The sequence below is a fragment of the Bacillota bacterium genome (genome assembly GCA_030705925.1).
Taxonomy (GTDB): Bacteria; Bacillota; Clostridia; order Oscillospirales; family Feifaniaceae; genus JAUZPM01.
Genome location: JAUZPM010000003.1, coordinates 1 through 57,671, shown reverse-complemented (window position 1 = coordinate 57,671; position 57,671 = coordinate 1). Strand labels below are relative to the sequence as shown.

At 40.0% G+C, this 57,671-nt stretch carries 57 protein-coding genes (1 of these 57 running past the window's edge); 33 read left to right on the top strand and 24 right to left on the bottom strand.

The annotated features are described in order from the left end of the window. Positions 1–240: the final stretch of a tRNA 2-thiouridine(34) synthase MnmA gene (gene mnmA, locus Q8865_01220; protein ID MDP4152049.1), read on the top strand. The gene continues 840 nt to the left of window position 1, outside the view; only the last 240 of its 1,080 coding nucleotides appear in the window; its start codon lies off the left edge, out of view; it ends in the stop codon at positions 238–240. Here the strand turns inward: mnmA and Q8865_01215 are convergent. Further along, positions 235–1,230 carry a glycosyltransferase family 2 protein gene (locus tag Q8865_01215; GenBank protein ID MDP4152048.1) on the bottom strand — a complete coding sequence of 332 codons (996 nt, stop codon included), beginning with the start codon at positions 1,228–1,230 and terminating at the stop codon, positions 235–237. The two genes, mnmA and Q8865_01215, sit on opposite strands and share 6 nt — an antisense overlap. A gap of 125 nt (positions 1,231–1,355) precedes the next feature. Between Q8865_01215 and Q8865_01210 the strand changes: the two genes are divergently transcribed. From Q8865_01210 to Q8865_01200, 3 genes are read left to right on the top strand one after another with little or no spacing between them, the layout of a single operon-like run. Next, positions 1,356–2,225, top strand: a complete 870-nt coding sequence (locus Q8865_01210; GenBank protein ID MDP4152047.1) for an NAD(P)/FAD-dependent oxidoreductase — start codon at positions 1,356–1,358, stop codon at positions 2,223–2,225. A 4-nt stretch (positions 2,226–2,229) separates the two neighbouring features. Next, positions 2,230–3,477 carry a [Fe-Fe] hydrogenase large subunit C-terminal domain-containing protein gene (locus Q8865_01205; GenBank protein MDP4152046.1) on the top strand — a complete coding sequence of 416 codons (1,248 nt, stop codon included), beginning with the start codon at positions 2,230–2,232 and terminating at the stop codon, positions 3,475–3,477. A gap of 33 nt (positions 3,478–3,510) precedes the next feature. Continuing rightward, a complete protein-coding gene (locus tag Q8865_01200) occupies positions 3,511–5,697 on the top strand; it encodes a DNA topoisomerase III (GenBank protein MDP4152045.1) in 2,187 nt (728 codons plus the stop codon). 44 nt (positions 5,698–5,741) lie between these two features. On the opposite strand, the gene Q8865_01195 is transcribed toward Q8865_01200, so the two are convergent. Both Q8865_01195 and Q8865_01190 read right to left on the bottom strand, forming a co-directional pair. After that, positions 5,742–6,155 carry a hypothetical protein gene (locus Q8865_01195; GenBank protein ID MDP4152044.1) on the bottom strand — a complete coding sequence of 138 codons (414 nt, stop codon included), beginning with the start codon at positions 6,153–6,155 and terminating at the stop codon, positions 5,742–5,744. Positions 6,156–6,242: 87 nt separating this feature from the next. Further along, on the bottom strand, positions 6,243–6,932 hold the full coding sequence (locus tag Q8865_01190) for a DUF3298 and DUF4163 domain-containing protein (protein ID MDP4152043.1): 690 nt from the start codon (positions 6,930–6,932) through the stop codon (positions 6,243–6,245). Between the two features lie 210 nt (positions 6,933–7,142). Here Q8865_01190 and Q8865_01185 point away from each other — a divergent pair, with 210 nt between their 5' ends. The 18 genes from Q8865_01185 (at position 7,143) to Q8865_01100 (ending at position 21,842) form a co-directional block, all read left to right on the top strand. Next, positions 7,143–8,213: a nitronate monooxygenase family protein gene (locus Q8865_01185; GenBank protein MDP4152042.1), complete on the top strand. Its 1,071-nt coding sequence runs from the start codon at positions 7,143–7,145 to the stop codon at positions 8,211–8,213. Between the two features lie 18 nt (positions 8,214–8,231). Beyond that, a complete protein-coding gene (locus Q8865_01180; protein MDP4152041.1) occupies positions 8,232–8,684 on the top strand; it encodes a MarR family transcriptional regulator in 453 nt (150 codons plus the stop codon). Between the two features lie 10 nt (positions 8,685–8,694). Beyond that, the gene (locus Q8865_01175) at positions 8,695–9,663 is read left to right on the top strand and encodes a beta-ketoacyl-ACP synthase III (protein ID MDP4152040.1); all 969 of its coding nucleotides are present in this window, start codon (positions 8,695–8,697) and stop codon (positions 9,661–9,663) included. 36 nt (positions 9,664–9,699) lie between these two features. Beyond that, positions 9,700–9,936, top strand: coding sequence for an acyl carrier protein (gene acpP, locus Q8865_01170; GenBank protein ID MDP4152039.1), 237 nt, complete (start codon positions 9,700–9,702; stop codon positions 9,934–9,936). Positions 9,937–9,951: 15 nt separating this feature from the next. Further along, on the top strand, positions 9,952–10,899 hold the full coding sequence (gene fabK / locus Q8865_01165; protein MDP4152038.1) for an enoyl-[acyl-carrier-protein] reductase FabK: 948 nt from the start codon (positions 9,952–9,954) through the stop codon (positions 10,897–10,899). Between the two features lie 2 nt (positions 10,900–10,901). Beyond that, positions 10,902–11,834, top strand: a complete 933-nt coding sequence (gene fabD / locus Q8865_01160) for an ACP S-malonyltransferase (protein MDP4152037.1) — start codon at positions 10,902–10,904, stop codon at positions 11,832–11,834. A gap of 4 nt (positions 11,835–11,838) precedes the next feature. Beyond that, positions 11,839–12,579, top strand: a complete 741-nt coding sequence (gene fabG, locus Q8865_01155; protein ID MDP4152036.1) for a 3-oxoacyl-[acyl-carrier-protein] reductase — start codon at positions 11,839–11,841, stop codon at positions 12,577–12,579. A 10-nt stretch (positions 12,580–12,589) separates the two neighbouring features. Then, positions 12,590–13,828, top strand: a complete 1,239-nt coding sequence (fabF, locus tag Q8865_01150) for a beta-ketoacyl-ACP synthase II (protein ID MDP4152035.1) — start codon at positions 12,590–12,592, stop codon at positions 13,826–13,828. A gap of 11 nt (positions 13,829–13,839) precedes the next feature. Beyond that, positions 13,840–14,268 carry an acetyl-CoA carboxylase biotin carboxyl carrier protein gene (gene accB, locus Q8865_01145; protein MDP4152034.1) on the top strand — a complete coding sequence of 143 codons (429 nt, stop codon included), beginning with the start codon at positions 13,840–13,842 and terminating at the stop codon, positions 14,266–14,268. A 91-nt stretch (positions 14,269–14,359) separates the two neighbouring features. Beyond that, positions 14,360–14,785 carry a 3-hydroxyacyl-ACP dehydratase FabZ gene (gene fabZ, locus Q8865_01140; GenBank protein ID MDP4152033.1) on the top strand — a complete coding sequence of 142 codons (426 nt, stop codon included), beginning with the start codon at positions 14,360–14,362 and terminating at the stop codon, positions 14,783–14,785. 12 nt (positions 14,786–14,797) lie between these two features. After that, positions 14,798–16,141 (top strand): acetyl-CoA carboxylase biotin carboxylase subunit, encoded by a 1,344-nt coding sequence (locus Q8865_01135; GenBank protein ID MDP4152032.1) that lies wholly within the window; start codon positions 14,798–14,800, stop codon positions 16,139–16,141. A 13-nt stretch (positions 16,142–16,154) separates the two neighbouring features. Next, entirely contained in the window at positions 16,155–17,039 is an 885-nt protein-coding gene (gene accD / locus Q8865_01130) for an acetyl-CoA carboxylase, carboxyltransferase subunit beta (GenBank protein ID MDP4152031.1), read from the top strand. Between the two features lie 7 nt (positions 17,040–17,046). Beyond that, complete coding sequence (locus Q8865_01125) at positions 17,047–17,835, top strand: acetyl-CoA carboxylase carboxyltransferase subunit alpha (GenBank protein MDP4152030.1); 789 nt, start codon at positions 17,047–17,049, stop codon at positions 17,833–17,835. Positions 17,836–17,995: 160 nt separating this feature from the next. Further along, the gene (locus tag Q8865_01120) at positions 17,996–18,547 is read left to right on the top strand and encodes an RNA polymerase sigma factor (protein MDP4152029.1); all 552 of its coding nucleotides are present in this window, start codon (positions 17,996–17,998) and stop codon (positions 18,545–18,547) included. Continuing rightward, positions 18,540–19,298 (top strand): hypothetical protein, encoded by a 759-nt coding sequence (locus Q8865_01115; GenBank protein ID MDP4152028.1) that lies wholly within the window; start codon positions 18,540–18,542, stop codon positions 19,296–19,298. The genes Q8865_01120 and Q8865_01115 overlap by 8 nt, the downstream gene beginning before the upstream one ends. After that, the gene (locus Q8865_01110; GenBank protein ID MDP4152027.1) at positions 19,289–20,161 is read left to right on the top strand and encodes an ABC transporter ATP-binding protein; all 873 of its coding nucleotides are present in this window, start codon (positions 19,289–19,291) and stop codon (positions 20,159–20,161) included. The genes Q8865_01115 and Q8865_01110 overlap by 10 nt, the downstream gene beginning before the upstream one ends. Beyond that, a complete protein-coding gene (locus tag Q8865_01105; protein ID MDP4152026.1) occupies positions 20,158–21,327 on the top strand; it encodes a hypothetical protein in 1,170 nt (389 codons plus the stop codon). Before Q8865_01110 ends, Q8865_01105 begins: the two co-directional genes overlap by 4 nt. A 116-nt stretch (positions 21,328–21,443) precedes the next feature. Then, a complete protein-coding gene (locus Q8865_01100) occupies positions 21,444–21,842 on the top strand; it encodes an FMN-binding protein (GenBank protein ID MDP4152025.1) in 399 nt (132 codons plus the stop codon). Positions 21,843–21,867: 25 nt separating this feature from the next. Here the strand turns inward: Q8865_01100 and Q8865_01095 are convergent, their stop codons facing one another. Together Q8865_01095 and Q8865_01090 are read right to left on the bottom strand one after the other, a co-directional pair. Further along, positions 21,868–23,508 carry a glutamate synthase-related protein gene (locus tag Q8865_01095; GenBank protein MDP4152024.1) on the bottom strand — a complete coding sequence of 547 codons (1,641 nt, stop codon included), beginning with the start codon at positions 23,506–23,508 and terminating at the stop codon, positions 21,868–21,870. An 82-nt stretch (positions 23,509–23,590) separates the two neighbouring features. Further along, positions 23,591–24,370, bottom strand: a complete 780-nt coding sequence (locus tag Q8865_01090; GenBank protein ID MDP4152023.1) for a polysaccharide deacetylase family protein — start codon at positions 24,368–24,370, stop codon at positions 23,591–23,593. 317 nt (positions 24,371–24,687) lie between these two features. Between Q8865_01090 and Q8865_01085 the strand changes: the two genes are divergently transcribed. Further along, positions 24,688–25,968 carry a LysM peptidoglycan-binding domain-containing protein gene (locus tag Q8865_01085; GenBank protein MDP4152022.1) on the top strand — a complete coding sequence of 427 codons (1,281 nt, stop codon included), beginning with the start codon at positions 24,688–24,690 and terminating at the stop codon, positions 25,966–25,968. Between the two features lie 32 nt (positions 25,969–26,000). On the opposite strand, the gene Q8865_01080 is transcribed toward Q8865_01085, so the two are convergent. From Q8865_01080 to Q8865_01065, 4 genes are all read right to left on the bottom strand, one after another. Further along, a complete protein-coding gene (locus tag Q8865_01080; protein ID MDP4152021.1) occupies positions 26,001–26,180 on the bottom strand; it encodes a hypothetical protein in 180 nt (59 codons plus the stop codon). Positions 26,181–26,298: 118 nt separating this feature from the next. Further along, complete coding sequence (locus tag Q8865_01075; GenBank protein ID MDP4152020.1) at positions 26,299–27,120, bottom strand: MBL fold metallo-hydrolase; 822 nt, start codon at positions 27,118–27,120, stop codon at positions 26,299–26,301. A 118-nt stretch (positions 27,121–27,238) separates the two neighbouring features. Further along, entirely contained in the window at positions 27,239–27,733 is a 495-nt protein-coding gene (locus tag Q8865_01070) for a DUF1003 domain-containing protein (GenBank protein MDP4152019.1), read from the bottom strand. A gap of 10 nt (positions 27,734–27,743) precedes the next feature. Continuing rightward, positions 27,744–28,601 (bottom strand): AraC family transcriptional regulator, encoded by an 858-nt coding sequence (locus tag Q8865_01065; GenBank protein ID MDP4152018.1) that lies wholly within the window; start codon positions 28,599–28,601, stop codon positions 27,744–27,746. 155 nt (positions 28,602–28,756) lie between these two features. Between Q8865_01065 and Q8865_01060 the strand changes: the two genes are divergently transcribed. The 3 genes from Q8865_01060 to Q8865_01050 all read left to right on the top strand — a co-directional run bounded on the left by Q8865_01060 (position 28,757) and on the right by Q8865_01050 (position 32,707). Then, the gene (locus Q8865_01060) at positions 28,757–30,256 is read left to right on the top strand and encodes an L-fucose/L-arabinose isomerase family protein (GenBank protein MDP4152017.1); all 1,500 of its coding nucleotides are present in this window, start codon (positions 28,757–28,759) and stop codon (positions 30,254–30,256) included. A 151-nt stretch (positions 30,257–30,407) separates the two neighbouring features. Beyond that, positions 30,408–31,547, top strand: a complete 1,140-nt coding sequence (locus Q8865_01055) for a DEAD/DEAH box helicase (GenBank protein MDP4152016.1) — start codon at positions 30,408–30,410, stop codon at positions 31,545–31,547. Between the two features lie 20 nt (positions 31,548–31,567). Further along, a complete protein-coding gene (locus Q8865_01050) occupies positions 31,568–32,707 on the top strand; it encodes a GNAT family N-acetyltransferase (protein ID MDP4152015.1) in 1,140 nt (379 codons plus the stop codon). Here the strand turns inward: Q8865_01050 and Q8865_01045 are convergent. Both Q8865_01045 and Q8865_01040 read right to left on the bottom strand, forming a co-directional pair. Continuing rightward, positions 32,704–33,579 (bottom strand): tocopherol cyclase family protein, encoded by an 876-nt coding sequence (locus Q8865_01045; GenBank protein MDP4152014.1) that lies wholly within the window; start codon positions 33,577–33,579, stop codon positions 32,704–32,706. The genes Q8865_01050 and Q8865_01045 overlap by 4 nt on opposite strands. After that, positions 33,560–35,041, bottom strand: coding sequence for an FAD-dependent oxidoreductase (locus tag Q8865_01040; GenBank protein MDP4152013.1), 1,482 nt, complete (start codon positions 35,039–35,041; stop codon positions 33,560–33,562). The genes Q8865_01045 and Q8865_01040 overlap by 20 nt, the downstream gene beginning before the upstream one ends. Positions 35,042–35,222: 181 nt before the next feature. Between Q8865_01040 and Q8865_01035 the strand changes: the two genes are divergently transcribed. Together Q8865_01035 and Q8865_01030 are read left to right on the top strand one after the other, a co-directional pair. Then, a complete protein-coding gene (locus Q8865_01035) occupies positions 35,223–36,527 on the top strand; it encodes a putative DNA modification/repair radical SAM protein (GenBank protein MDP4152012.1) in 1,305 nt (434 codons plus the stop codon). Then, positions 36,506–37,276, top strand: a complete 771-nt coding sequence (locus Q8865_01030; GenBank protein MDP4152011.1) for a TIGR03915 family putative DNA repair protein — start codon at positions 36,506–36,508, stop codon at positions 37,274–37,276. The genes Q8865_01035 and Q8865_01030 overlap by 22 nt, the downstream gene beginning before the upstream one ends. Here the strand turns inward: Q8865_01030 and Q8865_01025 are convergent. Then, on the bottom strand, positions 37,257–38,066 hold the full coding sequence (locus tag Q8865_01025; GenBank protein MDP4152010.1) for a helix-turn-helix transcriptional regulator: 810 nt from the start codon (positions 38,064–38,066) through the stop codon (positions 37,257–37,259). The genes Q8865_01030 and Q8865_01025 overlap by 20 nt on opposite strands. Before the next feature lie 155 nt (positions 38,067–38,221). Between Q8865_01025 and Q8865_01020 the strand changes: the two genes are divergently transcribed. Then, positions 38,222–39,973, top strand: coding sequence for a glycoside hydrolase family 2 TIM barrel-domain containing protein (locus tag Q8865_01020; GenBank protein MDP4152009.1), 1,752 nt, complete (start codon positions 38,222–38,224; stop codon positions 39,971–39,973). Between the two features lie 94 nt (positions 39,974–40,067). On the opposite strand, the gene Q8865_01015 is transcribed toward Q8865_01020, so the two are convergent. The 8 genes from Q8865_01015 to Q8865_00980 form a co-directional block, all read right to left on the bottom strand. After that, complete coding sequence (locus Q8865_01015; protein ID MDP4152008.1) at positions 40,068–40,682, bottom strand: DUF6518 family protein; 615 nt, start codon at positions 40,680–40,682, stop codon at positions 40,068–40,070. A 269-nt stretch (positions 40,683–40,951) separates the two neighbouring features. Next, positions 40,952–41,854 (bottom strand): ornithine carbamoyltransferase, encoded by a 903-nt coding sequence (gene argF, locus Q8865_01010; protein ID MDP4152007.1) that lies wholly within the window; start codon positions 41,852–41,854, stop codon positions 40,952–40,954. After that, positions 41,854–43,041 carry an aspartate aminotransferase family protein gene (locus tag Q8865_01005; GenBank protein ID MDP4152006.1) on the bottom strand — a complete coding sequence of 396 codons (1,188 nt, stop codon included), beginning with the start codon at positions 43,039–43,041 and terminating at the stop codon, positions 41,854–41,856. Before Q8865_01005 ends, argF begins: the two co-directional genes overlap by 1 nt. A 13-nt stretch (positions 43,042–43,054) precedes the next feature. Then, complete coding sequence (gene argB, locus Q8865_01000) at positions 43,055–43,915, bottom strand: acetylglutamate kinase (GenBank protein ID MDP4152005.1); 861 nt, start codon at positions 43,913–43,915, stop codon at positions 43,055–43,057. A gap of 26 nt (positions 43,916–43,941) precedes the next feature. Beyond that, complete coding sequence (gene argJ, locus Q8865_00995) at positions 43,942–45,165, bottom strand: bifunctional glutamate N-acetyltransferase/amino-acid acetyltransferase ArgJ (GenBank protein MDP4152004.1); 1,224 nt, start codon at positions 45,163–45,165, stop codon at positions 43,942–43,944. A gap of 22 nt (positions 45,166–45,187) precedes the next feature. Further along, a complete protein-coding gene (gene argC / locus Q8865_00990) occupies positions 45,188–46,129 on the bottom strand; it encodes an N-acetyl-gamma-glutamyl-phosphate reductase (GenBank protein ID MDP4152003.1) in 942 nt (313 codons plus the stop codon). 2 nt (positions 46,130–46,131) lie between these two features. Continuing rightward, entirely contained in the window at positions 46,132–47,505 is a 1,374-nt protein-coding gene (gene argH, locus Q8865_00985; GenBank protein MDP4152002.1) for an argininosuccinate lyase, read from the bottom strand. Positions 47,506–47,524: 19 nt separating this feature from the next. Continuing rightward, positions 47,525–48,739, bottom strand: coding sequence for an argininosuccinate synthase (locus Q8865_00980; protein ID MDP4152001.1), 1,215 nt, complete (start codon positions 48,737–48,739; stop codon positions 47,525–47,527). A gap of 215 nt (positions 48,740–48,954) precedes the next feature. Here Q8865_00980 and Q8865_00975 point away from each other — a divergent pair, with 215 nt between their 5' ends. Genes Q8865_00975 through Q8865_00965 form a run of 3 tightly spaced genes read left to right on the top strand, consistent with a single transcriptional unit; the run spans position 48,955 to position 51,959 of the window. After that, a complete protein-coding gene (locus tag Q8865_00975; protein MDP4152000.1) occupies positions 48,955–49,371 on the top strand; it encodes a GtrA family protein in 417 nt (138 codons plus the stop codon). 54 nt (positions 49,372–49,425) lie between these two features. After that, a complete protein-coding gene (locus Q8865_00970; protein ID MDP4151999.1) occupies positions 49,426–51,156 on the top strand; it encodes a phosphatidylglycerol lysyltransferase domain-containing protein in 1,731 nt (576 codons plus the stop codon). Between the two features lie 53 nt (positions 51,157–51,209). Further along, a complete protein-coding gene (locus Q8865_00965; protein ID MDP4151998.1) occupies positions 51,210–51,959 on the top strand; it encodes a hypothetical protein in 750 nt (249 codons plus the stop codon). Here Q8865_00965 and Q8865_00960 read toward each other — a convergent pair. The 4 genes from Q8865_00960 to Q8865_00945 all read right to left on the bottom strand — a co-directional run bounded on the left by Q8865_00960 (position 51,956) and on the right by Q8865_00945 (position 55,977). Further along, positions 51,956–52,489, bottom strand: coding sequence for a flavodoxin domain-containing protein (locus Q8865_00960; protein ID MDP4151997.1), 534 nt, complete (start codon positions 52,487–52,489; stop codon positions 51,956–51,958). The two genes, Q8865_00965 and Q8865_00960, sit on opposite strands and share 4 nt — an antisense overlap. Before the next feature lie 147 nt (positions 52,490–52,636). Then, positions 52,637–53,548: an SH3 domain-containing protein gene (locus tag Q8865_00955; protein ID MDP4151996.1), complete on the bottom strand. Its 912-nt coding sequence runs from the start codon at positions 53,546–53,548 to the stop codon at positions 52,637–52,639. Between the two features lie 129 nt (positions 53,549–53,677). Next, the gene (locus tag Q8865_00950) at positions 53,678–55,492 is read right to left on the bottom strand and encodes an ABC transporter ATP-binding protein (GenBank protein MDP4151995.1); all 1,815 of its coding nucleotides are present in this window, start codon (positions 55,490–55,492) and stop codon (positions 53,678–53,680) included. Between the two features lie 35 nt (positions 55,493–55,527). Beyond that, positions 55,528–55,977, bottom strand: a complete 450-nt coding sequence (locus Q8865_00945) for a MarR family transcriptional regulator (GenBank protein ID MDP4151994.1) — start codon at positions 55,975–55,977, stop codon at positions 55,528–55,530. A 205-nt stretch (positions 55,978–56,182) separates the two neighbouring features. Here Q8865_00945 and Q8865_00940 point away from each other — a divergent pair, with 205 nt between their 5' ends. Further along, positions 56,183–57,451 carry an MFS transporter gene (locus Q8865_00940; protein ID MDP4151993.1) on the top strand — a complete coding sequence of 423 codons (1,269 nt, stop codon included), beginning with the start codon at positions 56,183–56,185 and terminating at the stop codon, positions 57,449–57,451. Positions 57,452–57,671 lie beyond the last annotated feature (220 nt).

Sequence of the window (57,671 nt, the reverse complement as noted above, 5' to 3'; positions counted from 1 at the left end):
TATTCAAAAAAGCTTACAGCTTTTGATGTAAATCTTATTTCAATTTCAGACCTAACTGAGCCTATGCGTGTAACTGCAAAAACTCGATATCGTCAGAAAGAACAGCCTGCAACGCTATATCCTATCGAAAACGGCAATATAGAAGTCGTTTTTGATGAGCCTCAGCGAGCAATTACTCCAGGACAAGCTGTTGTTTTCTATGACAGTGACATTGTCGTAGGCGGCGGAACTATATTATAAAACGCCGTGTTTTTTTCTTGCGTAGTCTTTATATTTAAAATAGAGAGACCTATGTATCAAGTAAATTAATAATACTATCTTCTCTTTATATGAAACGTTCGAAAAGATTATCCTGGGCATAAGTCTTGAATATCTTTTTCTTATGAGTTTTTCATATTTCCTTGCGTTGTCGAGAGATTGCGCCTTCTCGTAATATTCGATCAGCAGATGTGCATAACGCACAGCTGCTTTTTCATATAAGTCCTTCTCTTTCTGGTCTTTAAAAAAAGTCATGCGCTCTTTAAACGCTTCTAAAGCGTGCAAAGAGGATTGATTAAATCCTGCTCCAGTTATACTATCATTACGACGGCGATAAAAATACATAGGCAAATCCGTTATTACTGTTTTAGCTGAAAAATATAAAAGTTTATAGCTTGTAAACTCGTCTTCATGGATTTTTCCTTCAGGAAAGAGCACATTACTAAATAATGACCTCTTATAAAGCTTATTGTACACAACTGTCATAGTAACATAATCGTCGCTGAACAAGCTATCTGCCGCCTGGCGGTTATTCATGACTTTTAGAACAGCCTTGCCTGCTCTGAAAGTATCCGGCAAAATATCATCATGAAACTCTATATAATCACAGCCTGAAATGTCTGCATTATATTTTTCCATCAAATTATAAAGAGTCTCAATAAAATTTGAGGAAACCAAGTCATCACTGTCAATAAAGCCTATTATTTGACCTTTTGATGCCAATATTCCGGCATTCCTTGCGGCTGACAACCCACTATTAGGCTGATGGATTACAATGATGCGAGCGTCCTTTAAAGCATACTCATCGCAGATTTCCCCCGAACGGTCGGGGGAACCATCGTCCACCAGTATGATTTCTATATTTTTGTATGACTGAGTAATTATCGAATCTAAACATGCAGGCAAGTATTTTTCTACTTTATAAATGGGTACAATAATGCTTATAAGAGGATCAGTTGGAACTTTATTCATAAAATCCTCCAATAGTAAATTTAAAAATATTATACCTTTTTTGGTGTGGTACAGTCAATTTGCAGTTTGCATTATTTGTAATTTTAATATAATATTAGAGAAATAAATATTAAATTGGAGTTATTATGTTCGATATAGTTATTATCGGCAAAGGACCGGCGGGAATATCTGCTGCATTATATACATGCCGTGCGGGTTTGCATACGGCTATTATTGCTGAAAATGGCAGTTCACTTGTAAAAGCCGAAAAAATTGAAAACTATTTTGGTTTTCCCGGCGGGATTTCAGGAAGCGATCTGTTAGAAAGAGGAGAAGAGCAGGCAAAATTATTAGGAGCAGAAATTTATAACGCTCAGGTTGTTTCTTTTGAAAAAACAGACTTCATTAAAATAACTACAGATAACGGTGTCTTCGAGGCAAACGGGCTAATAATTGCTACCGGAAAGCCGAAGAAAAAAGCGGAAATCAGCGGTCTTGAGCGATTTGAAGGCGCGGGAGTGAGTTACTGCGCCATCTGCGATGGATTTTTCTTTAGAGGAAAAAATGTTGCCGTGCTTGGTGCTGGTAAGTTCGCAGAACACGAAGCAAACGATTTAGCTAATTTTTCTCAATATATTACTATCCTTACTAATGGAGAGGAAATTACCGGAAACTTTTCAGAGATGCCTGTAATCTCTTCTAAAATTACATCACTTGAAGGTTCAGATCGGCTTGAAAGAATAAAATTTGAAAATGATAAAGTCCTTGATGTCGATGGATTATTTATAGCATTGGGTACAGCTTCAGCCGTAGATTTTGCTAAAAAAGCAGGCATAGAAGTTGTCGATGGATCTATAAAAGTCGACTCGAGCATGAAAACAAATGTAGAAGGAATTTTTGCTTGCGGTGACGCTGTCGGCGGTTTCCTACAGGTCTCAACTGCGGTTGGAGAAGGCGCTCTGGCGGGAAGCGCAGCATCAAAATATGTTAAAACGCTAAAAAACAGGCAGGGATGAAGGTATGCATTCTTTTTACTCATTATATAACAAGATAATAGAAGCAGGGGTAGAAGAATCGATAGATGAAAAAATTTTAAATAAAGATTTTTTATCTGATTTCGACCCACATCATATATACTGTTTATTGAACCCCGAGCGCCAGCCTGCTGTAATGAGGATTTCCTCATGTGATTGTAAAGATGAAGGCAGGCCTTGTATAGTAGCCTGCCTGTTTGATGCGATATCACGGGATGAAAACGGCAATATATCTATCGACGAATCGCGCTGTGCAGGTTGCGGTGAATGTATCGAAAATTGTAAAGCGGGAAATCTGACTGATAGAAAAGATCTCTTTCCTGTTTTCGAACTTCTGAAGGGATCAGATCCCGTCTATGCTATGATAGCACCCGCGTTTATTGGCCAGTTCAGCGATTCGGTTACCCCCGGAAAACTCAGAAGTGCTTTTAAAAGGCTTGGTTTTGCCGGCATGCTTGAAGTCGCATTATTTGCTGATATTCTTACATTAAAAGAGGCTCTTGAGTTTGACCGTTCTATTGTCCATGACGAAGACTTTCAGCTTACAAGCTGCTGCTGTCCGATATGGATAGCTATGATCAGAAAAATATATAGTCAGCTTGTCCCCCACGTTCCTGCATCGGTTTCTCCTATGGTCGCTTGCGGCAGATCGATCAAAAAGCTTGTCCCAAATGCTAAAACTGTCTTTATTGGTCCCTGTGTTGCAAAAAAGGCGGAGGCAAAAGAGCCAGATATCAGGGATGCGGTAGATTATGTCCTAAGTTTTCAGGAAATCATGGATATTTTTAAATTCGCGAGCCTAAACCCCGCAGATCTTGAGGAGGATATGCGCGACCACTCTTCAACTGCCGGTCGGATTTACGCAAGAACAGGAGGCGTCAGCGAAGCTGTTGAAACTACTCTTAACCGTTTAAGACCCGGCCGGCCTATACCTTTTAAGGCACAGCAGGCTGACGGCACGATAGAATGCAAGAAGCTGTTAAACGAAATCAGAGAGGGAAAAATAAGCGCTAACTTTATTGAAGGTATGGGTTGTGTCAGCGGATGCGTCGGCGGTCCCAAAGCCGTCCTTCCGAAAGAAGATGGTACTAAGCAGGTTAACGTTTATGGGGTAAAAACACCCTATGACACGCCTGCGGACAACCCTTATGTTATTGAACTTCTGCATCGTCTCGGGTTTGAAACAGTAGGCAGTCTGACCGACGGAAAAAACATGTTTACAAGAGACTTTTAATAGACTAGAACTTTAAAAATTGGAGAATTTATAATGGGAAAATCATTGGTTCTTGCGGAGAAACCGTCGGTAGGGCGTGAAATCGCACGGGTTCTCGGCTGCAAACAAAACGGAAATGGCTATTTAATTGGCAGCCGGTACATAGTAACGTGGGCACTTGGACATCTTGTTACACTGGCAGATCCAGAACATTACGGCGACATATATAAATCTTGGCGGCTTGAAACATTGCCTATGCTTCCTAAAAAAATGGATCTCGTGGTAATAAAAGAAACTGCCAAACAATACAACACAGTAAAAACATTATTGCAAAGTAAGGAAATCTCTGAAGTCATTATCGCAACGGATGCAGGACGCGAAGGAGAGCTTGTCGCACGCTGGATTTTGGAGAAAGCGGGGATAAGAAAGCCCTTAAAACGTTTATGGATCTCCTCACAAACCGACAGAGCTATAAAAGAAGGCTTTGCAAATCTCAAAGACGGTTCACAGTATATGAACCTTTATGCTTCTGCTCAAAGCAGAGCAGAGGCAGACTGGCTTGTCGGAATGAATGTGACCCGCGCGCTGACCTGTAAATATAATGCCCAATTATCAGCGGGAAGGGTGCAAACCCCAACGCTTGCCATGATAGTTGCACGAGAAGAAGAAATAAGGCATTTTAAACCTAAGGAGTATTATACTGTCGAGGCTAGGATAAAAGGATTCACCGCTCTTTGGAAGGACAGGAAAACAGGTCAATCCCGGCTTTTTGATAAAACTTTGGCAGATAATCTTTCTCAAAAAGCAGGTAAAGCTCAGTTCGTCATCAGTAATTTGAAAAAAGAGCATAAACGTGAACTGCCGCCCCTTTTATATGATTTAACAGAGCTTCAGCGTGACGCCAACCGCAGGTTTGGCTTTTCCGCCAAAAAAACGCTCAATATAATGCAGCAGCTTTATGAAAAGCATAAACTGCTTACATATCCGCGTACGGATTCACGATATATCACAGATGATATTGTTCCAACCCTTGCCGAACGCCTTAAAAGCGTTGCCATCGGTTCATATGCGCCTTATGCAAAGGAGATCATAAGGACGCATGCTTCTATTGCCAAACGGTGTGTTGATAATTCAAAAGTATCCGACCACCATGCCATCATCCCAACAGAACAGTTCGTAAACCTGTCAGGACTTACAGGCGAAGAAAAAAATATTTACGACCTTGTTGTAAAAAGGTTTTTATCTGTTTTTTATGGTGATTTTGAATATGAGGAATTATCTGTTGAGCTTGACAGCGGCGGCGAATTATTTACTGCGAAGGGGAAAGCGGTAATATCAAAAGGCTGGAAACGCCTTTATGACAGGGAAGACGAATCAACGGAAGATTATGAAGAAAAGGCGCAGGAACTGCCTTCACTGAAGAAAGGCGACTCATTTAAAGCAGACAAGGTTATCGTAAAAGCCGGAAAAACCAAGCCGCCAGCTCGGTATACCGAGGCAACCCTTCTTTCTGCTATGGAACATCCGGGTAAATTCATTTCAAATGCGGCGCTCAGAGATATGATGAATCAGACAAGCGGGCTTGGAACTCCTGCAACGAGAGCTGAAATAATCGAGCGGCTTCTCAGTGCTTTTTATGTTGAGCGAAACGGTAATGACCTTGTTCCCACATCTAAAGGTATCCAGCTTATCAGTCTGGTTCCTGAAGACTTAAAGCAGCCAGAACTAACTGCAAAATGGGAGGAAAAGCTGACAGGCATCAGCAAAGGTTCTGTAAAAAGAGATGTTTTTATTTCAGATATAAGGGCATACTCGTCTAAACTCGTTGGAAATGTTGCGGCGGCAAGCGGGCAGTATCATCATGACAATATGACTAGGACGCCTTGTCCAAATTGCGGAAAGATGCTGCTTGAGGTTAACGGGAAAAAAGGCAAGCTGCTTGTATGCCAGGACAGGGAGTGTGGATATCGCAAATCTGTCTCACATTATACAAATGCACGCTGTCCCGAGTGTCATAAAAAGCTTGAATTATTTGGCGAGGGAGAAAAAAAGATCTACACATGTTCCTGCGGCTTCAGGGAAAAATTCGAGGTCTTCAATAAACGTTATGAAGACTCTCATGACGGCATTTCCAAAAGGGACGTAGCAAAGTATATGCAAAATCAAGAGAGAAAAGACACAGGCAATAATGCTATGAGGGCTGCTTTTGAGGCAGCGATGAAAACGTCTTCAGAAAAATAATATAAAGGGAGCTGGTGCATACAAAACAGCTCCCTTTATAAATTTTATTCGTCACATTTAATATGACATAGACGTCCAATTGCACAGTGCAATAAAGCTGTTAAAGTGGTAAGCATCATAGTTAAAAATGTAAATACAAAGAATATTAATACGGCAGCCAAAAAGTGAGCATGATTTAGAGAAATCGATAAAGCTATCAATGTACTGACAATCGTCCCTATTGTGGATAGCAAAAGACAGCGGCCCTGAAAACAAACGCATTTTGCAAGTGCAGCTGACCTTCCCGCTGCCGAAGAAAGAACAGATAGAATAATTAATGTAATCGCAGCCAATGCCAGCGCTATTAAGCACGAAACGCTGATATGTGGAATGCGATTATAAGCAAAAAGTGCTGCAATCACAATGCCAACCACGATACTAAATATTGCTGTTAAAAGACAGTTACTTTTTTTACACATTTTTATCCCGCCTTCTCTAAAATATAAAGATAATATTTTTCCTTTTTTATTCTATGATTGGGTGGCACAATCTGTCACTAATATTTTTTAACAGCGGGGCGGGTTAATCTCAAGTTTGGAATATGGTATTTCAAAAACGACTATCCCTGTGGAATAAGGCGCTATCTCATACTGCTGATAATAGACAGCCAGCGCTTCCGGAGTAAGATAAAAACTTTTTGGATTAAAGTTTTCTATAATAAGCTGCTTATAATCTTCAAAATATATCCCCGGGTTTTCACTTAAATTTTTTTCTGCCTGCTCGGTTATGTTTTTCAAGATATCATATCTGTAATTTGCGCCTCTTTTAAATAGATCTCTTAATTCCAGCTGTCTGCCTGATTTTAAATCGAATGTTGCCGAAGACCGTATCGTATTGCCGTGAGCCCCACCTGTATATTCATAACGGTCGGTGTAGGAACTGAGGTGGCAGCTTCCATTCAGAGAAATAAAATATTTCATTACTGCATCGTAAGGCCTGAAAGGAAAGTCGTTTTTAATCGAATCCCTGTATTCATTTATCGCCCCTTTAAATAAAGTGGTTGATGCATAGCGATAAAAATCTAGTGCATCTAAACGATAATGCCGGTTTATACGATTTTCCGGACTAGGATTTTGAATCAGTTTCACAGCCGGATAAGATATATCCAGCGTTATCATTACAGTAGACAGATATGTAAAGTCTTTTTGAATGTCTTTATTTGTTATTATTGCTTTTTCGTTGTATTTTTTCTGCATTGATTACACTCCTTAATTCCGTTTTTTTGCTAAGAAAAGTTTGTATTTATAGCATTGCTCCACAGCATCATATGCAAAAAAACATACTGTTGTACTTTTCTTAAACGAATCTATAAATATTTTTAGAAAATTTTAGTTGACAAATAATATTCTAATGCATATACTTTGATTATCAAACAATTTGATAATCAAAGCTAAATGGAGGCTTAAATGATATTACCAGCGCTTGAAATAGGCGATAAAAAGGTTGCTGTTCCTATTATTCAAGGAGGTATGGGTATTGGCGTTTCACGAAGCTCTCTTGCGGCTGCTGTAGCTAATGCAGGGGGCGCAGGCATCATATCAGGTGTCCAGATCGGATTCCAGGAGCCTGATTTTATAACCAATACTCGTGAGGCTAATATCCGTGCACTTCGAAGAGAAATTCAAGCGGCGCGTTCTGAGGCGAAAAAAGGAATAATCGGCGTCAATATTCTCACAGCTATGACACACTATCCTGAACTTGTCCGAACAGCGGCAGAAGAGGGTGCAGATCTAATAATATGCGGCGCCGGGCTGCCTGTCGATCTCCCCAAGCTGACTGAGGGATACAACACTAAAAATGTGCCTGTCGTATCTTCAGGCAAAGCGGCATTCGTAATTTCGAAGATGTGGGACAGACATTATAACGTGATACCGGATGCAGTTATTGTAGAAGGCCCTCTCGCAGGCGGACACCTTGGCTTTTCGGAAGCAGAGCTTGGGTCAGACCCACTGCCTTCATTATTTGAAATAGTAAGGGACGTAATATCGGCATTAAAACCGTTTGAAGAAAAATACAACCGAAAAGTCCCCGTTATTGCCGCGGGAGGCATCTTTACAGGCGAAGATATCGTGAGACATATAAAAAACGGCGCTTCGGGTGTCCAGATGGCAACAAGGTTTGTTGCAACACATGAATGCGATGCAGATATAAAATTTAAGCAGGCTTATGTCAATGCCAAAAAAGAAGATATAAAAATAGTAAAAAGCCCTGTTGGTATGCCGGGAAGGGCAATAAACAATACCTTTATCAAAAAAACAGAGTCCGGACGTGTTAAGTCGGAACGCTGCTACAACTGTTTAAAGCCCTGCAGTCCGGGCACAACTCCATACTGCATATCTGATGCTTTAATAAACGCCGTAAAAGGCAATGTGGATGAAGGGCTGATTTTTACCGGTGAAAATGCATACAGAGTAAACCATATCTGTTCAGTAAGTGAACTTATGCAGGAACTTGTTACGGAAGCTCTAGAAATATAATGCGAACGGAGAGTAACAATGGAATCACGGGTTTATAAAATAAACGAACTGTTAGTAGAGATTTTCAACGATGTATTAACGATAGAACAAAACAGTTTGCAATCAGGGTTTTTTCAGGATCTTTCTATCACCGAAATGCATACCATCGAGGCTATTGGGATGTATGAATCCCGAAGCATGACAGAAGTGGCGTCACAGCTCAAGATAACGGTAGGAACGCTTACAACCGCAATAAACCGGCTTGTCAAAAAGGGTTATGTCGAGCGCCACAGAATCGAGGAAGATAGACGCGTTGTCCAGATTGCGCTTACCAAAAGAGGCAAGCTTGCATATCGCGTTCATAACAAGTTCCACTCGGACATGGTTCGTGATTTGATCACTACCCTCAGTGAAGAAGAAGAAGTTTTACTTCTCAGCGCACTTGGAAAGTTAAACGTACATCTAAAGAATGTCTACAGCAAAAACCAATAAGGAGACTAATATGACTTTTAGCCGTATTGCAGGAACCGGCAGTTATTTACCCGGAAATATTGTTACAAATGATCAGTTAGCTGATATAGTCGACACAAGTGACGAATGGATCTCAACAAGAACAGGCATAAAAGAGAGACGCGTCGCAACAGTTGAAACAACAGTTGAAATCGCATCAAAGGCCGCTAATAACGCCCTTTTGAATTCAAATATAAAAGCCGGGGAAATCGATCTGATAATTGTCGCCACGATTACTCCCGATAATTTTATGCCCTCGACCGCCTGCAGTGTTCAGGCAAAAATAGGCGCCGCTAATGCTTTCGCTTTTGACATTTCAGCGGCTTGTACAGGATTTATCTATGCTCTTGGGATAGCAAATGCTTTTCTCAAATCGGGTTTATATAAAAATGCTCTTGTTGTCGGCGCTGAGACATTATCAAAAATCGTTGACTGGAATGACCGCAACACCTGCGTATTATTCGGGGACGGAGCAGGTGCGGCAGTTCTCACGGCTAGTGATAAGCCTGGAATAAGAGAGATAGAGCTTAAAAGCGACGGCAGCAGAGAAGATCTCTTAAACTGTCCCGCGCTTCCAAGTAAAAATGCATTTTCTTCAGGAGAATCATTGCAATCGGTAATCAAAATGAATGGGAAAGAAGTTTTTAAGTTTGCAGGAAAAATTATAGTGCAAAGTATTGAAAAGCTCCTTAAAAACACAAACACCGATTTGGGCTTGATCGACTGCATTATATGCCATCAGGCAAATATTCGCATAATCCAATATGCGGCGGAAAAGCTGAGTCTTCCCATTGAAAAATTTTTTATAAATATAGATAGATTCGGAAACACATCCGCAGCAAGTATTCCGATTGCACTAGATGAAGCGGTAAAAACAGGCGCCATCAAGCGGGGAGATAAAATTATCGCTTTCGGTTTTGGCGGCGGTTTGACCTGGGGCGCTGCATTAATTGACTGGTAACGGCCGTAAGGCTTGCCATATATAAATTACGGAGGAATAATTATGATACTCGATACCATTAAAAAAGCAGTTGCAGATCAGCTTGGAGTTGACGAAAACGAAGTTACTTTAGAGGCATCTTTTAAAGACGATTTAGGCGCCGATTCTTTGGACCTTTTTCAAATCATCATGGCTCTTGAGGAAGCATTTGAAATCGAAATATCAAACGAGGATGCCGAGCATATTGCAACAGTAGGCGATGCGGTAACTTATATTGAAAACAGGCTTAAATAGTCTTAGGAGGCCCCAATGATAAAATCAGTATTTGCCGACATGCTTCATCTAAAATATCCTGTCATTCAGGGCGGAATGGCTTGGATCGCCGACAGCAAACTTGCCGCGGCGGTATCTAATGCCGGGGGACTAGGTCTTATTGCCGGGGGCAATGCGCCGACTGAATGGGTAAGAGATGAGATAAGAAAGGCAAAAACACTTACAGATAAGCCATTCGGCGTAAATATAATGCTTTTAAGCCCTTATGCAGATGAAATTGCACATATGGTAGCAGAAGAAAAAGTGGCGGTTCTTACAACCGGCGCAGGCAATCCCGGCAAATATCTAAGTATGTGGAAAGACGCAGGCATCAAAGTTATACCGGTTGTCCCGTCAGTAGCGCTTGCAAAACGTATGGAGAGAGAGGGCGCGGACGCGCTGATTGTGGAAGGCTGCGAAGCCGGAGGGCATATCGGAGAGCTTACGACTATGGTGCTTGTACCGCAGGTATCTGATGCGGTAAGCATTCCTGTAATTGCGGCGGGCGGCATTGCGGACGGACGCGGTATGGCAGCGGCAATGATGCTGGGTGCTGACGGTGTTCAGATAGGAACAAGATTCTTAGTTTCTTATGAATGCTCTGTCCACGAGAAATATAAACAAAAAGTTCTAAAGGCAAATGATATCGATACAGTTGTAACCGGAAGATCGACAGGTCATCCTGTCAGAGTTTTAAGAAATAAACTCACACGAATGCTCGTTCAAATTGAAAAAGAAGAAAATTCAGCTGAAGCCTTTGAAGCACTTGGCAAAGGTGCGCTTCCCCGCGCTGCTCGTGACGGAGACGTTGAAATGGGCTCGGTCATGGCAGGCCAGAGCGCCGGTCTTGTAAATAAAGAGCAAAGCTGTGCAGATATTGTTACAGAAATATGCAGCGAGGCTGAATCGCTGTTATGCTCAGCCGCCAGTCGATTGGAGGCATAACTTTGGGAAAAACGGCATTTTTATTTTCGGGACAGGGTGCTCAGTATGTTGGCATGGGACGCGAATTATACGAAAACTATCCTGCCGCTAAAGAGATATTCGATAAAGCAGACGAACTTCTACATTTCCCACTTTCAGCTCTTTGCTTTGATGGACCTGAAAGCAATCTTTCTGAAACAGAGAATACGCAGCCGGGAATTTATACAGTAAGCATTGCGGCACTTCGAGTTTTAGAAAGCCTTGGCATTACAGCACAAGCGACAGCAGGGCTAAGCCTTGGCGAATATGCTGCGCTAACAGCCTCGTCAGCTTTAAAATTTGAAGATGCAGTAGCTCTTGTTAAAATAAGAGGCCACCTGATGCAGGAGGCTGTTCCGGCAGATATCGGAGGAATGGCGGCAGTATTAGGACTTTCGGAAAAACAGGTTGCAGAAGCTTGCGAAAAAGCTTCTGCAAAAGGCATAGTCGAAATCTCTAATTTAAACTGTCCCGGTCAGATCGTTATCGGCGGTGAGAAAGATGCTGTTAACGAAGCTTCCAATATTGCCGCAGAGCTTGGTGCCGTAAGGGTTATAGCTTTAAATGTAAGCGCGCCCTTTCACACCTCAATGTTAAAGCCTGCGGCAGAAAATCTCGAGTCATACCTTAATAAGATAAAATTTGACAATCCCAAAATTCCTGTCGTCAGCAGTGTTACTGCAAAATATATAGCGGATACATCCGAAATCAAGCCCCTGCTTACAAGACAGGTAATGAGTACCGTAAAATGGGAAGGCTGCATCCGTTTGCTTTTTGCCGATGGTTTTGACACTTTTGTGGAAATCGGCCCGGGTAAAGTTTTATCTGGCTTTGTTAAAAAAATCGATCGGTCTGCAACAGTATGCAATGTTGAAGATATTAAATCACTTCGAAAAACTTTAGAAATATTGGGGTAAAAATATGCTGACTGGTAAAACCGCAATAGTAACGGGTGCCGGGCGCGGAATAGGCCGTGCGATAGCGCTGAGACTTGCGAAAAACGGCGCGCAGATCGTAATAAATTATAATAACAGTGCCGAAGCGGCTGAACGTTTAAAAGAAGAAATCGAAATAAACGGCGGCAAAGCCTGTATTATAAAAGCAGATGTTAGCTGTTTTGATGAGGCTGAAAAACTTATAGCCCAAACCGTTTCAATGTTTAAAACAATCGACATTCTTGTCAATAACGCAGGCATTACCAAAGACGGACTTATCATGCGAATGACGGAAGCAGATTTCGATAAGGTGATCTCAGTCAATCTCAAAGGCGCCTTCAACTGCATCAGACATGCCGCTAATGTTATGATAAAACAGAGAAGCGGCAGAATAATCAATATTTCTTCAGTGTCGGGTCTAATGGGCAATATAGGTCAGATAAATTATGCATCCGCAAAAGCAGGAATACTTGGTCTTACAAAAACCGCGGCAAGAGAGCTTGCGGGAAGAGGGATAACCGTCAATGCTGTCGCCCCGGGCTTTATTGAAACAGATATGACCGGCGTTTTATCTGATAAAGTCAAAGAAGCCGCGCTTTCAAATATTCCCCTTAAACGTTTTGGAATGCCGGATGAGATCGCAAGTGCAGTTTGCTTTCTTTCCTCGCCGGATGCTTCGTATATTACAGGTCAGGTGCTGTCCGTCGACGGCGGCATGCACATGTAAGGAGGTCAGTATGAGTAACAGGGTTGTAATTACAGGAATGGGAGTGATCTCTCCCATTGGAAATACACTCGATGAATTTTGGCAGAATATGAAATCAGGCAAATGCGGAATATCTGAAATATCGGGATTTGATACAGAAGGATTTTCTGTTACCCTGGCTGCCGAAGTCAAAGATTTTGAGCCTGAATTATATATGGAAAAAAAGGAAGCTCGCAGAATGGATCGTTTTGCGCAGTTTGCGATAGCAGCTTCAAAACAGGCTGTCTTAGATGCAAAACTTGACATGAACGCAGAAGATCCTACCAGGATTTCAGTAGTTATAGGTTCAGGAATCGGTGGGCTTGCGACAATTGAAAAAGAGCATACCGCTCTTATAACCAAAGGTCCGAGACGTGTTTCACCGATGATGATCCCGATGATAATTACCAATATGGCCGCAGGGAATGTGGCTATTGCGCTTGGTGCAAAAGGCATGTGTACAAACGTCGTAACTGCCTGCGCTACAGGTACAAACGCAATCGGCGACGCGTTCAGGCATATAAAAAACGGGCTTGCCGACGTTGCTGTGGCTGGAGGCTCAGAAAGCTCGATAACTCCGCTTGGTGTCGCGGGTTTTGCTTCACTCACAGCTCTTTCAACAAGCACTGATCCTAAACGCGCCTCCATCCCTTTTGATAAAGAGAGAAACGGTTTTGTCATGGGAGAAGGCGCCGGTATAGTAATATTAGAGTCGCTGGAACATGCAAAAAAACGCGGCGCACATATCTACGCAGAGGTTACCGGATACGGCGCAACATGTGACGCCTATCATATAACTTCTCCTTCACCTGACGGAAGCGGTGGGGCAAACGCAATGCTTCTCGCTATTGAAGAAGCAGGCATCAGCCCTAAAGATATTTCTTACATCAACGCTCACGGCACCTCAACGCAGGTAAATGATAAATTTGAAACCGTTGCTGTGAAGTCTGTATTTGGTGAAGATGCTAAAAGGATTCCGATGAGCTCAACCAAATCAATGACAGGGCACCTTCTCGGCGCAGCGGGAGCGGTTGAAGCTATAGCTTGCGTTAAAGCGATTGAAGATGACTTTGTTCCCGCAACTATTGGTTTGAATGTGCCTGACCCTGAATGTGACCTTGATTACGTGCCGAATGCAGGCAGGGAAATGCATCTCGAATATACTCTCACAAATTCACTTGGCTTCGGCGGGCATAATGCAAGCCTTATCATCAAGCGTTATATTGATTAACGGAGGCATATATGGACTTTTCATTCGTACAAGATATAATGAAGAACTTCAACAGCATGAATATACAAAATCTTGAGCTTGAAACAAATGAGTTCAAGTTAAAGCTGCAAAAACAGGATGTTGTACAGAATTACACAGTTGAAAGTAAAAACTCAAGTCTTCCATGCTCTGTTAAACCACAGGAAACAGAAGATTTGATTAGTGTTACCTCTCCTATCGTAGGAACTTTTTACTCCGCTCCCTCACCCGACGTAGAACCGTTTATCAGCGTAGGTGACACTGTTAAAAAGGGAAGCCGTCTCTGCATCATTGAGGCAATGAAACTGATGAACGAGATCGAGGCCGAACAGGACGGTATTGTAACTGAAATTTGTATTCAAAACGGCGAGATGGTTGAGTTCGGCGAAGTTTTAATCCGTCTTAAACCATTATCGAAGTAATTTTTAATTCGGCGCGCCGCTAGCCGGAATGAGCGGCAGCTGTGAATTGCCGAACGTTAGGTATTTTCTCAGTGGTGCGCATGGAGTATTTATGTTAAACACTCAGCAGATTCAAGAAATCATTCCCCACCGTTATCCGTTTCTCCTCGTTGATGTAATCGACGAACTAGAGCCGGGAGTCAGGGCAATTGGAAGAAAAAATGTGACCGTAAACGAGCAGTATTTCTGCGGTCATTTCCCGGGAGAGCCGGTTATGCCCGGAGTCCTTATAGTGGAAGCGCTTGCACAAGTCGGCGCCGTTGCAATTCTAAGTTTGGAAAAAAACAAAGGTAAAATAGCATATTTTGGGGGAATCAATAAAGCCCGTTTCAGACGCAAAGTTTTTCCGGGAGACGTTTTGTCACTCTCTATCGAGATTGTAAAAATAAAAGGGCCCGTAGGAATTGGAAACGCGGTTGCGCGTGTAGGTAACGAGGTTGCAGCCGAAGCTGAACTCATGTTTGCGATTGGGCAGTAAGCGAGGTGTCCCGTGTTTAAGAAAATACTTATTGCCAACCGTGGCGAAATTGCTGTCCGTATCATACGCGCCTGCCGTGAAATGGGCATCGAAACCGTTGCCGTCTATTCCGACGCAGACAGAGAAGCTCTTCATGCCGAGCTTGCCGATGAGGCTGTATGTATTGGACCCGGTCCATCAAAGGACAGCTATCTCAATATACAAAACATACTCAGCGCGGCTCTGCTCACAGGCGCCGAGGCAATACACCCCGGATATGGCTTTTTGTCAGAGAAAAGCACATTTGCTCAGATGTGCTCCGAATGCAATATCGTATTTATCGGCCCAAAAGCATCAATGATCGAGGCTATGGGCAACAAGGACAGTGCACGCAGAACAATGATGTCTGCGGGCGTTCCGGTAGTGCCAGGAACAGAGCATCCCCCCGAAGATGAAGATGCCGCATTGATTGAAGCTGGACATATCGGCTTTCCTGTAATGATTAAGGCATCCGCTGGCGGGGGCGGGCGAGGAATGCGCATAGCCAGAAGTGAAGAGGATTTTAAAAAAGCATATCCGGCGGCAAAAGCGGAGGCTAGAAATGCTTTTGGCGACGACACCATGTATATTGAAAAGCTGGTGGAAAACGCACGACATATAGAATTTCAGATTTTAGCCGATAATTTTGGGAATACAGTATACTTAGGCGAACGTGACTGTTCGATACAGCGGCGAAATCAAAAGCTGCTTGAAGAATCGCCCTCGCCCGCTATGTCTGATACCCTGCGCCGTAAGATGGGTGAAGCCGCAGTAAATGCCGCCCGAGCAGTGGGTTATCAAAATGCAGGAACGGTTGAATTTTTACTTGATAAAAACAATAACTATTATTTCATGGAAATGAACACGCGAATACAGGTCGAACATCCGGTCACCGAAATGGCGACAGGCATCGATCTATTAAAAGAGCAAATAAGGATTGCCGCAGGAGAAAGACTTAATTTGCGGCAGGCTGATATAAATATAAACGGACATACGATTGAATGCCGGATAAATGCAGAAGACCCGGAAAACGGCTTCTGTCCGTCGCCCGGGACGATCGAAACACTCCACATTCCCGGCGGCCCAGGCATTAGAGTTGATAGCGCTATATATCAGGGCTTAAAAGTGCCCCCCTACTACGATTCTATGCTTGCCAAACTGATAGTACACGGCAAGGACAGAAACGAAGCCATAGTCAAAATGCTCAGCGCGCTTGGCGAGTTTATCATCGAAGGAGTGAAGACCAATATAGATTTTGAATCTTCAATCCTTCGCCACCCCCAGTTTTTAGAGGGGAAATTCACGACAGCTTTTATAGCCGAGCATTTCTCAAAATAAGTGGTGAATATTTATGATACACGGGTTATTTAAAAAAACCAAATATGTAACATCCGACCTTAGCAAGACCTCAGGAGCTCGCCCAAGCGTACCGGACGGCATGTGGGTCAAGTGCTCAAGCTGCGGTGAGGCACTTTACGGCAAGGATGTCGAGAAGCATCTCAAAATATGCCCACATTGCGGGGCTCATTTTAGACTAACTGCAAACGAACGAATTTCTCTTATCTGTGACAAATTCGAAGAAATTAATTCGGATTTTGTAGGGGAGGACCCGCTGTCTTTTCCGGGATATAAAGATAAACTTAAAAAATTACGTGAAGAAACATCTATAAATGAAGCAGTTGTGACAGGAATCGCTTGTATTAATGGTCAAATTTGTATGCTGGGCGTTATGGATAGCAGCTTTCTCATGGGCAGTATGGGCTCTGCTGTTGGGGAAAAACTTACATGTCTAATCGAACAGGCTACTATAAATAAAAAGCCTGTAGTCATTTTTACCGCTTCAGGAGGCGCCAGGATGCAGGAGGGGATCATATCCCTTATGCAGATGGCAAAAGTCAGCGCTGCACTCGCGCGCCATCATGAAGCAGGTCTTTTTTATCTCACTGTATTAACTGATCCCACCACAGGGGGAGTTACTGCAAGCTTTGCGATGCTTGGCGATATAATTCTCGCCGAACCCGGTGCGCTTATTGGATTTGCCGGCCCGCGCGTTATCGCCGATACCATCCGCCAAAAGCTGCCGGACGGATTTCAGCGAGCGGAATTTCTGCTTGAACACGGCTTTGTTGATGCGGTTGTTTCCCGTGATAAACTTAAAGATGCCATATCACAGCTTCTTGCCATTCATGCTTTTCCGTTTGAAAACAATAGGGGGGAGAGCTTAATTGGAGAGTAATACAAGTATGTCAAACAGCGCTTGGGAGAAGGTCAAACTTGCAAGGCTTTCTGAACGGCCGACAGCGTTAGATTATATTGAGAAAATATTCAGCGGTTTTGTTGAACTGCACGGGGATCGCGCATACGGCGACGATGCGGCTGTTGTGGGCGGGGTCGCATATTTCCACGATATCCCCGTTACAGTGATTGCCCATCAAAAAGGAAGAAATACAAAAGAAAATATTAAACGCAATTTTGGAATGACCCATCCGGAAGGCTACCGAAAGGCCCTCCGCTTAATGAGGCAGGCCGAAAAATTTCACCGCCCGGTAATTTGCTTTATTGATACGCCTGGTGCATTTTGCGGAATCGGCGCCGAAGAAAGGGGTCAGGGTGAGGCAATAGCGCAGAACCTTTTTGAAATGTCAAAACTTAAAACACCCATTATGTCTGTCGTGATAGGCGAGGGCGGCAGCGGCGGCGCTTTGGCATTCGGTGTTGCGGACAGGGTTTATATGCTTGAAAATTCTATATACTCTATTTTATCGCCTGAGGGTTTTGCAAGCATTCTATGGAAAGACGGCAGCCGTGCAGAAGAAGCATCAGAAATTATGAAAATTACTGCTGACGACCTGAGTGAACTTGGCGTTATTGACGGCATCATTTCTGAGCCCTGTGGCGGCGCCCATCTTGATGTTGAAGTAACAGCAAAGGCAATCGATGATATACTCTTACAAGGATTAATCGAGTTAAATAGTGTCAACTGCAACGATTTATTAAACAATAGGTACAACAAGTTTGGAAATATACGTTAAGTTGATGATTTATCTTGCCAATAAGCAAATAAAAAATAAAATTTTTATGCTCCCGGTTTTCATTATGTGAAATCCGGGATTTTTTTAAATTAATTTAAAAATATATAAATCTTTTTTGTTGTTAAATCGTTAATATATATGTAAAACGTTTTACTTAAGGATGGCGGTCAAAATCGAAGACCAATTACTAATCTTATTAATAAAAAGCGGAAATATTAAAGCCTTACATCTTCTTATTAATAAACATTATAAAAATATCTACAGTTATTGCCTAAGAAAGATTGGCAATAATGAAACTGCACTCGATATCACTCAGGATATTTTTACGAAACTTCTCGATAATATTGACAATTATCAATTTATCGGAAGTTTTAAAAATTATCTTTTCACAATAGCAGTTAATACCTGTAATGATTATTATAAGAAAAAAAAACTTGTAATTGTGGAGCTTGATAATACGCAGGTGTCAGATCACGGTCTGTCGCCAGTCACGGTTATGGAACAAAAAGAGCAAAGAAACCTAATAAAATGCGCAATTGACAATCTTCCGGAAGAACAAAAAACGGTGGTTATTCTTCGTTTTTATCATGATATGAAACTTAAGGATATTGCAATAGTAACAAAAACTCCTCTGCCTACTGTCAAATCCAGGCTTAGGCAAGGAATATTAAAGCTTAGACAACTATTAAAGGCAGGTGATCTTTTTGAATAGAAATGAATACAAAGATTTCAAAAATATACTTAATAAATATGACATCAAAAATTATTCCCATGATGCAATGGATGAAGTTATAAAAAAATCTGAACTTAAGCTATATTCAAATTATTCAGAAAAAGATATATCAATTTGGCATTTGATTTTTAGTCAGCTTAAATATGTTTCGCTATATTTTTGGTTTGCCCAAATCATTGCAGTTTCTTTGGTAGGATTATTCACTATGCAAATGACTAATTACTCCTACAGAAATTTAATTTATATTATATTTACTGCAGTTTCTATAATATCAGTTTATGGAGTTCCTGAGATTATCAAAAGCAGCATTTTTAAGATGAATGAAATCGAGGCATCTTGCAAAAGAGGTTTTTCATTTATATTACAAATAAGAATTTTAATTATTGGCATATCTGATTTGATTTCAATATTTGGAATATCGTTATATTTAAGCAATTATTTTAAACAGAGTTTTTTATTATTAGCTGCAAACGGGCTCTTGCCCTTTAATATTATCAACTCATTGAGTCTATTAATAACAAATAAGTTTAAAACCAGTTATGGCTCTTACATATCTATTGCTCTCGGGATTTTTCTTTTAGCTTTGTATAACACTTGGGATTTTCATGATATCGAACTTAATGGAATTTCTTACCCTCTTTGCATTTTAACATCAATACTTCTATTTGTACAACTATATATATTATTTAAAAATAGCAATGAGATGGGGGCTCATACAATATGGAATTAATAATAGATTCACTAACAAAACAGTTTAAAAATAAAACTGCTGTTAATAATTTTTCTGCTACATTAACCGAGAACATATATGGTCTACTCGGTGCAAACGGAGCTGGCAAAACAACACTTATGCGAATGATGTGTGACTTGCTGAAGCCTACTTCTGGCGAAGTCTTATACAATGGGGATAATATAAGGAATTTAGGTGAAGATTTTAGAAATATTCTTGGATATCTTCCTCAGGATTTTGGCTATTACCCTAACTTTAGCGCGTCAGATTTTATGCTGTATATTGCAAGTTTAAAGGGTATTCACCCGCATAAAGCGAAAAAACTTACTGATAATCTTTTAGAAACAGTAAATTTAGAAGATGTCAAAAAACAGAAAATCAAAACTTTTTCAGGCGGTATGCGGCAAAGGCTTGGTATAGCCCAGGCTCTATTAAATGATCCCAAAATACTTATTCTTGATGAACCGACAGCGGGACTTGATCCAAAAGAACGTGTAAAATTTCGTAATATGATAAGCAGCATTTCCCAAAATAAAATAGTTATCTTATCAACTCATATAGTGTCTGATGTGGATTATATAGCAAATGAGATATTGCTAATGAAGAATGGCTGCCTTATTGTCAATGATAAGAGTGATTCAATAGTAAATCGTATAAAAGGATGTGTCTGGAACTGCATTGTGCCGTTTGAAAGGGCACAAGAACTAAACAAAAAGTTTATGGTCAGCAATTTTAAACATAATGAAGATAAAGTCGAACTTCGTATTATATCTGATATTAAGCCTTTAGAAAATGCTGAGAATGTCGACCCCAGCCTTGAAGATTTATATCTTTACTACTTTAGAGAGGACGCTTTAGAATGACAACCCTAATAGGATTTGAATTAAAGAAAATATTAAAAAACCATATTACATATATAGCGTTAGCTATAGCGCTTTTAGGGACGGTTATAACTATTTTGTTAGGTATAGCTGATGAGTCCCATATGATTTCTGACGGCTTAACCGAAAGAGGAACAAAGGCAATTTCGCTGAATAAGCAGTATTCATCACAGTTTAAAGGATATCTGACTGACGACCGCGTAAAAGAAATAAAAGATGAATATAATAGTGCTCCAAAATCTGACAAGCACAGATATGCAGCAGTTATATCAGCGATTACAAATGTTCAGGAAGGGGTCATCCCTGATATAAAGGTCAAACTCAAAAATAAAGATATTAGCAAACTTGAAAATTCATTTTTTTTAATGGAACCTTCTAAAGTAGGTAGCTTATTAAATATTAAATCAGAGGTAATAAATAAACTTTCTTCTATGTATAACAACATTAAAATACCCCTGTATTTTGATTATTTTTCAGGCTGGCTACGGCTTTGCTATGATTTTTCAATAATTTTAGTGTTTATATGTATCATGTTAATTTTTTGTCTATCGCCTATTTTTTCGCAAGAATATAGCAGTGGAGCTGATTCTGTTATTCTTACAACTAAATACGGAAAAAGCAAGCTGATAAAAGCTAAAATAATCACAGCATATATAGTCAGCACATCAATTTTATTTATTTTTGCAGTTACGCTTTTTATCGCATATTACTTTATTTACGGATTTACGGGTTCAAAATGCAACATACAATTATCAACAATCTATTTAACGTCAGCCTTTAATTTAAATTTTCTTGGATTATGGGGACTTGTATTTTTATATGGTTTTATCGGCATCAGCGTTATGACTGCAATTACACTTTTAGTATCTTCTAAAAGCAACTCGCCATTTTATGCGTTAAGTATAGCTTTGATAATTTTCTTTGTTCCGTGGATAGATATATCTAAAATATCAATACTGATTGAAAAATTATTTATGTTATTTCCGATCAATTTAGTAGATGCAAAAGACAATTATAAAATTGCTGTTTTCTACAACATTTTCGGAAAAGAAATCATCATGCAACATGTCATGCTAATCACAGCTGTATTATGTATTTTAATTTTACTGCCCATATCATATAAATCTTTTAAATATCATAAAAATTAGAGCTGTTAAACCTTAGGTATAATAAATTTAGAAATATACCCAAATTGCAATTTTGCTGTTTTATTTGACACATATAAAGCCTGATAGTATTATAGAATACTAAGGGAGGGTAATATATGAAAAGGAAAAAAGCAGGTTTGATAATCGGTATTATTTTGGCAATTATACTTATCGCTTTATTATGTATGGCAGCGTTTTTAATGGCAGGGCAGAAAAAAATAAAAAATACAGACATTCAAAATATCTCAGTTCAAAATATGCCGGATGGAGTATACCGCGGTTCGTTTTCGGGTTACCGCTGGTCTAATACGCTGGATGTAACAATTTCAGGCGGTAAGATTGTTGATATCAAAGTAGTGAAAGACGTCAAAGTTCCCGTTTCTGATGTTACAGATAAACTTTTTAATTCTATTAAAGAAAAACAAAATATTGATGTCGACGCGATATCAGGCGCGACAGTTACATGTAAGGCATATCAAAAAGCAATTGAAAACGCACTTAAGAATAATACATAAAAAAACGGGCATAAGCCCGTTTTTTTTAATCAAGCAGTATTTTCTTTGCCGTCTCGTCGTTTACATCGGTCATAAAGGTTATTCCAGTCTCAGCCGCCGTTTCCCTGTTTCCAGCAAACAAATCGCTTCTTTTTAGCTCTGACAACTTAAATTTTCGTGCCCCCGCCATCAGCTGCTGAAGTCCTGCGCTCAGCTTATCTGCAAGGGTCCATAACGCAACCGCACCTAGAGGGATATTCTTCATCTCATCAGCGCCAACTTTTTTCATTACATCAAAATATCCGGCGAAGATTTCCTCTGGCGTTGACCCGAATTCTTCTGTTATAGATTTTGGCAAGCTGTCCCAATTGCCACTCAGTTCTTCTCTTCTTTCGGGGAATAAAACGCCTTCTATATTAGCGCCTAGGAATCCCGGTATCATGAGGGCTCTGCCCATGCATACTAATTTTGTAAAGGGAGAGCCAAGTGCAAGCGCTTTAAATATATGATCCTCCCGTGCAAATCCACCGGCAAAAGCCATATCGACAACGTCTGTGCCTTTTGCTTTCAATATATTTGCATATTCATAAGCTTTGGAATGAAGATGCAGCGACGGAACGCCCCAATTCTCCATCATATTCCACGGGCTCATGCCTGTTCCTCCGCCGCTTCCGTCAACGGTTAGAAGGTCAAGACCGGTATCGCTTGCAAATTTAATAGCCATTGCAAGTGCTTCCATGCCATACGAACCCGTTTTAAGGGTAATCCGTTTATACCCAAGCGAGCGAAGATGATCGATAGCCGAGTAAAAATCGTTTCTTACCTCTTCAAAGTTTCTGCGTTCCGTATAGCCAAGCCTGCTGTGACGGGCAAATGTCTTTATCGATCCATTTTTAAACGCCTGCTGAACCTCGGGTAAACTCGGGTCAGGATCGACAATATAGCCGCGGTTTTTAAGGAATAAAGCATAATCTAAACTGGAAACCTGGATTTCTCCGCCAATATCCTTTGCACCCTGTCCCCATTTAAGCTCAAGTATTACTTTGTCGCCGTATTTATTAATGATATATTCCGCAACGCCGTTTCTTGTATCTTCAACGTTCATCTGAACTATTATTGCGCCGTATCCATCGTAATATCTAAGGTATGTATCAATTCTTCTGTCAAGTTCCGGAGCTTTGACGATTTTTCCGTTTTCTATAATACTGTTTTTATCTACTCCAACCACATTTTCGCCTATTACTATAGGAAATCCTACGAGTGCCGCACCTACTGCAAACCCTGACCAATATTTCTGGGCAATAAATGTTGATCCCAGCGCGCCCGTCATAATCGGTATTTTAGATTTTGTCTTAACTTTTTTGCCAAATGATGTTTCAATATTAACATTAGGAAATATACAGTCGTCAGCATTATTTGACAAATTATCTTTAACGCCGTACACGCCGTAATTATAACCTTGTATGCGAAGATTACTATAGCAAACGCCGATATGGTTAGTATTAGAGCTTCCTGCGGTTATCTTCCCGAAATCGCGGGGATAGAGCAGTTTTCTTCCCCTTAAGCTTGACATCCACGTTTCGCATCTTCCCTTGCAATCAGCCTGGCACAATGTGCATACTCCTGATTCTGCCGGATACCCTCTGTTTGCGGTTCCGAGTACGTCATTTGTTCTTGGATAATCCATGCCCATATTTCCTCCTTTAATTTTACATAAATATGTACTATATTATTTCAAGTATAGTACATTATTTACATATATTGTAATATTATTTTTTTGCTTTTTCAATAATTTTTCCAATATTATCCTTATGCCTGCGAGAAATTCTTTTTAGCTGAAACAACTGTTCGGGATCGTGGCGTAAAATATTGATGCCATATTTACATGTGAGAGCCGCCTTGAAACCTAATTTTTTAAGTACCGGTATAGATTCCTTTGAAATGCTGCCATATGGATAAGTAAAAGTATTAGGGGTCGTCCCTGTATATCCTGCTACTGCCTGCTGACATTTCTCAACATCGTCTGAAAGCACTTTTTCATACTCTTCAAGGCTTTCACCCCATTTTTTATGGGCTCCGTATCGAATTTTGGTAATTTTATGCAGATTGTATGTATGGTTCTGCACTTCAGCACAGTTTGCATTTATCATTTCATTAACTTGTTTCCAGCTCATATGTGAATAATTGACATTTTCGTCGCAAATCTTTGTAAAATCATCACTGCTCTTTCCGATAATAGATAAAACGATTTTTACATTATATTTTTTTAAAAGAGGGAAGGCATAAACATAATTATTATAATATCCATCATCAAAACTTAACACGATCGGCTTTTCCGGGAGACTTATATCATAATAAACATAATTTATAAGATCCTGCATAGTTACAGGTGTATAGTCGTTATCCTTTATAAACTTAAGATCTTGCTCAAATTCATATGGAGTAATCGAAATACTGCTAAGATTATTTGCTTTCACTTCATGATACATTAGTATTGGGACTTCCACGCCTTCCTCGGTAGATACAGGTGCCACTTTATTATCAAACAATAAAAAAAGTGATAAAATCACTATACAAAAAAAAGAAACTATTGATACTAATTTATAATTCAGTTTTATAACAATCATTATTAAGACCCCTAAATTCATTTATTATAAGTATATTAATATGTTTCTTAAGCAATGCAGAAATAATATGATATTTAAAGAGTCATCATACCTCGTTTATAGAGATAAGCAATTTGGAATAACGAATGGATCTGATTTTTTTAATTAATTATTATTAGTTTTTTGTTATAAAGTCACTCATTATCAAAATATTGCATATAGTTTAATAAGGCTATTTTGATAAAGAAGGTGTGAACTCATTGATTATTCATGTTGTTAGACCGGGTGATAGTATCTATTCCATTTCTCAAAGATACGGCGTCCCCTATACAAAAATTATCAGTGATAATGAACTTGCAAATCCAGAAAGGCTTGTAACAGGACAAACAATTGTTATAATGACCGATGATAGACAACATACAGTTACACGCGGGGAATCACTATTTTCAATCGCACGCAAATATGGTGTGCCGCTCCCTGATCTTATTGCCGCAAACCCGGGGCTCTCAAACACGTCACGCATTCAGCCTGGGCAGGTTATTACTATACCGGGCTCTGCAAGAAAACTTGGTACGATTGACGTAAACGGCTATGCATTTCCGAATATTAATATGGACGTATTGCAACGTACATTGCCTAATCTTACATATCTAAGCATTTTCAGCTATCAGGTCAAACCAGACGGCAGCCTTACAACCATTAATGATACTCCACTTATTGAAGCGGCAAGAAATGCAAAAGTCGCTCCAATGATGGTTATTACAAATATTGAGGAAGGCGGCGGGTTCAGCAGCGATCTGGCTCATTCAATTTTAACAAACGAGCAGGTCCAGAATACTCTCATAAATAATGTGATAAGTGTACTTCAGGAAAAAAATTATTACGGGCTGGATATTGATTTTGAATATGTTTTTCCGGAAGACCGCGATGATTATAACAACTTTTTACGAAAAGTTGTAGAACGGCTTAGGCCGATGGGCTATACAATTACAACTGCACTTGCACCGAAGACAAGTGCAAATCAGCCCGGACTTCTTTACGAAGCGCACGATTATGCAGTTCACGGGCGGCTTGCCGACCACGTCATATTAATGACCTATGAATGGGGCTATACCTACGGACCACCTCAAGCCGTCGCCCCTATAAACCAGGTTAGGCGAGTCCTTGCTTACGCAACTACGGCCATTCCAAGTGAAAAAATCTTAATGGGCATGCCAAACTACGGTTACAACTGGACTCTTCCGTATGTACCGGGATCTGCCGCACGGACAGTGACTAACACCGGAGCCGTGGATCTTGCAGCACAGGTTGGCGCCAATATACAATATGATAATACATCCCAAGCGCCATACTTCAGTTATTATGATTCTCAGAGACGCAGACATGTAGTATGGTTTGACGATGCAAGAAGTGTCGAAGCAAGATTAAGACTAATTCATCAATATGATTTAGGAGGAGCAAGCTATTGGACTATTAACCGTTATTTCCCCCAGAACTGGCTTGTTCTCAATTCTCTTTACAATGTAAATAAACTTTTATAAATCTAATAATCTACATAAAAATGGCTGCACTATTATCGTGCAGCCATTTTTATTTGCTTGTTTTGCTTAAATGTTCTTAGCGAAAGCTCACCCGCTAGTTTGAATAAGGCATCACTTAAGACTTTTTCAACGGGTAACCCTGCATAACTTGCAATTTTTGTGTAAAACAACGCTGTATCAACATTCAGCTCAACAATAAAATTATTTTCCATAGGTCCTCCTAATTACTAATTATTTACTGTTTATATAATAAATATAAAAAATGTCAAAGTCAAGTAATTAGAAGGGGACACTTGTCAAAATATGAATAAAATCGATGATTTTTGGTGTTTATAGTTCTATTTTCATACCGTCATAAGCAGGCTCAAAACCAAACTCTTCGCCTTTTGATAAAAGCTGGTCATGAAGTCCCTCACCGTTGTGCGAAAAATGAGTAATTATAACCTTAGTTTTATCTGTAATACAGCCTCTGGCTTTAAGCTCATTATTCAGGATAACATTATCTTCAATCCCCATATGATTATTTCCGTCTTTATGAAATGCCATTGTACAGTCATAAATCGCTAAATCTACAGGTTTCCCTGCAAGCCAGTCCAAAGTTTCTTTTGGAAATATCCCACTGTCATTGCCATATAAAACGGCTTTTCCATTTTTCTTGATATAATAAACGAAACATTCTTCGTCGCGCTTATGCAGGCCCCTTAGCGGTGTTATCTCATATGCGCCAGCTGTAAATGTTTCAAATGCCCGTATCAGGTGAAACTTTAAGTAAGGATCAAAGTGCTGCCTGCCGCTGTACAGGTTGTCATAGCCCATTTTTACATGTGCATTGCCGTAAATATGAAGAGGTTTGACTTCCTTTAAATGCCCAAAGGGAGGACGTCTGTAGGTTAGCTCCTGCGGAGTAAAATGATCTTCATGTGAATGTGTGATAATCATATGCTCTATCGAGCCCAAATCAATATTATACTGCTGTTTATGCATAAAGGTATCCGGCCCAAAGTCAACTAAAAGATCATTGTCAAAAAGGCAGGATGCCCTGCTGCGCAAATCTTTTCCCCCGTTTTTAGCCGCCGCACGGCATATGTCGCACTGGCAAAACAGTGCAGGTATTCCTTCAGCCGCTGCAGTTCCCATAAATAATACTTCCATAAGATAATCTCTCCTTTAATCTTATATAAATAAAATATAATACCCCTTGTGAGGGGTATTATATGCCTATTTTTCTATTGTGTAAATAGAATGTAAAAAACTAAGGATATAAGTACGTTTATTTTTTTACTTCTATATGTTTTAAAATTTTTTCCTGATTTTCTATAAGCTGATCAATCTTATTATGTAGATCCTCTATTATTATTTCAGTTTTTAAATTTACCTTGTAATCATTTTCGGCTCTCATTCTATCTTTCTGTTCTTGACGGTTCTGGCTCATCATAATAAGGGGAGCCTGTATAGCCGCCACACACGACAAAACAAGATTCAATAGTATGAAAGGGAACGGATCAAACGGTTTTGTTAATAAAAGAGCGTTTACACACATCCAAATAATAAGAATTGCGCAAAAGATTGAAACAAAACCCCAGCTTCCGGCATAGTTTGCAAGTTTGTCAGCTGCCTTTTGCCCAAAAGTGTACTTCACCTTTTTAGGGTTATAAGCAACCTTTTTTTCCAGTAAAAGATGGATCACTTCCTCATCTTTCAGATCATCCTGAACATCCTCCAAAATTTTGCTTATAAACTCGTTTTTATTTGCGTTAGGGTTCATATTTACCTCCTTAAAAACTTTTTCTATATTCATGCGGCGACATCCCCGCCGCCTTTTTAAAAGTTTTGATCAAGTGACTGTCATCACAAAATCCAGTTTCATAAGCAATTTCATAAAGTGGTTTATCAGATTCTTTTAACAGCTTTTTCACATGATTTATACGGCAGTTAGTAAGATACTCATATGGAGTTTGACCTGTAAAACGCCTGAACAGACGTATAAAATAATACTTTGATATATGAACAAGCTTTACCATATCGTCAATAGAAATCGGCTCCGAAACATGTGTTTCAATATACTGTATAACCTTTTTTATATCTTTTTCATGTTCCCCTGTTACTTCAGGTGTTTGCGGTTTTATTAAACTCTCGGCAGTGCAGGTAAGAATATTATGGATTTCATTTGAAATGCTAATCCTTGCAAAAATACTGCTCTGATCTGAAAGTTCTAATAATCTGTTATGAGCTTTTTCCAAATCTCTCGGATTTGTTATATTTACTGTATTTTGCCCGTCGTTAAACATCTTTTCAAAAAGCGCGCAGCCTGTGCCGTTAAAATGCATCCACAAAAATTCCCATGTTTCACCCGGAACTGTAACATAACGATGAAAATATCTGCAGTCTATTAAAGCAGCGTTCCGCCTTGACAGGTCAAATTGTCTGTCCATATATTGTATACTTCCAGAGCCGGATATTGTATATATAAATAAAAAATCCTTTTTCCCTTCACGCTGTGTAAAATAATTATCGCCTGCTTTAAAATGACCAATTTCAAATAAATAAAACGGCAGTTTATAAACAGCCTTTGCCGGAGTCAATGTAATCCATTTTGAGTCGTCCGATATATCCAGGTTAAAGGATAAATTCATGAAGGCTCCTTTCATTATGGCAATATCATTCAGTTTTAAAGCAATTAATGAAGATAAACATATAAAAAGCTGGATTTATAATAATGTCATAGATGTTTTTATTATACAGCATTTTAACTAAAAACCCAACAATTATTTGAAAGGAATGTAAGTATATGGAGTTTATAGAACCTATAAAGCCTCCTAAAAAGGCACGTATTGGGCTTTATACCGTCGGCCTCAAAGCGTATTGGGCGCAGTTTGACGGACTTCATGACAGACTCGTGGGCTATGGCAAATTCATTGAGCAGCGCCTATGCGAGGCCGGAGAAGTATATAATTTCGGGCTTGTAGACGATGAAGAAGCGGGCAGAAGAGCAGGTGAATGGTTTAATATACATAATGTAGATATTATATTTTGCCACTGTGCAACCTATTGCACCTCCGCATCTGTTCTTCCGGTGCACCAGATATGTAAAGCGCCATCAGTGATACTCAATTTACAGCCGGCACCTGAAATGAATTATGGAAAAACCTCTACCGGAGAATGGCTTGCTCATTGCAATGCGTGCGCGGTTCCGGAACTTTCAAACGCTTTTAACCGGGCGCATATCCCCTGTAGAATAGTAAACGGCTTATTGGGATTAAGCGAGACGCCATCCATCTCTGCCGCTGACGAGGTAACAAACGAAAGAAATGAATCAATAAGCGCCTGGAACGAAATCTTAGAATGGGCTAAAGCAGCAGGCGTATGCCGTTCGCTTAAACACTCCCGTTTTGGATTTTTGGGCGGAAACTACAGCGGCATGCTGGATATGTACAGCGATTTTACATTGATGCAATCGTCCCTTGGAATGCACGTTGAGCTTCTTGAAATGTGCGACCTTGATAAATACCTTAGAAATATAACAGACAAAGAAGCCGAGCAAAAGAAAAAAGAAATCGAGTCATTCTTTATGATTTCCGGTGATTCACCATCAGACCCGATTGCAAAACGCCCGTCCGAAGAGCAGCTCGACTGGTCAAGCCGTGTCGCAGCCGCACAGGAAAAGTTGGTAAGAGAATATGATCTAGATGCTTTATCCTATTATTATCATGGAAACGACAACTATTATGAAAAAGTTCAAAGCGGTTTTATCGTCGGTCATTCACTGCTGACAGCCGCCGGTATCCCTTGTTCCGGGGAAGGTGACATGAAAACTACTGTTTCGATGAAAATCTGCGATATTTTAAATACCGGTGGAAGTTTTTCAGAGATCGTAGCTGCTGATTATAACCGCGGTACAATAATCCTGGGGCATGACGGTCCATTCCATATTGCTTTGTCAGATGGAAAACCTGTGCTTCGCGGCATGGGAATATATCATGGTAAAAAAGGTTCCGGAGTATCGGTCGAAGCTCAAGTACGTGCGGGCACCGTTACGACTTTAGGATTGACTCAAACCGGAGAAGTAAAACTTAAATTTATAGTCAGCGAGGGAGAAGCGATAAAGGCTCCAATTCTGATGATAGGGAACACCCAAACACACATAAAATTTCAAGCTGCACCGGATCGTTACTATGACAGTTGGTTTAAAGAAGCTCCAACACATCATTGTGCATTAAGCGTAGGGCACAATTCCGGCCTTTTCAAAAAAACTTCAGAGCTTTTGGGCATTGATTCTGTAATATTATGACATCAAATGAATAAACAGCTTGTAATATGTTAATAAATATGATATACTAATTTTAATATTTAATTACAGTATCCGTTGCAGGCAATTAAATAAATATAATTATGATTTACAACGGAAAGCGGTTGCTTTCCGTTGTTTTTTTGAAGGATTTATGGATTTAAAAAAATATAGCAATTTAAATATATCGGAAGAAACATTTAAAGCAATTGAAAATATGGGATTTACCGATATGACAGAAATACAGCAAAAAGCGATTCCTGAAATGCTGCTTGGGAAAGACATTATTGCAAAATCTCCAACCGGAACAGGAAAAACAGTTGCATATGGCCTGCCGATTATTGAAAATATCAACAGTTCAGCATCTACTTTGCAATCTTTGATTTTATGCCCAACCCGTGAACTTTGTATACAGATAAATGAACAGTTTAGATTATTATCAAAATTTAAAAAGGGTATAAAAACAATTGCTGTATACGGCGGTCAGCCAATTAGCAATCAGATCATTGCGCTTAAAAAAGGTCCCCAGATCATAGTTGCAACACCCGGTCGTCTTATCGATCATATAAAAAGAAAAAACATCTGCCTTGATCATATAAAAACAGCAGTTCTTGATGAAGCAGATGAAATGCTTGATATGGGCTTTGTTAAAGATGTATGTTCCATAATGGATAAGCTGCCAAAGGAAAAACAGGTTGTAATGTTTTCTGCTACAATATCAAGGGAAATCATGGATATATCATGGCTTTACCAGCGCGACCCTATTGAACTTACGGTTTTGCCCGAAAATATAAACGAGCCAAAAATAACTCAATACAGTGTTGAATGCGGCCGTTCAAACAAGACGGAAATACTGAAAAACATTATTAAGCAGAATCAATATAAAAGGGTAATTGTCTTTTGCAATACAAAACGAATGACTAATAGACTGATGAAAGAACTTAATATTAATGGTTTGCAAGCAGAATGCCTCCATGGTGATATAAAACAGTTTATAAGAAGTAAAATCATGGCGAAATTTAAAGCAGGAAATACGCCGATACTAATTGCTACAGATGTTGCGGCAAGGGGAATAGACGTCGAAGATGTAGATGCAGTTTTTAACTATGATGTCCCTCAGGATAACGCCTATTATCTTCACAGAATCGGCAGGACAGGAAGAGCTCAAAAAGAAGGAACTTCGTATATCTTTTACACTTATCCGGAAAAGTTTAAGGTAGATGAAATATCAGCATTGACACATTCAAAAATAATTCCTTTATATTATAAAGGCGGCGATCTTAAAACTTTTTAATATTATGGCTGGTGAAGAATATGGGTTTGGAATATCTAAAAGGGGCTCCCGAAGATAAGGCAGACATTATAGATTTTGCGAATTATATCTTCAGTCATGCTGCTTCTAAAACTGATTTTCCCACTCTTCTCCCAAAGTTATATGGAAAAAATGCAAATAGCTCTGAGTCACACTATATAATTAAAAGCGACGGCAAAATAATCGCAATGCTCGGCGCTTTTGATTCAGTTCTACATATCGGTGAACGACAGTTGCATGCCCGCGGTATAGGCACAGTATCCGTACACCCATATCATCGAAACGAAGGCCTTATGCGTAAACTTATGGAATGGGTAGTCTCGGATATGAGGCATGACGGGGTTGATATTAGCGAACTTGGAGGACGTCGGCAGCGCTATCAATACTACGGCTTTGAAAGATGCGGGCTTAGACTCGCTTTTGAAGTCAATAAGGATAATATAAAACATTCTATAAAATCTTCAAATAATATCTGCTTTAAACCATTGACTACAAATTATATCAATGATTCTTATGTTCTTTGGACTCAAAACGAAGTCAGGGTATCTAGAAATCAAGAATCTTTTTATGATATATTATGCTCATGGTCATCAAAGCCGTTTGCGGTTGTTAAAGACGGGGATTTCGCTGGATATGCCGTATTTTCTAATAATCTTGATACAATTGAAGAACTTTGCCTGAAAGATGAGAATGATTTTAAAGAGATAATACCCGCATCTGTAAATTTTACGGGGAATACAGTAAAATTCAGTGTGCAGCCCTATGAGCAGCAACGTTTAAACGTTCTGCAAAAAATTGCAGAACGAACTATCATTACCCATGACAGCATGTTTCAGATTTTTAACTTTCCCAAAGTTTTAGAGGCTTTGCTGCTACTACGCAAAAAATATATCCCTTTAAGTGACGGTAAAGTCACTCTTCAAATAGATGAAGACGAGCCTTTTACTATAATCGTCACTAGTGGAGATGTGCAGATAATCAGCTCAAATCTTATACCTGATATTAAACTCTCGGTTTTTGATGCAATGGGCATATTTTTTTCTCCAATCTGCAATTTTTATGACTTTGGCACAGATTTGAACAATCTACTTCATTCATGGTTCCCGTTGCCTCTGTTTTTTCCTAAGCAAGATGGCGTTTAAAAACAATACTCAAAACTTGCGCTATTGCTTTTTTTGCTGAAAATCAGTTTTTCACCGTCAAACAAATTAACGTTTGCCTCGCATGAAAGGCTTTCATATATTTCTCTTGTCATGTGTCCGCTGTCTGGTGCATAAAGACGGTGCGACACATTTTGTTTTATATGAACGGAAAGTATCAAATCATCGCGAGTGAGCGTAATCCCCGATCCATCTATCTCTTTTATTTTTACACCGTTGTAAGTCGCAAAGCGGTATTCCTTTTGGTCAAAAAGCAAACTTGCAATACAGCCGGTAAAATGGATACCGTATAATGGGATGGATGCAACTGAAACCATGAGCCCCCACCTGTCATCAGCATCTCCGGAACACTGAACCCAGAAATACTTTTTAGGAAAAGACCTTCCGAGGTCTTTTTCTATATAGCCAAAGCCGTTATCAAAAGAAATATTTTCTCCGTTTAACGAAAGGGATCCGTTTACTTTATGATGCATACTTATAACACCGTGGCGGCACTGCATTAACGGCAGATGAGCAAACGGACCCATTATATCCGATGGCAAAGGCGAAAGCTCTTCATACCTCAAATTGCCCTTTAGGGTTATTTCCTTGTCATTAATATCTGCACTAATACCTTTTTCAGAAAAAATGTTATTTCCTATCTTAACTTCAAGCTTATCTTTATCTGAAGAAAAAGAAGCAATAGGGTAGTCAACATTATACGATCCGTCAGCAGTTATGATCTGAATAAACGCCTTGCTAATGCCGTCTTTTTCAATATTCATTCCCGGTATAAGACAAACCGTATCTTCTTTATTCTGATTTTTGAAATACCAGCCCTCAAAGAATCTCTTTTTACCTTGCAACTGCTTCATCTTTTTCTTTCAATTCTATCGCAATACTGCTTTGAGCTGGATTATCAATCAGATTTCCCCGGTAATCGAACCTTGAGCCGTGACAGGGGCAGTCCCACGATTTTTCGTCCTTATTCCAGGACAGCTGGCAATGAAGATGCGGGCATTCTGTTGAAACGACGTATAGTTTTCCGTCGTCGTCACGATAAGCCCCTATCTTGCGGTCATTCAGCAAAACAATATCGCCTTCGCCGTTTTTTAAATGTGATACCTTTTCTGTTGGAACATAAAGCTTTTCCGCAATAAGTTTTGCTGCCGCCATGCCTGTGTCTGCAATAATCTGTCCCGCAGAAGATGGGGGGGCATTTCTCTTTGGGCTGAAAATTTCGCTGAACTGGCATTCCTGTTTCATTATTTTTGATGAAATGATCATTGCTGAAACCATCGAACTTGTCATGCCCCATTTTCCGTATCCGGAAGCTACATACATATTGGGAGTTTTAATACTGTAATTGCCGATATAAGGCACGTCGTCGGGCGTGATACAGTCCTGTGCGGACCAGTGGTAAACTTCTTCGGAACCCGGGTATATACTTCTAGCCTCTCCGCGAAGCCTTTCATAGCAGTCACCAGGATTTTGACCTGTTCTGTGTCCGGCACCCCCAAGCAGCAGATATTCATCATATTCCCTAAAAGAAAGGCCGTCATTGCTTTCGTCGACATACATCCCGTTTAACTGCTGTGTTCCTTTGATTGCTAAAACATATGAGCGCTCTTGATGCATCCGAACAAAATAATAACCGGGCATATTAATAAAGGGGAAGTGTGACGCAACCACTATATTATCTGCTGTAATATTGCCCCGATCGGTAAAAACAACGTTATCCTCGACTTTCAACGCTCGAGTACGCTCGTATATTTTTAGATCCTTAGCAATTGAATAAAGAAATTTCAGCGGATGAAACTGAGCCTGATCGTCAAAGCGCTCAGCCCCTGCAATAGAAAAGGGCAGCTCGATCCTATCTGCAAATGTTGCTTTTATCCCAAGCCTTGTGGCAGCTTCAACTTCTTCCTCAATTTTTTCCGGTTTATCTAATGTAAAAACATAAGCTGGAAGGCGCATAAAACCGCAGTCGATCTTATTTTGCTCGATTATTTCCGCATACTTCTTAATTGCTGTTTCATTTGCAACAGCATACTGGCGAGCTAGTTCTTCGCCGTATTTTGATATTAATTTATTATATATCAGCCTATGCTGAGATGTGATTTTTGCGGTCGTATTTTTCGTTACTCCGCCGCCAGTCTTATTAGATTCTACAATTACTACATTTTGTCCTTGCTGCGATAGAAGATACGCTGTTAATACACCCGAAAGCCCCGCGCCAATAACAACAGTATCTGCCTTTAAATCTCCGTGAAGTTCTTCGCGTTCAGGCGCAGAACTTGTTCCCTGCCATAAAGATATAATATCGTTTTCTGCCATTATCTCTCCATGCCGCCGCTTTTTGATCTAAGCGGTGCCGTTTCTTTCGGCGAACAGCAAGCCGAATTAGATGGAAAATAAATCATCCATGTATTAGCATGAACATAATAACAAATTCTATACATAAGGCTATTTACAAGAACATATGTTCTGTGATAAAATGATTTTAAGGGGTGATCGCGTGGATACTTTTGACAAGCTTCAAATACTTTCAAGCTCAGCAAAATACGATGTATCCTGCTCATCGAGCGGCGTTGACAGGGAAGGGATCCCCGGAGGGATCGGAAGTGCAGCGTCATGCGGAATCTGCCATAGCTTTGCCGCAGACGGCAGGTGCATTTCACTTTTAAAAGTTTTATACACTAATAACTGCGTTTATGACTGTAAGTATTGCGTCAACCGCAGATCAAACGACCTTCCGCGAGCAACCTTCACACCCAGAGAGCTTGCTGATCTTACAATCAATTTTTACCGCAGGAATTATATTGAAGGTCTGTTTTTAAGCTCTGCCGTTTTTAGAACCCCTGATTACACAAGCGAAAGACTAATCGAAACGCTTGCTATTCTAAGAAATGAATATAAGTTTGGCGGGTATATACATGTAAAAGCGATACCCGGAACCGACAGCCTGCTCATTGACCGTTTAGGGCATTTAGCTGACCGAATGAGCGTTAATATCGAGCTGCCGTCTCAGCACAGCCTTACACTATTGGCACCAGATAAAACAAAAGAATCGATACTGCGCCCAATGGGGCATATAAATACATCAATAACAGAAAACAAAACCGATATTGTAAAATACAAGCATTCACCGAAATTCGTTCCGGGCGGGCAGAGCACACAAATGATCATCGGTGCTACTCCTGAAACAGATCTTAATATAATAAAATTAAGCGAGGCTCTGTATAAGAAATACTCGCTAAAACGGGTGTATTACTCGGCTTACATGCCTGTACAACAGCATTCACTGCTTCCGTCTCTTGACACCAAGCCTCCCCTTATGCGGGAACACAGGCTTTATCAAGCGGACTGGCTGCTGCGTTTTTATCATTTTTCCGCAAGCGAGCTTCTCGACGCTAATCATCAAAACTTCAACCTGTTTATAGACCCAAAATGCAACTGGGCGCTTAACCATATGCAAGATTTCCCCGTCGAGATCAACAAAGCCCCTTATGAAGTTCTGCTTAGGGTGCCGGGAATCGGTGTAAGAAGCGCAAAACGAATTATGATGGCAAGACGAAGCGGAAAGATAAATTTTGAAGGCTTGAAAAAGATCGGCGCCACGCTGAAAAGAGCGCAGTATTTTATCACATGCGACGGGAAGATGATCCCTGGGCTTATTATTACACCTGAGGCCGCGATGCGCAGCCTTATCAGCGATACATGCCAAAGGATGGGCGTTCGAGATCTTGACCAGTTATCTCTTTTTGACAGCCCTCCCGTTACGAGAGAGGATGTGTTGACTTGTCTGACCGGGCAGATGTAGTTTATATTTATGACGGCAGTTTTGATGGCCTTTTATGTTGTATTTTTGAGAGTTTCAGTAAGCATGAAATTCCCGCCGATATTATTCCTATGGGCTCAGAGCAGTTTCAGCTTTTTGATACTAAGGAAATCGAAACTGACAGTGAAAAGGCAAAGCGGGTTTACCTCGGGATAAAAGAGAAGATTTCATCAGATGCACAAACACTTGCCAAATTGGGATTTCTGACATGTCTGCCTGATAAGGAGATGGTCATTTCCCGTTTTATTATAATGGGTTTTCGTATAGGCGGAAAGATAACCGGTATGCTCACGAATGATACTGTCAGCACATTAACAAAAGCAGTTAGGTTTTTGCTTAATGAAAGTCATTTGCTTAAAGGCTTTATCCGTTTCACTGAATACGGACAAGTCCTTGTTTCTGAAATTGAGCCTAAAAACGAAGTTCTTCCTGTTATAGCCGCGCATTTCAGCACCAGATTTTCCCGCGAAAAATTTATGATCTACGATAAAACCCATAAGCAGGCACTTGTTTATGAGCCCTGCTCTGCAAAAATATTTAATGTTGATGATTTCAGGCTTCCTGCCGCAGACGTTAAAGAAGACGAATGCAAACGAATGTGGAGAATGTTTTACGATACTATCGCAGTAGAGGGACGGACAAACCCAAAGTGCCGCATGTCCCATATGCCAAAGCGATACTGGGGAAATATGACTGAATTCGAAAATCGGATTACCGATCTGCCGGAATAATCTGTTTTCTGAATGTATTGGGCGGAATACCTTCCCGCTCTTTAAACTGGCGGATAAAATGATATGTATTTGTATAGCCTGACAGCTCCGCAACCTGCGCGACTGTCAGGCTGCTGTTTTGAAGAAGACTTTTTGCCCTGTTTAAACGGGCGCTGATAAGATCTTCTTTAGGCGATATATCATAAAACAATCTGTAAAGCACGGAAAAACGAGAACGACTGAGTGAAAGGCAGTCAGCCATTTTATCAATATCCCAATCCTTATCAGATTGCCTGTAAAGTTCAAGCCTAAACTTATTAAAACGGTCATGCATTTCATATAAGTAACGGCTGTTTAATCCCTTGTTTTCATTTGATAATTCTCTTGCAATACGTATTAGAAGGAGCTCAAGATGGGCGCTTACGCTTTCCTCCCACATAAAATCATGATTAATTATCTCAAAGTGGCAAACGGAGAGTTCCATCGTTATAAAATCCACTCTACTAAGCATAAATGTTTTATTGATCGGAATCCCCAGTGAAAAAAGTCTTTCAGGGTCTTTCGGGGTAAAATGAACCCAGTCATGCACAAGTTGGCAGTCCAGCGAGGAAAACCAGTGGGGCGTACCGGGCGGGAATAGTATACATGTATCAGCTTCAATAGGTTTTATTTCATGTTCCTGCAGCAATAAAACAGGTGATTTAAAATGGATTAATAAATAATCGTCAGTTCCATTTGGTCTGTCGAGGACAAAGCCCTTTTTTTCAGTGCCTCCCGGCATTAATCTGATTACATGATACTTAGTATCCATAGAAATCACCACCTGCTATATTTATAACATTATAAAACAAAATGTCAATCTTTCAGCAGAAAAACTCATTGATGAATATTTTATTGAATGTACAATACTTAAGGAAGCTGAATTTAAGCTAAACTAGCAGCTAATAAGCAGTATGGGAGTTTGATATGAATATACCTAGAGAAGAATATCCCCGTCCCCAGATGGTCAGAAAAGATTGGGTCAATCTAAACGGTTTATGGGAGTTTGAATTTGATTTCGGTAAAACTGGCAGAGAACGTCATCTCATTCATAAAGATAAGTTCGAACGTGAGATTCTTGTTCCATTCTGTCCCGAAAGCAAACTATCGGGTATAGAGTACACTGACTTTATGAACTCAGTCTGGTACCGACGCACTTTTTCCGTGCCGCAGGAATGGAGAAAAAACCGTATTTTGATTCACTTTGAAGCTGTAGATTACGACTGCGAAGTATGGATAAACGGGACATCAGCAGGAAGGCACAAGGGCGGATATACTCCATTTACATTTGATATATCAGCGCTTGTAACAGATGGTGAAAACACACTAACAGTCTGCGTAGAGGATGACAACAGAACTGGTCTTCAGCCCAGCGGCAAACAAAGCAATCATTATAATTCCAAAGGCTGCCTATACACAAGAGTTACGGGCATCTGGCAAACTGTCTGGCTTGAATCTGTGCCCGAAACTCACATAAAATCATATAAGATCACACCTGACATCGATAACGGATGTGTACACATTTCCATGTATTTATCGAGCTCATACCAGAAAAAACATATAGCGGCAAAAGCCTATTATGAGGGAAAGGAAGTCGGTCATACTACTGCAACCTCAAACGGTTCTTCTGCAAACTTTACACTTAAACTATCTGAACTTCATATCTGGCAGCCGCTTGATCCAAAACTATACGATATTGAACTAACACTTTCATCTGATGGCAAAGAGGATAAAATTACCGGATATTTCGGCATGCGCACTATCGAAATTGCAGGTAACTGCGTATTAATAAACGGAAAACCCGTTTTTCAGCGGCTGGTTCTTGATCAGGGATACTATCCGGGCGGTATCTATACTGCGCCTTCCGACGAGGCGCTGAGGCGCGATATCGAACTTTCTTTAGCTTTAGGTTTTAACGGGGCACGGCTTCATCAAAAGGTGTTTGAGCGCCGTTTTTTATACTGGGCTGATAAGCTCGGATATATCGTCTGGGGAGAATACGGAAACTGGGGCTTTGATCACACCAAAGCAAGCGCCTTAGGCATATTTATGCCAGAGTGGCTCGAAGCGGTTGAACGGGATTATAACAGCCCTGCTCTTATCGGTTGGTGCCCGTTTAACGAAACATGGGATGTTAACGGCAGCAGGCAGAATAATGCACTTCTTAAAGATATCTATCTTTTAACAAAAGCGGTAGACAAAACACGGCCTGTTATAGATACCAGCGGCAATTTTCATGTTATTACCGATATTTATGATATCCATACTTACGAACAGGATGTGGATAAATTCAGAGAAAACTTTTCCGTTATGTCTGATAACGAACATGTTTATGATAATCACAAAGACCGCCAGACTTATATGGGACAGCCGTATTTTGTAAGCGAATACGGAGGAATCTGGTGGAATTCAAAAGACGAGAAGGGCTGGGGCTATGGCACGAGACCCGAAAGTATAGAAGAATTTGCTGAACGTTTTGAAGGAATGGCAGATATACTGCTTACAAACCCCCGTATTTTCGCTCTCTGTTATACACAGCTTTACGACGTAGAGCAGGAGGTAAACGGACTTTACTATTACGATAGAACGCCAAAATTTCCACCAGGAACTATGCAAAGATTTAAAAAAGCATTGCAGCAAACTGCTTCTATTGAACAAAATAGTGTAGCTGGTTTTTGATTCGACGCCCTGACTTGTAACCGAGAAAATCGCTAGCTAAATAAAATGAAAGAAATAATATGCAATGTGCTAAAGCCATTTGAATGCTGCTTATTTACCAAATAAAAAACAATGCAAGGCAAAATACGATCGTCAGCGGAATTATAAAAATAATTGCTTGCTTCTTTTTTTGTTTATTTGAAAAACACCAAAAAAGTATAAACGAGAAAACAAAATTGAAGATCGTCTGAAACAAGTACCTATGCTTAGCTATAACTTGCTTCATTAATAACTCTATCCCTTCCGTAAGCATTACACTAATCGGCAGTGCAAAAATAAAAGACGAAAACCACCCATCCTTTTTTGCATACCAAACAAGTAATCCTAAAAAACCGCAAACAAAGGATATTATAATCCACATTACAGCAAGATCAGTATAATCACGAACAAAATCTGTATAACCACTGTAATAACTGACAATACCCTTAAAAACATAAAACGCTATGCTCATAGAACACAAATATATAAATGTGTTAAAACCTGCCGTTTTCATTTTATCGCTTAGATATACGATGACCGATGTAGTAAAAGCCCAAAAGCCAAGTGAGCCGCTAAACGAGCTAAAAGTCCAGATATTTTTACATGGAAAAAAATCTAAAAGCACAGTAAGCAATCCTGCTGCTAATCCCAATATTAATACGAAAAGGTAGCTCTTTGGTTTGTCATTCAATCTGTACAATATTTTATCCTCTTTCTTTCTATTTAACGCACCCAAAAATAAATCAAATATAACTGGAAATTACGAGACAAAAGTATGATACAAAAGTCTTAAAATAATTATATCATAAGTTTCACACGAAAAAGAAAAAAGCATTAAGAAAGTCAAACCGCTAACCAAAAATGCGAAGGCCACTCATTTTTTAGGCAAAACACCATCTGAGGCTTAGGACTAAAGTATAAAAAGATAGGAGGCACAGAAAAACCGTGTCTCCTATCTTTTTATTTCATTAATGTAACCATAACAGCCTTTTGTATATGAAGCCTGTTTTCAGCTTCTTCGAATATTTCGTTTGAATGTGCTTCGAAAACAGCTTCAGTTATTTCTTCTCCGCGATGAGCCGGCAGGCAATGCTGAACCATAACATCAGGCTTTGCAAACTTCAGCAGCTCTTCACTTATCTGATATCCGTTAAATGCTACCCGGCGTTTTGCAGCCTCACCTTCCTGACCCATGCTCGCCCAAACATCTGTAAATACAACGTCTGCATCCTTTACTGCCTCTTTAATATCATGAGTCAAGTTAAAATCTTTTTGTTTTGATGCGTAATCCAAAACGATTTTATCCGGTTCATACGCTTCGGGCGTTGCGACAGACACCGCCATCCCAGTTTTCAAACCGCCTACTATAAGCGAGTTTGCCATGTTATTTCCATCACCGATATAAGCCATCTTCAAGCCTTCAAGCTTGCCCTTGAATTCCCTTATCGTCATTAAATCTGCAAGCACCTGACATGGATGACAAAAATCAGTTAGCCCGTTTATTATAGGAATCGATCCAAAGTTTGCAAGATCTTCGACCTCTTTTTGGGCAAATGTCCTTATCATTATTCCGTCAAGGTAACGTGACAGCACCCGTGCGGTATCCTGAACAGGTTCTCCTCTTCCAATCTGCAGATCATTTGATGATAAAAACAGGGCATAACCGCCAAGCTGATACATCCCTGTTTCAAAGGAAACTCGTGTCCTGGTCGATGATTTTTGAAAGATCATGCCTAGCGTTTTGCCTTTGAGTATTGGATGCGGTATTCCTTGTTTACGGTCAGACTTAAGTTTATCCGCAAGATCTAATAGATCATATATTTCTTCACTTGAAAGATCCAGCATTTTCAGTAAGTGTTTCATTAATCTTCTTCCTCCAGTACATTGATAAGTATGCCAAGTCCCCGGTTAAGTTCATCATACGAGATTACAAGCGGGGGAAGGAGACGAACAACATTTCCTTTTGCAGTCAGCACTACAAGCCCCTTTTCAAGGCATTTCTTCACGACCACTTTAGCGTCCTTCTTGGAAAGCTTTATCCCTACCATCAGCCCCCAGCCCTTAACAGCTTCAACTGACGGGATATTTGCTTTGCTGAGTTTCGCTTTTATATAATCTCCTTTTTCAGTGACAGCGGCAAGAAAAGCCTGTTTTGTAATTGTATCCATTACAACGTTGGCTGCGGCACAAGATACAGGATTGCCGCCGAAAGTTGAGCCGTGGTCTCCCGGTCTCAATACATCTTTCAGCTTTTCATTGCACATGCAAGCTCCAATAGGAAGTCCTCCGCCAAGTCCCTTAGCCATTGTAACAATATCAGGCGTTCCATCGAAATGCTGATATCCGAACAGCTTACCCGTCCTGCCGATACCCGTTTGAACTTCATCGAAAATCACAAGAATATCATGCTTTGCAGCAATTTTATAAATCTCGCTCACAAATTCAGCTGCAAGAGGAATAACACCGCCCTCACCCTGAATAGCTTCAAGCATGATTGCGCAAACGCTGTCATCAACAGCTGCGGTCAGGCTTTCTGCATCGTTTGCTACTGCATTTCGGAAACTACCTGTGAAAGGGAAAAAGTATTTATGGAAATCATCCTGCCCTGTCGCAGAAAGCGTTGTAACTGTTCTGCCATGAAAGGATTGAACAAGCGTTATTATTGTATTTCTGTCTTTTCCATATTTGTCGAAACTGTATTTACGGGCAAGTTTGATTGCACACTCATTTGCTTCAGCGCCTGAGTTCCCGAAAAACACCCTTGCAAATCCTGTATTTGAGCATAACTTCCGCGCAACTTCAACCATAGGTTTAGTGTAGAAAAGGTTTGAAACATGGCATAAAACCGATGCCTGATTACCCACAGCTTCAGCAATTGCCGCATTTCCGTATCCCAAACTTGAAACACCGATACCGCTGGAAAAATCTATATATTTCTTTCCGGTATCATCTGTAAGCGTAGCACCTTCGCCAGACACAAACAGCGCATCATATCTGCCGTAAGTGTTCATTATATACTTTTTATCGTTATCTTTAATCTTGTCTATCATAACGCCCTCACAATCAATAAAACATTGTGCCGATGCCTTCATCGGTCAAAAGCTCGATAAGTATGGAATGGGGGATACGTCCGTCAATGATATGGGCGCGTTTGACGCCGCCTTTTACGGCGTCTCCGCAGCATTTGATTTTGGGAATCATTCCGCCGCTGATAATGCCGTCGTCAATCAGTTTGTCTATTTCATCGACTTTTATCGTTGTGATAAGACTTTCCTCATCCTTAGGGTCACGTAATACTCCTTTAATATCAGTTAGGAGTATCAGTTTTTCGGCATTAAGTGCCACTGCAATTTTTGCGGCTGCAGTGTCGGCGTTTATATTGTAAACTTCGCCGTCTTTTCCGCGGGCAACCGTCGAAATAACAGGAACAGCATTGTCGTTAATTATATCATGTATAAGTGATGCATTTACAGCAGTTATTTCGCCGACATAACCATAATCTACGTTATCTCCGCATAATTTTTCCGCTTCCAGCATTCCGCCATCCAGGCCGCAAAGCCCTACCGCGCGGCCGCCCTGCGCATGTATCAGCGAAACCAGATCTTTATTGACCTTGCCGCACAAAACCATCTGAACAATATCCATTGTTTCAGAGTCTGTATATCTAAGTCCGTTGACAAACTTTGACTGCTTTCCGATCTTTTCAAGCATTTCGTTTATTTCCGGGCCGCCGCCGTGCACGAGGACAACATTGATTCCAACCAGCGGCAACAAAACTATGTCAGTCATAACTGCCTGCTTTAAAACTTCACTTGTCATCGCATTGCCGCCGTATTTTATTACAACTGTTTTCTTATTATATTCCTGGATATACGGAAGAGCCTGTGCTAATATATGCGCACGTTCAAAATTGCTGACACTCATATCTGCCTCCTGTAATATAGCAACCATTAGGTCCTGTAATCGCCGTTTATTTTGACATAGTCGTAAGTAAGATCACAGCCCCATGCTGTCGCGCTGGATTCTCCGTTATTTAAACATACATCTATTATAACGACATCTTCAGATAAAATAATCTTTGCCTTTTCCTCAGAAAACGCAACGCCGTGGCCTCCTCTGCAAACCGGAATAGTTCCTGCGTCAGAGACAAAATCGACATCGATCTTTTCAACATTAAGTGGCACGCCTGCATAGCCCAAAGCACAAAGCACACGCCCCCAGTTTGCGTCGGCGCCGAACATCGCCGTTTTAACAAGCGGAGATTTTATCACGGATTTTGCGCAAACCTTTGCTGTATTTATATCAGGCGCATCTTTCACATTACACTCAATGAGTTTTGTAGCACCTTCGCCGTCACTGGCGACTTTCATTGCAAGATTTTTACAAGCAAACAATAGATTATTTTTAAATGCCTTATACTCAGAACTACTTACATCAGTTATTCTTGTATTGCCAGCAAGGCCGGATGCCATAACGCTTACCATATCATTCGTGCTGGTGTCCCCGTCAACGCTGACCATATTAAATGTATCTGCTATACATTCTGATAAAGCCTTTTGAAGTATTTCACCGTCAATATTTGCGTCAGTAGTAAGAAAGCTAAGCATTGTAGCCATGTTGGGGCATATCATGCCCGACCCTTTGGCTATGCCCCCGATTCTAACTTCCTTATCTCCTATTAAAAAGGAAATGGCCACCTTTTTAACTATCGTATCGGTGGTCATTATAGCGTGAGCGGCGCTGTTGCTCGCTGTGCTTCCTGCGTCAAGACAATCCTTTGCCTCCGGCAGGCCCGAAATTATTGCGTTTATATTAAGGGATGGCCCTATTACCCCTGTTGATGCAACAATAATATCATCTTTTGAAATTCCAAGTGTTTTGGCGGTTTCCTCTGCCATTATGGTTGCTTTTTCAATGCCGTCTGGGGCACATGTGTTTGCAATTCCGCTGTTGCATACTATCGCCTGTGCCTTATGATTTTTTAAGGTATCCTGTGTTACGGCAATCGGTGCTCCCTTAACAAGATTCGTCGTATAAACGGCAGCGGCGTCACAAAGCACGTCGGAAACAATCAGTGCAAGATCCTTTTTGGTTTTATTCTTGCGCAGACCGCAATGCACACCAGATGCTTTAAACCCTTTTGGAGCAGTCACCCCGCCCGAAATCTTTTTCATGTCCAAAACCTCACATACTATATTATAATCCAGTGTCCTCAGCAAGTCCGAGGGCGATATTCATACACTGCACCGCAGCACCCGAAGCCCCTTTTCCTAAGTTATCAAACCTCGAACAGAGAAGTATTCTTTCATCGTTACCGCATATGAAAAGCTGCATGTTGTTCGTACCAATAAGCGTATTGGCTTCCAAAAATCCATCCGTCAGAACATCTGATCCCATTGTTTCTACTACTTTGAGGAATCTAGTATCACTATAATACTCTTTGTAAAAGTTATGAAGTTCTGTCAGTGACATTTTCTTTTTCATTAACCTAGAGTAAATCGGGACGCTTACAGCCATGCCCGCATAATAATCGCAAATTAAAGGGGAAAATAGGGGAGGATTTTCAAGACCGCATACCGCAGTCATCTCGGGAAGATGCTTATGGGTTTGGCCGAGTGCATACTGGCGCGGGCTGTCGAAAGATGGAGAACGCTCTGGGTCCTGATATTTTACAATCATTTTTTTGCCAGCCCCGCTGTATCCCGAAACCGAAAAACTTGAAAGCGGATAAGATGGTTCGATAAGCCCTTCTTTAACAAGCGGATAGACCAGCGATATGAAGCCACTGGCATGGCAGCCCGGCACTGCAATTCGTTTCGAGTTTTTGATTTTTTCCCGAAACTTAACAGAAAGCTCCGGAAAACCATATGCAAATTCCGGTGACGTACGGTGAGCAGTGGAAGCGTCTATTATAATAGTGTCAAGATTATTGCACAGTGACACAGATTCACGCGCTGCATCATCCGGAAGGCATAAAAACGTCACATCGGATTCATTTATACATTTTGAACGGGCGGCAGGATCTTTCCTAAGACTTTCATCAATTGAAATCATCTCTATGTCTGATCTTTTTGCAAGCCGGTCTTCAATCTGAAGACCTGTTGTGCCTTCACGCCCGTCAATAAATATCTTTTTCATTTTTATTCTCCAAGAAACTGCTTAATACTGCTGATTTGTTTTTGAACAGCCTCCGGCGCCGGACCTCCGTCAACCTTTCGTCCATTAACACAGGTGCGGAGCGCAATAGCGTCATAAACCGTATGATCGAATTTTCCGCAGATCGAAAGAAAATCTTTTAAGGTAAGAGTTTCGATATACTCATCATTTTGAATGCAGTAATTTACGATCTCACCCACAACCTTATATGCGTCACGGAAAGGCATTCCCTTTCTGACAAGATAATCAGCGCAGTCTGTCGCATTGATAAAGCCGCCGGAACATGCCTTTTTCATATTCTGAGGTTTGAGGCGGGTTGTTTCAAACATTGGAGTAAATACCGATAAGCACATTTTTACGGTATCAACTGCGTCGAAAATAGCCTCTTTATCCTCCTGCATATCCTTGTTATAGGCAAGAGGCAGCCCCTTCATCATAGTAAGAAGTGTCATAAGGGTTCCATATACACGTCCTGTTTTACCGCGTACAAGTTCTGCAACGTCGGGGTTTTTCTTCTGTGGCATTATTGATGACCCGGTAGAGTAAGCGTCGTCAAGCTCAATAAAACCAAATTCCGATGAGCACCACAGTATAACCTCCTCCGAAAAACGGGAAAGGTGCATCATTATAATTGAAAGCGCCGAGGCAACCTCTATAACGAAATCACGGTCTGAAACCGAATCAAGACTATTTTCGGTAATGCGCGCAAAGCCAAGCAGTTCTGCTGTCCTTTGCCTTTTGATAGGATAAGTAGTAGTTGCAAGGGCGCCTGCGCCTAGAGGCATTTCATCCATCCTATCGTATGCGTCGGATAGTCTGCCAATATCTCTTTTAAACATGTTTGCATATGCCATCAGATGATGCGCATATGTTATTGGCTGCGCTCTTTGAAGATGCGTATATCCCGGCATTATTGTTTCAATATTGTCTTCCGCTTTTTTGACAAGAGCTTCAATCAGTTTTCTAATATGCTCGATAACTTCTTTAGTTTCCTTTTTCATATAGATACGCATATCTAGGGCAACCTGGTCGTTACGTGAACGAGCCGTATGAAGCTTTTTGCCAGTGTCCCCGATACGCTGCGTAAGCAGCGTTTCGATATTCATATGTATATCTTCAGCGTCAACAGTGAACTCAACTTTTCCGCTTTCGATATCAGCTAATATTCCTTTAAGTCCCTCAATAATCTGCGCTGACTCATCCGGTGTAATAATTCCGCATTCTCCAAGCATGGTTGCATGAGCAATGCTTCCGGAAATATCTTCCCTGTACAGCCGCGCGTCAAAGCTTATGGATGAATTAAAATCATTGACCTGTTTATCGGTATCCTTCTGGAACCGTCCTGCCCATAGCTTCATACGCCGTTCCTCCTAAAAATTATTTGCCTTGTTTTGCGTCCAGCATTGCCTTAACTTTGATCGGAAGTCCAAATAGATTTATAAATCCTGCAGAATCCTTCTGGTCATAAACATCGTCTTCTCCGAAGGTTGCAATATCTTCGTCGTACAGTGAATAAGGCGAGGTAACGGAAGCTGTAATGATATTGCCCTTATAGAGCTTGAGTTTGACATCACCTGTTACGGTTTCCTGTGTTTTGTCAACAAAAGCGGAAAGCGCTTCACGAACAGGAGTATACCACTGACCAAAATATACGAGATCGGCGAATTTACCGGACAAAGCCTGTTTTAAGTGCATTGTGTCCCTGTCAAGGCAGAGCGTTTCAAGAACTTCATGCGCCTTATAAAGGATAGTTCCGCCTGGAGTTTCATAAACGCCTCTGGATTTCATGCCAACCAGACGATTTTCAACCATATCTATTATTCCGATTCCGTTTTTTCCGCCAAGCTCGTTAAGCTTGCTTATAAGAGAAACGCCGTCAGTCTTCACTCCGTCAATTGCGACTGGAACGCCTTTTTCAAAAGTAATAGTAACATATTCAGCCTTATCGGGAGCTTTTTCCGGTGAAACACCAAGTTCAAGTATTATATCGAGCTGCGGCTCGTTCGCAGGATCTTCAAGATCAAGGCCCTCATGGGATAGATGCCATAGGTTTTTATCCTTAGAGTAATTAGTCTCACGTGTTATTGCAATAGGTATATTCCTGGCTTCAGCATAATCAATTTCTTCGTCTCTTGATTTTAGATCCCATATACGCCAGGGAGCAATAATAGGCATGTTAGGGGCGAATGCTTTTATTGTAAGCTCAAAACGAACCTGATCGTTTCCTTTTCCGGTACAGCCATGGGCGATTGCGTCAGCGCCTTCCGCTTTTGCGATTTCCACTATTCTTTTCGCAATTATCGGACGTGCAAAAGACGTTCCAAGAAGATACTGTCCCTCGTATTTAGCACCGGCTTTAACAGTGGGGAATATAAAATCTTCAACGAAATCTTTTGTCAGATCCTCTATATAAAGCTTAGAAGCACCCGTTTTTATAGCCTTCTCCTCAAGACCCGATAACTCAGCGCCCTGACCCACATCAGCGGCAACGGCTATAACTTCACAGCCATAATTCTCTTTCAGCCACGGAATTATTATAGATGTATCAAGACCGCCGGAATAGGCAAGCACTACTTTTTTAAAAGACTTCATTTAACTTTCTCCTTCGCATATTTTATATTAATAATTATACGTTTATATGTTTAAAAATGCAATATAAAATGTATATTTTTATTAAAATTATATATTTATACAGTTTTGATATTCGCACAAAACATTTTTTATGCAGTTTAACACAATATGTTTTAATTTGCAATCTATTTGATGTATAATATCGAAAGTACAAAAAGGAAAAAAGAGGACACTATATGAACAGCAAAGTCGTGAAAAAAGTAAAACGCGTCAAAAACAGCAGAACCGCGAGACAATTCTCAAGATACATAGTTATCGGATGTTCCGCCGCTGCAATTGAATATCTGTCTTTTCTGGCTTTATTAGGTCTAAAAATTGAAAAGCTTATATCCAATCCTCTTGCTATGGCAATCGGGGCTTTTTACTCTTTTACTATGAATCGGCATTTTAATTTTAAGTCAAATAAGAATGCCATAAGGCAGCTTGTGCGCTATACTGTGCTTTTTTGTTTCAATACGCTTCTGTCAGACGTTTTATTGAGCTTTATAACCGATCATCTGTTACTGCTTCCGGCAGCGTATGCAAAGATACCTGTTATGGTCATAATTGCAATGTGGAATTTTGTAATGTGTAAGTTTGTAGTGTATCGATAATTAATAATGTATTCCTTAAATAAGTAAGTTAAAACATTAAGGCTGGTGCATTGTATGAGAAAACGTTCCGAAATAATTAATAAAATAATAATAAATATTCAAAATGCCGCCATTACACTTATTGTCTTTTCCGGAATTAGTAATATAGTGCTCTCACTTCCATATAAATTCAAAATGGTAAAAACTATTGGAAAATATTATAGAATCCTAAATCCCGAATACATTTCTATTCATCGAACTTTTTCAACGCTTGCCGGATTCATCCTTCTTTTAATAAGCTTCAGACTTTATAAACGAATGCGTATGGCATGGGTTTTAGCTCTATGTATCCTTCCTGTATCTCTTATACTTCATGTTTTGCGGTTCCATAATTACATTAATATTTTTACGTTTTCTGAAAGTTTGATCATTATCGTCCTGTCTTTAAGTTATAAAGATTTTCATAGAGCTTCAAGTCCTCTCAGATTAAAAGCAGGAATTACTATTGCCTCAATTTCTGTTTTTTTAGTGCTGCTTAACACTGCGGTCGGATTATTCATATTAAAAAACGAATTTAAACATATTTACAGTTTTGCCGATGGAATAATACGCTCCATTCAGCTGCTCTTCTTTATGGATATATCGATGATAGAGCCTAAGACGAGAACGGCAGTCTTATTTTGCAAATCTGCTATCATTTTAAATTGGGTTTGTATTATAACTGCAATTATATTGATTTTAAAACCTCTCGTATATCAGCCAATAGTTTCAAGGATGGGTAGGGAACGGGTTCATGATTTACTTAGGTCGTATGGCTTCAACCCAATATCATATGTCGCTCTCGAGGAGGATAAACTTTACTTCTTCGGTTCTTCCGTTAACGGCGTAATAGCATATACACTTGCAGCAGGAGTTGCCGTCTGTGCGGGTGATCCCATTTGTAAAATTGAAGACGCTATAATTCTATTAAGCGAGTTTATTACATTCTGCAGACAAAATGATCTTGATATTTGTTTTTGCCAGGTTTCCGACAAATTGCTTCACATATATAAAGAGATGGGATTTGGAATAACCAAATATGGCGAGGAGGCAATGTTCGAACTAAGTACGTATAGCACCGCCGGCGGGGCAGCTGCAAAAACCAGGCAGGCAGTTAATAAAGCCAATAGGCTTGGAATAAATGTCTATGAATATGATAAATCCAAGGACACTAACAGAACTTTGGAAAAAGAAATTATGGATGTATCCCATGAATGGCTTCATGGCAAAAAAAGCAGTGAGCTGTCTTTTATGCTTGGAAGTGTTTCATTTGAGAATCCTGAAGGAAGACGCTATTTTTATGCTACAGATGCATCAGGCGTTATACAGGGCTTTGTTGTATTTGTCCCATTTGCCGGTGGAAGTGGATATTATGCTGACGTAACACGGCGCAGACTGGAAGCCCCTATTGGAGTTATGGAAAAAATCATCATTTCTGCCTTTGAAACGATGAAAGGCGATGGAGTTGAGTGGGGAAGTCTCGGACTCGCTCCTCTTGCAAATGTAAGAGAAAGTGATCCTAAAAAAACAGTCGGCCTTGTTTTGGAGTTTATTTATGAACATTTGAATAACTTCTATGGTTTTAAAACTCTTTATCAATATAAGAAAAAATACGCCCCGACGCATTGGCAGCCTAGATATCTAAGCTATTACCCTAAGTCTTTCACTCCTAAAATCGCTTACTCTATAATAAAAGCTCAAAATCCTAAAGGCGTTAAAGATTATCTGCTTACACAAATAAAACAGATTTTTGCTGGCAAAAAATAAAAAGCCACATAAGATATATAGAATAGGTTTGCAATATCGGGGGAGGATTGCACATGAAAAAGCATATTCCTAATCTTTCAATTAAGGACTGGAGAAAGATTGCAGGTATTATTCTTTTGATCACACTGGTATTATCGATTATTTACTCAATTGTTCAAATAATTATTTCTCCGTCAGCGCTCTCAGATGCAGACTCATATAAAAAGATAAAAAGCGATTATGTTTTAATGCTTTTTCAGTGTATTTTAGGCGTAGTAGTGATGGCTGTTCCGACAATAGTTGAAAAGAAATGGTCAATCGGAATCCCTAATTATATGTACATATTGTATTTTGTGTTTTTATTCTGTGCAATTTATCTCGGGGAGGTAAGAGAATTTTACTATCTTGTGCCTCAATGGGATAACATCCTGCACGCATTCAGCGGTGCTATGCTTGGGGCGCTTGGATTCACACTTGTGAGTATTTTAAACGATGCCGAAAGAGTAAAAATACAGTTGAGCCCGTTTTTTGTCGCTCTTTTTGCATTCTGTTTTGCCCTTGCAGCAGGGGCGGTTTGGGAGATATACGAATATACATTTGACGGTTTATTATCGGTAAATATGCAAAAATATGCTTTGGAAAACGGCACACAGCTTGTCGGTCGCGCCGCGCTTGCGGACACAATGACCGACTTGATAGTAGACGCTTCCAGTTCTTTAATCATATCCGTTCTAGGATTTTTCTCAATAAGAAAAAATAACGGTCATACAGAACAGTCAAAAGAAATAAAGGAATTAGAACAGAAATTCTTAAAGCTTCATTAATCAATATTCCTTGCATATTCCAAAATACTGTTGATATTTTCCCTTTTAGTATAATCTATAGGCTTATTAAAAATGGCAAGCATTCCTTTTTCATCTGCAGTTAAATTCTCTTTTTTCTTCATTCTAATTTTGGCTTTTAGCATTAGCATAAGTATTTTATCAGATAGAGGAAGCGCTTTAAAATTAAACCCGCCTCTTAGATAATAAAGTTTTATTACTTTAAGTTCTTCTCCAGTAAAGTTTTTATATTTAATTTCGCTTAATGCTTCATCTTTTAATGGTGAAACTCCCGTTGCAAAAACAATTAATTTTTTACCTTTTAACTTTTCAAAGTTATCGGTTATTACTTTAATGCCGTTTATCCCTACTGCATGCAGGCTGCCGCCAAATATTATAACGTCATACTCACATAAAAATTCCGCATCGATTTTCGAGGCTTCTCTAATGTCTGCAGATAACTCCTCAGCAATCCAGCCTGCGTATTTTTGGGTATATCCAGTTTTTGATTTGTAAATTACTATAGTTTTCATAATTTCACTCATCTTAATATAGACTTTTTAAGTATTTTTATTATACATTTAAATTAAGGTTGATTCAATAAATTAAACATTTTTATTATAAAAGCCCCCTTTATTAAGCTTTGACTAGCCAAATAAAGAGGGCTTTAAAATTATTTATTAATATCGTACATAATTTAATGGATTTACAGGTGTACTTTCTGAATTAGCAATACAATTTCCACTTGAGGATCTTATTCGAACTTCAAAATGAGTGTGAGCGCCGGTCGACTCTCCTGAATTACCCATATAGCCAATTGTCTGTCCGATTCCAACCACAGAGCCTACACTTACCGACGGAGTAGTTTTAAGGTGAGCGTATCTTGTCTGTATATATTGTCCATTGTAATATGAATTGATATAGACAACGTAACCATAACCGTTGAGCGCCCCTGAGTATACCACCGTTCCACCGTAAGCTGCAACAACTGTATCGCCGGTTACACCCGGAACAGACGAGCCGATGTCAATGCCAAGATGACTACCGCTAACAAAATATTGATTTATCCTTGAACTTGCAGGAACAGGCCATGCCATTACTGCACGAAGATACTGAGAACTCACATAACCCACATTAGTTCCATTGTAAAGTATTCTGCTCCAACCGCTTCCGGAGGAAAGAGTGATAACTGTTCTCCCCGAGGGAAGCTGTGCTGTAACGGGGTAGGATGCTCCCGCGCCAGATCTTACATTAAGATATCCGGATGATAAGCCTACCGAAGCTGTAGTCCCTGATACTTTAGTAATAAAGTCTGCGGAAACATACCCATAACTGCCTCCAGCATACTCAACTTTCCACCAGTTTCCCGTCTTAGAAATCAGCGTTACATAAGAACCCTTCGCAAGCTTTGCGACAATAGCCGAGCTTGAACTTGCCGAAGACCGAACATTTAAAGAACCGTAACCAATATTAACGATTCCGGCGGCTGACGTTGCAGTGGCAGCATGTACCTCCGCTGAAAAATTTGCAACAGATAAAATTATGGCAAATACCAAGAGTATTGCCGAAAGTTTTGAGAATAATCTTTTCATTTCCCTATACCTCCTGATTCTACTTCTTTTGTATCCCCCTGCTAACAGGTTACCTTAAATAACACATCAAAGTCAAATGTAAGTTGTACCATGGATATAGAGTGAAAAAATGGAGGGGTTCACCTCCATTTAGATATTTAATAAAACTTTTTCCTGGGCTTTAAACTGGGTTTGGTACAGTTTCGTATAAAGACCGCCTAACCTTAAAAGTTCCTCATGGGTTCCAGTTTCCTTAATGCTCCCATCTTCTATAACGATTATGTGATCGGCAGACAGAACAGTTGAAAGCCTATGTGCAATTACCAACCCCGTTCTTCCTTTGAGCAAAGGCACCATAGCTTTTTGAATGTAATCCTCGGATACTGAATCAAGTGATGAGGTAGCTTCATCAAGCACAATGATTTTGGGGTCCTTTAATATCACTCTTGCTATAGAAATACGCTGTTTTTCTCCTCCTGATAATTTTATCCCCCTGTTACCGACAACAGTGTCATACCCCTGGGGCAATGACATAATAAAATCATGTATATACGCTGATTTACATGCCGATATGATCTCATCATCTGTCGCATTCTTCCGACTGTAAAGCAGATTATCCTTGATTGTAGAGTTAAAAAGATACGGCTCCTGCATAACTATCCCGACTTGCTTGCGCAGGGATTCAATCGTAACATTTCGAATATCTATACCGTCAATAGTTATCACGCCGTTTGTAACATCATAAAGTCTTGGAATCAAATTAGTTATCGTCGTTTTCCCGGCGCCGCTTGGCCCAACAAGCGCCGTTACTGTGCCGGGCTCTGCCGTAAAGCTAATATTGTTCAATGCATCTTTGGAATTATTGTAAGAAAAATATACATTTTCGAATTTTATCTCTCCTGCCGTAATGGATAGAGCTTCTGCATCAGGCTTATCCACTATCTCCTGATCCTTGTCTAAATAATCAAAAATCCTCCCGAACAATGCAAACGATCTTGTGACATCTATATGTATATTTGAAATCTGGGTCACAGGGTTATATAACTTGCTAAGCAAAGCCACAAACGCCACAATTCCGCCTATCGTGAGCTCGCCGTGAACAAGCAGCAACCCGCCAAAAAAATAGATAAGCATCGGTCCAATAGTCATGAAAATCTGTATAGTCATGATAAACCATCTGCCTGCCAATGATTCTTTGATCTGAAGTCTAATCACATCATCATTGACCTTTTCAAAATGAGCGCTTTCATCTTTTTCTTTAGTAAATATCTTCATTAAAATCGATCCGCTGATTCCAAGTGTCTCTTGAATGATCTGGTTTAGCTCAGCAAGTCTTTCCTGACTTTTAAGCGCAATTTTCCAGCGCGTTTTCCCGACTTTCCTTGTTGGCAAAATGAATAGAGGAAGCGTGATCATTCCGATAATTGCAAGCTTCCAGTTCATATATATAAGCGTTGCGGCTGTTGTAATAAGCACAAATATACTGTTCATTGCATTTACAACCGTAGTGTTGAATATTTCCTGAATACCATCAATATCACTTGTCATATGAGTTATTATTTCACCGGGTTTTGCAGAAGAAAAAAAGCTAAGGGGCATGTACTGCAGATGCACATACATTTCATTTTTTATATTATATATAATATGTTTTGATATCCATGTGTTAAGGTAAGTCTGACCAACCTGAATAAGGCTGATAACAACAGTGGTGGATATTGAAATAAGAACTAGAACCCCCAGCAGTTTGATATTTTTTTGAGGCAGAGCTGTATCTACGATGCTCCGAAGAAGGAGAGGGGGGATCAGACCCAAAATTGAAGTTGATAATATCGCCAAAACAGCAACTGCCAGCTGTTTTATGTATGGACGAAAATACTTTAAAACTCTGATAAACAGAGCTTTAGAAAGTTTCGGATAACTTTGTGTGTCATCTATATACCTGACCCTTCCAATTCCGTATGGCATATGATTCATCCTTTCATTCAACTTATCCTTTGGTGTTATTTGCAGCTATTAGCCATTGAACATTCTTCCCTTGCACTAAGGCTTTCAATTAGTTTTTCAGTAAGAATCAGCATCTGTTTCATTTCTGGCTCAGTTAATCCCTTAAACATAGAGTTTATAAGAATTTCCCCAGTCTGCTCTGATTCCTGCGCTGCCTTAATGCCCTGATCAGTCAAAAAAATATGCATGACACGTTGGTCATCATCATCCTGTTTGCGCTCAACCAAGCCACGTTTTTCGAGCTTAGCAAGCATTTCAGTCATAGACGATGCTCTGACATCCATCTGCCATGCAAGATCACGCTGTATAACTCCGTTGTTTTGTTCAATGAGCTTAAGTATTCGCATTTGCTCTCTATAGTGTCCCGCCCTGCTGTGTGAAATTCTGTGCATTTGCCTTCCGACACGATTTAAAGCAGTATAGAGTTTTATTGCTGTATCGTCCATTTATATGACCTCCAAAAATTAATTCGGAACCTAACGATTTCAGTTTAGCATTGGCATATTTTTATGTCAAGAAAAATAGTTAGGATTCTAACTATTTTTCTTCTAAATCCTATTTTTCTATGATATAATTTCATTATAGACTAGAAATCAGTCTATAACGTCCTGAGCCTAAAGGAAAATTTTTGAATGGTTGTGTTTATTATTAATGTCAAATAAGTTAGTAGAATCAATTAAAATAACTTTTCATTCCTTAAAGTATAAAAACTTCCGTTATTTTTGGGTAGGGCAGTGTATATCATTAACGGGAACATGGATGCAGCGAACAGCGCAGGTTTGGCTTGTATATACAGTTACAAAGTCTCCTCTGCTTGTTGGTATCCTCGGCGTGTGCCAGTTTATGCCGATGCTTTTATTTTCACTGTTTGCAGGAGTGATCGTAGATCGATTCCCCAAAAAAAATCTAATACTTCTAACTCAGATTCTCTTCATGCTTCAGGCCGCAATAATGACCATACTTACTTTTACAGGTCGCATCCAGTATTGGCACGTTTTCATTTTGAGCGCTTTTTACGGTATCACTCAAACGATAGATATGCCTGCAAGACAGTCGTTTTTCTTCGAGCTTGTCGGTAAAGATGACATAATGAACGCGATTTCGCTTAACTCGTCTATTGTTAACCTTGCCAAGATCGTTGGCCCTGCAATTTCAGGTGCTATAATGGTTGCTTTTGGTCCTGTTGTGTGTTTCTTTATAAATGCGGTTAGTTACATTGCGGTTATTGGCGGCATACTTATGATAAAAATAGAACCATATGTGCCAAAAGCCACACATAGAAGGATGCTTCCCGAGATTTCAGAAGGTCTAAGATACATAAAAAAGAGCAAAACCCTAATGTTAAACGTAATAGTAATGGGGATTGTCTGTACGTTCGCAATGAATAACGATGTTGTTATCCCTGTTTTCTCAAGGATCGTACTTAACAGGGGGGCATCCGGTTATACAACGCTTCTATCCGCAGCGGGGGTAGGCTCATTTATAGGGGCAATTGTTATGGCGTTTATAAGTAAAAACGGGCTTCATAAAAATTTACTTATTATAACCGGCATTGCAACCGGCGCCCTTCAGATTCTCACGCTGCTAACCAAACAATATGCATTATGCATGTTACTGCTAGCGTTTATCGGATTTTCAAACCTTGCTTTTATCAACACTGCAAATTCCATTTTTCAGATTTACTCGTCAGATGAATATCGGGGCAGGGTAATGAGCGTCTATTCATTTTTAAATCAGGGGTCAACGCCTATTGGCAACTTTTACGCCGGCACTGTTATGGAGCACATTGGTGGAGATTCCGGGTTTGTGAGCTGCGGTGTTGCAACACTGCTATTTTTGTTTATAGCGATCGCGTGTAATATAAAGACTGTAAAACAGTGGATGTTCCCCGCTACTAAATCAAATATAAAATTAAACTAATACAAAAGGTTTGAATCCTGAAGTCAGGACTCAAACCTTTTTGCTAACTCGTAAATATTGTATTAAATTGCGTTCCATTGTGAAAGTTGTTCCGCGGAAATTTTCACAATACCCTTTAATTAAATCTGCTGGGTATCATTTCCAATCACTCCTATTTTCCTTAATAATCAAGACAGCGATAAATATTAACTATAGAGTTTGCCTTCTGTTTAAAAACTCA

Coding starts and splice junctions, on each gene's coding strand:
- Q8865_01210 (MDP4152047.1), top strand. CDS start 1,356: ATGTTCGATATAGTTATTATCGGCAAAGGACCGGCGGGAATATCTGCT.
- Q8865_01020 (MDP4152009.1), top strand. CDS start 38,222: ATGAATATACCTAGAGAAGAATATCCCCGTCCCCAGATGGTCAGAAAA.
- Q8865_01105 (MDP4152026.1), top strand. CDS start 20,158: ATGACAACCCTAATAGGATTTGAATTAAAGAAAATATTAAAAAACCAT.
- Q8865_01025 (MDP4152010.1), bottom strand. CDS start 38,066: ATGGATACTAAGTATCATGTAATCAGATTAATGCCGGGAGGCACTGAA.
- fabF (MDP4152035.1), top strand. CDS start 12,590: ATGAGTAACAGGGTTGTAATTACAGGAATGGGAGTGATCTCTCCCATT.
- Q8865_01005 (MDP4152006.1), bottom strand. CDS start 43,041: ATGATAGACAAGATTAAAGATAACGATAAAAAGTATATAATGAACACT.
- Q8865_01195 (MDP4152044.1), bottom strand. CDS start 6,155: ATGTGTAAAAAAAGTAACTGTCTTTTAACAGCAATATTTAGTATCGTG.
- Q8865_01055 (MDP4152016.1), top strand. CDS start 30,408: ATGGATTTAAAAAAATATAGCAATTTAAATATATCGGAAGAAACATTT.
- accD (MDP4152031.1), top strand. CDS start 16,155: ATGATACACGGGTTATTTAAAAAAACCAAATATGTAACATCCGACCTT.
- argJ (MDP4152004.1), bottom strand. CDS start 45,165: ATGAAAAAGATTTCGGGCGGGGTGACTGCTCCAAAAGGGTTTAAAGCA.
- Q8865_01180 (MDP4152041.1), top strand. CDS start 8,232: ATGGAATCACGGGTTTATAAAATAAACGAACTGTTAGTAGAGATTTTC.
- Q8865_01050 (MDP4152015.1), top strand. CDS start 31,568: ATGGGTTTGGAATATCTAAAAGGGGCTCCCGAAGATAAGGCAGACATT.
- Q8865_00980 (MDP4152001.1), bottom strand. CDS start 48,739: ATGAAGTCTTTTAAAAAAGTAGTGCTTGCCTATTCCGGCGGTCTTGAT.
- Q8865_01060 (MDP4152017.1), top strand. CDS start 28,757: ATGGAGTTTATAGAACCTATAAAGCCTCCTAAAAAGGCACGTATTGGG.
- argH (MDP4152002.1), bottom strand. CDS start 47,505: ATGAAGCTATGGGCAGGACGGTTCCAGAAGGATACCGATAAACAGGTC.
- Q8865_00960 (MDP4151997.1), bottom strand. CDS start 52,489: ATGAAAACTATAGTAATTTACAAATCAAAAACTGGATATACCCAAAAA.
- fabK (MDP4152038.1), top strand. CDS start 9,952: ATGATAAAATCAGTATTTGCCGACATGCTTCATCTAAAATATCCTGTC.
- Q8865_01080 (MDP4152021.1), bottom strand. CDS start 26,180: ATGGAAAATAATTTTATTGTTGAGCTGAATGTTGATACAGCGTTGTTT.
- Q8865_01040 (MDP4152013.1), bottom strand. CDS start 35,041: ATGGCAGAAAACGATATTATATCTTTATGGCAGGGAACAAGTTCTGCG.
- Q8865_01045 (MDP4152014.1), bottom strand. CDS start 33,579: ATGAAGCAGTTGCAAGGTAAAAAGAGATTCTTTGAGGGCTGGTATTTC.
- Q8865_01095 (MDP4152024.1), bottom strand. CDS start 23,508: ATGGATTATCCAAGAACAAATGACGTACTCGGAACCGCAAACAGAGGG.
- Q8865_01190 (MDP4152043.1), bottom strand. CDS start 6,932: ATGCAGAAAAAATACAACGAAAAAGCAATAATAACAAATAAAGACATT.
- Q8865_00950 (MDP4151995.1), bottom strand. CDS start 55,492: ATGCCATACGGAATTGGAAGGGTCAGGTATATAGATGACACACAAAGT.
- Q8865_01065 (MDP4152018.1), bottom strand. CDS start 28,601: ATGAATTTATCCTTTAACCTGGATATATCGGACGACTCAAAATGGATT.
- Q8865_01205 (MDP4152046.1), top strand. CDS start 2,230: ATGCATTCTTTTTACTCATTATATAACAAGATAATAGAAGCAGGGGTA.
- accB (MDP4152034.1), top strand. CDS start 13,840: ATGGACTTTTCATTCGTACAAGATATAATGAAGAACTTCAACAGCATG.
- Q8865_00955 (MDP4151996.1), bottom strand. CDS start 53,548: ATGAAAAGATTATTCTCAAAACTTTCGGCAATACTCTTGGTATTTGCC.
- Q8865_00970 (MDP4151999.1), top strand. CDS start 49,426: ATGAGAAAACGTTCCGAAATAATTAATAAAATAATAATAAATATTCAA.
- Q8865_00965 (MDP4151998.1), top strand. CDS start 51,210: ATGAAAAAGCATATTCCTAATCTTTCAATTAAGGACTGGAGAAAGATT.
- Q8865_01075 (MDP4152020.1), bottom strand. CDS start 27,120: ATGGAAGTATTATTTATGGGAACTGCAGCGGCTGAAGGAATACCTGCA.
- Q8865_01125 (MDP4152030.1), top strand. CDS start 17,047: ATGTCAAACAGCGCTTGGGAGAAGGTCAAACTTGCAAGGCTTTCTGAA.
- argB (MDP4152005.1), bottom strand. CDS start 43,915: ATGAGTGTCAGCAATTTTGAACGTGCGCATATATTAGCACAGGCTCTT.
- Q8865_01070 (MDP4152019.1), bottom strand. CDS start 27,733: ATGAACCCTAACGCAAATAAAAACGAGTTTATAAGCAAAATTTTGGAG.
- Q8865_01200 (MDP4152045.1), top strand. CDS start 3,511: ATGGGAAAATCATTGGTTCTTGCGGAGAAACCGTCGGTAGGGCGTGAA.
- Q8865_01185 (MDP4152042.1), top strand. CDS start 7,143: ATGATATTACCAGCGCTTGAAATAGGCGATAAAAAGGTTGCTGTTCCT.
- Q8865_01215 (MDP4152048.1), bottom strand. CDS start 1,230: ATGAATAAAGTTCCAACTGATCCTCTTATAAGCATTATTGTACCCATT.
- Q8865_00975 (MDP4152000.1), top strand. CDS start 48,955: ATGAACAGCAAAGTCGTGAAAAAAGTAAAACGCGTCAAAAACAGCAGA.
- fabZ (MDP4152033.1), top strand. CDS start 14,360: ATGTTAAACACTCAGCAGATTCAAGAAATCATTCCCCACCGTTATCCG.
- Q8865_01120 (MDP4152029.1), top strand. CDS start 17,996: ATGGCGGTCAAAATCGAAGACCAATTACTAATCTTATTAATAAAAAGC.
- Q8865_00945 (MDP4151994.1), bottom strand. CDS start 55,977: ATGGACGATACAGCAATAAAACTCTATACTGCTTTAAATCGTGTCGGA.
- Q8865_01175 (MDP4152040.1), top strand. CDS start 8,695: ATGACTTTTAGCCGTATTGCAGGAACCGGCAGTTATTTACCCGGAAAT.
- Q8865_00940 (MDP4151993.1), top strand. CDS start 56,183: ATGTCAAATAAGTTAGTAGAATCAATTAAAATAACTTTTCATTCCTTA.
- Q8865_01110 (MDP4152027.1), top strand. CDS start 19,289: ATGGAATTAATAATAGATTCACTAACAAAACAGTTTAAAAATAAAACT.
- fabG (MDP4152036.1), top strand. CDS start 11,839: ATGCTGACTGGTAAAACCGCAATAGTAACGGGTGCCGGGCGCGGAATA.
- argC (MDP4152003.1), bottom strand. CDS start 46,129: ATGAAAAAGATATTTATTGACGGGCGTGAAGGCACAACAGGTCTTCAG.
- argF (MDP4152007.1), bottom strand. CDS start 41,854: ATGAAACACTTACTGAAAATGCTGGATCTTTCAAGTGAAGAAATATAT.
- Q8865_01100 (MDP4152025.1), top strand. CDS start 21,444: ATGAAAAGGAAAAAAGCAGGTTTGATAATCGGTATTATTTTGGCAATT.